This window comes from Bradyrhizobium sp. 25ACV (assembly GCF_054863005.1).
On sequence record NZ_JAVAYO010000016.1, the window covers coordinates 112,266 to 169,172 of the forward strand.

General features: G+C 64.3%; 49 protein-coding genes and 2 pseudogenes (2 of these 51 running past the window's edge). 26 read left to right on the forward strand and 25 right to left on the reverse strand.

Annotated elements, in window-relative coordinates:
* The 3 genes in view from RAD04_RS30455 to RAD04_RS30465 are tightly spaced (each overlapping or abutting the next) and all read left to right on the forward strand, a layout consistent with a single transcriptional unit that may run on beyond the window.
* Positions 1-579: the 3' portion of a branched-chain amino acid ABC transporter permease gene (locus tag RAD04_RS30455; protein ID WP_461626754.1), read on the forward strand. 522 nt of this gene lie to the left of the window's left edge; 579 of the gene's 1,101 nt are visible here — the last part of the coding sequence; the start codon falls outside the window, past its left edge; the stop codon is at positions 577-579.
* A complete protein-coding gene (locus tag RAD04_RS30460; RefSeq protein WP_461626755.1) occupies positions 569-1,300 on the forward strand; it encodes an ABC transporter ATP-binding protein in 732 nt (243 codons plus the stop codon). Before RAD04_RS30455 ends, RAD04_RS30460 begins: the two co-directional genes overlap by 11 nt.
* On the forward strand, positions 1,293-1,988 hold the full coding sequence (locus tag RAD04_RS30465) for a branched-chain amino acid ABC transporter ATP-binding protein (protein WP_461626756.1): 696 nt from the start codon (positions 1,293-1,295) through the stop codon (positions 1,986-1,988). Before RAD04_RS30460 ends, RAD04_RS30465 begins: the two co-directional genes overlap by 8 nt.
* A gap of 182 nt (positions 1,989-2,170) precedes the next feature.
* Here RAD04_RS30465 and RAD04_RS30470 read toward each other — a convergent pair whose 3' ends face one another.
* From RAD04_RS30470 to RAD04_RS30485, 4 genes are all read right to left on the reverse strand, one after another.
* Positions 2,171-3,688, reverse strand: coding sequence for a L,D-transpeptidase family protein (locus RAD04_RS30470; RefSeq protein ID WP_461626757.1), 1,518 nt, complete (start codon positions 3,686-3,688; stop codon positions 2,171-2,173).
* A 525-nt stretch (positions 3,689-4,213) separates the two neighbouring features.
* Positions 4,214-5,176, reverse strand: coding sequence for an acetyl-CoA carboxylase carboxyltransferase subunit alpha (locus tag RAD04_RS30475; RefSeq protein WP_018320570.1), 963 nt, complete (start codon positions 5,174-5,176; stop codon positions 4,214-4,216).
* 374 nt (positions 5,177-5,550) lie between these two features.
* A complete protein-coding gene (xerD, locus tag RAD04_RS30480) occupies positions 5,551-6,510 on the reverse strand; it encodes a site-specific tyrosine recombinase XerD (RefSeq protein WP_461626758.1) in 960 nt (319 codons plus the stop codon).
* A 17-nt stretch (positions 6,511-6,527) separates the two neighbouring features.
* The gene (locus RAD04_RS30485; protein WP_014439243.1) at positions 6,528-6,674 is read right to left on the reverse strand and encodes a hypothetical protein; all 147 of its coding nucleotides are present in this window, start codon (positions 6,672-6,674) and stop codon (positions 6,528-6,530) included.
* Positions 6,675-6,900: 226 nt separating this feature from the next.
* Here RAD04_RS30485 and RAD04_RS30490 point away from each other — a divergent pair, with 226 nt between their 5' ends.
* From RAD04_RS30490 to RAD04_RS30500, 3 genes are all read left to right on the forward strand, one after another.
* Entirely contained in the window at positions 6,901-7,524 is a 624-nt protein-coding gene (locus RAD04_RS30490; protein WP_461626759.1) for a shikimate kinase, read from the forward strand.
* A complete protein-coding gene (gene aroB / locus RAD04_RS30495; RefSeq protein WP_461626760.1) occupies positions 7,521-8,663 on the forward strand; it encodes a 3-dehydroquinate synthase in 1,143 nt (380 codons plus the stop codon). The genes RAD04_RS30490 and aroB overlap by 4 nt, the downstream gene beginning before the upstream one ends.
* A gap of 67 nt (positions 8,664-8,730) precedes the next feature.
* The gene (locus RAD04_RS30500; RefSeq protein ID WP_461626761.1) at positions 8,731-10,083 is read left to right on the forward strand and encodes a hemolysin family protein; all 1,353 of its coding nucleotides are present in this window, start codon (positions 8,731-8,733) and stop codon (positions 10,081-10,083) included.
* A 38-nt stretch (positions 10,084-10,121) separates the two neighbouring features.
* On the opposite strand, the gene RAD04_RS30505 is transcribed toward RAD04_RS30500, so the two are convergent.
* Positions 10,122-10,391, reverse strand: coding sequence for a BolA family protein (locus tag RAD04_RS30505; protein WP_461626762.1), 270 nt, complete (start codon positions 10,389-10,391; stop codon positions 10,122-10,124).
* Positions 10,392-10,496: 105 nt separating this feature from the next.
* Between RAD04_RS30505 and RAD04_RS30510 the strand changes: the two genes are divergently transcribed.
* Positions 10,497-11,129 carry a J domain-containing protein gene (locus tag RAD04_RS30510; protein ID WP_461626763.1) on the forward strand — a complete coding sequence of 211 codons (633 nt, stop codon included), beginning with the start codon at positions 10,497-10,499 and terminating at the stop codon, positions 11,127-11,129.
* 244 nt (positions 11,130-11,373) lie between these two features.
* Here the strand turns inward: RAD04_RS30510 and RAD04_RS30515 are convergent, their stop codons facing one another.
* Positions 11,374-12,468 (reverse strand): citrate synthase/methylcitrate synthase, encoded by a 1,095-nt coding sequence (locus RAD04_RS30515; RefSeq protein ID WP_461626764.1) that lies wholly within the window; start codon positions 12,466-12,468, stop codon positions 11,374-11,376.
* Positions 12,469-12,549: 81 nt separating this feature from the next.
* On the opposite strand from RAD04_RS30515, the gene RAD04_RS30520 reads away from it, so the two are divergent.
* Positions 12,550-13,767 carry a citrate synthase family protein gene (locus tag RAD04_RS30520; RefSeq protein ID WP_461626765.1) on the forward strand — a complete coding sequence of 406 codons (1,218 nt, stop codon included), beginning with the start codon at positions 12,550-12,552 and terminating at the stop codon, positions 13,765-13,767.
* Positions 13,768-13,927: 160 nt separating this feature from the next.
* On the opposite strand, the gene RAD04_RS30525 is transcribed toward RAD04_RS30520, so the two are convergent.
* Positions 13,928-14,587 (reverse strand): DedA family protein, encoded by a 660-nt coding sequence (locus RAD04_RS30525; protein ID WP_461626766.1) that lies wholly within the window; start codon positions 14,585-14,587, stop codon positions 13,928-13,930.
* 293 nt (positions 14,588-14,880) lie between these two features.
* On the opposite strand from RAD04_RS30525, the gene cobS reads away from it, so the two are divergent.
* The 5 genes from cobS to RAD04_RS30550 all read left to right on the forward strand — a co-directional run bounded on the left by cobS (position 14,881) and on the right by RAD04_RS30550 (position 21,204).
* Positions 14,881-15,879, forward strand: a complete 999-nt coding sequence (gene cobS, locus RAD04_RS30530; protein WP_092261308.1) for a cobaltochelatase subunit CobS — start codon at positions 14,881-14,883, stop codon at positions 15,877-15,879.
* A gap of 140 nt (positions 15,880-16,019) precedes the next feature.
* Positions 16,020-17,924, forward strand: coding sequence for a cobaltochelatase subunit CobT (gene cobT / locus RAD04_RS30535; RefSeq protein WP_461626767.1), 1,905 nt, complete (start codon positions 16,020-16,022; stop codon positions 17,922-17,924).
* On the forward strand, positions 17,921-19,003 hold the full coding sequence (locus tag RAD04_RS30540; RefSeq protein WP_461626768.1) for an esterase-like activity of phytase family protein: 1,083 nt from the start codon (positions 17,921-17,923) through the stop codon (positions 19,001-19,003). The genes cobT and RAD04_RS30540 overlap by 4 nt, the downstream gene beginning before the upstream one ends.
* A gap of 326 nt (positions 19,004-19,329) precedes the next feature.
* Entirely contained in the window at positions 19,330-20,442 is a 1,113-nt protein-coding gene (locus RAD04_RS30545) for an NADH:flavin oxidoreductase/NADH oxidase (protein ID WP_461626769.1), read from the forward strand.
* Between the two features lie 354 nt (positions 20,443-20,796).
* On the forward strand, positions 20,797-21,204 hold the full coding sequence (locus RAD04_RS30550; protein WP_091959618.1) for a hypothetical protein: 408 nt from the start codon (positions 20,797-20,799) through the stop codon (positions 21,202-21,204).
* A 41-nt stretch (positions 21,205-21,245) separates the two neighbouring features.
* Here RAD04_RS30550 and RAD04_RS30555 read toward each other — a convergent pair whose 3' ends face one another.
* The 3 genes from RAD04_RS30555 to RAD04_RS30565 all read right to left on the reverse strand — a co-directional run bounded on the left by RAD04_RS30555 (position 21,246) and on the right by RAD04_RS30565 (position 23,620).
* The gene (locus RAD04_RS30555) at positions 21,246-21,491 is read right to left on the reverse strand and encodes a PilZ domain-containing protein (RefSeq protein ID WP_461626770.1); all 246 of its coding nucleotides are present in this window, start codon (positions 21,489-21,491) and stop codon (positions 21,246-21,248) included.
* A 349-nt stretch (positions 21,492-21,840) separates the two neighbouring features.
* Positions 21,841-23,154 carry a DUF2235 domain-containing protein gene (locus tag RAD04_RS30560; protein ID WP_461626771.1) on the reverse strand — a complete coding sequence of 438 codons (1,314 nt, stop codon included), beginning with the start codon at positions 23,152-23,154 and terminating at the stop codon, positions 21,841-21,843.
* Positions 23,155-23,416: 262 nt separating this feature from the next.
* Complete coding sequence (locus tag RAD04_RS30565) at positions 23,417-23,620, reverse strand: hypothetical protein (RefSeq protein ID WP_129590898.1); 204 nt, start codon at positions 23,618-23,620, stop codon at positions 23,417-23,419.
* Positions 23,621-23,640: 20 nt separating this feature from the next.
* On the opposite strand from RAD04_RS30565, the gene RAD04_RS30570 reads away from it, so the two are divergent.
* The 3 genes from RAD04_RS30570 (at position 23,641) to RAD04_RS30580 (ending at position 25,148) form a co-directional block, all read left to right on the forward strand.
* The gene (locus RAD04_RS30570; RefSeq protein ID WP_461626772.1) at positions 23,641-23,907 is read left to right on the forward strand and encodes a hypothetical protein; all 267 of its coding nucleotides are present in this window, start codon (positions 23,641-23,643) and stop codon (positions 23,905-23,907) included.
* A gap of 116 nt (positions 23,908-24,023) precedes the next feature.
* Positions 24,024-24,302, forward strand: a complete 279-nt coding sequence (locus RAD04_RS30575) for a DUF1488 family protein (RefSeq protein WP_091959630.1) — start codon at positions 24,024-24,026, stop codon at positions 24,300-24,302.
* A 165-nt stretch (positions 24,303-24,467) separates the two neighbouring features.
* Positions 24,468-25,148, forward strand: a complete 681-nt coding sequence (locus tag RAD04_RS30580; RefSeq protein ID WP_091959633.1) for a hypothetical protein — start codon at positions 24,468-24,470, stop codon at positions 25,146-25,148.
* A gap of 346 nt (positions 25,149-25,494) precedes the next feature.
* Here the strand turns inward: RAD04_RS30580 and ftsZ are convergent, their stop codons facing one another.
* The 6 genes and pseudogenes from ftsZ to rpmB form a co-directional block, all read right to left on the reverse strand.
* Positions 25,495-26,751 carry a cell division protein FtsZ gene (gene ftsZ, locus RAD04_RS30585; protein WP_461626773.1) on the reverse strand — a complete coding sequence of 419 codons (1,257 nt, stop codon included), beginning with the start codon at positions 26,749-26,751 and terminating at the stop codon, positions 25,495-25,497.
* Positions 26,752-26,897: 146 nt separating this feature from the next.
* Positions 26,898-27,410, reverse strand: coding sequence for a hypothetical protein (locus tag RAD04_RS30590; RefSeq protein WP_461626774.1), 513 nt, complete (start codon positions 27,408-27,410; stop codon positions 26,898-26,900).
* Positions 27,411-27,548: 138 nt separating this feature from the next.
* Positions 27,549-27,719: pseudogene (locus tag RAD04_RS30595) on the reverse strand (phospholipase effector Tle1 domain-containing protein); the annotation flags it as partial.
* Positions 27,720-27,864: 145 nt separating this feature from the next.
* A complete protein-coding gene (locus tag RAD04_RS30600) occupies positions 27,865-29,781 on the reverse strand; it encodes a UvrD-helicase domain-containing protein (protein WP_461626775.1) in 1,917 nt (638 codons plus the stop codon).
* Positions 29,781-32,099 carry an AAA family ATPase gene (locus RAD04_RS30605; RefSeq protein WP_461626776.1) on the reverse strand — a complete coding sequence of 773 codons (2,319 nt, stop codon included), beginning with the start codon at positions 32,097-32,099 and terminating at the stop codon, positions 29,781-29,783. The genes RAD04_RS30600 and RAD04_RS30605 overlap by 1 nt, the downstream gene beginning before the upstream one ends.
* A gap of 226 nt (positions 32,100-32,325) precedes the next feature.
* Positions 32,326-32,637 (reverse strand): 50S ribosomal protein L28, encoded by a 312-nt coding sequence (gene rpmB, locus RAD04_RS30610; protein ID WP_028141842.1) that lies wholly within the window; start codon positions 32,635-32,637, stop codon positions 32,326-32,328.
* A gap of 580 nt (positions 32,638-33,217) precedes the next feature.
* Here rpmB and RAD04_RS30615 point away from each other — a divergent pair.
* From RAD04_RS30615 to RAD04_RS30635, 5 genes and pseudogenes are all read left to right on the forward strand, one after another.
* Complete coding sequence (locus RAD04_RS30615; RefSeq protein ID WP_461626801.1) at positions 33,218-34,027, forward strand: DUF3108 domain-containing protein; 810 nt, start codon at positions 33,218-33,220, stop codon at positions 34,025-34,027.
* A 775-nt stretch (positions 34,028-34,802) separates the two neighbouring features.
* Positions 34,803-38,213, forward strand: coding sequence for a helicase-related protein (locus RAD04_RS30620; RefSeq protein ID WP_461626777.1), 3,411 nt, complete (start codon positions 34,803-34,805; stop codon positions 38,211-38,213).
* Positions 38,214-38,223: 10 nt separating this feature from the next.
* A pseudogene (locus RAD04_RS30625) lies at positions 38,224-38,493 on the forward strand (RNA-binding S4 domain-containing protein); the annotation flags it as partial.
* Positions 38,494-38,625: 132 nt separating this feature from the next.
* Positions 38,626-38,964, forward strand: a complete 339-nt coding sequence (fdxA, locus tag RAD04_RS30630; protein WP_011082989.1) for a ferredoxin FdxA — start codon at positions 38,626-38,628, stop codon at positions 38,962-38,964.
* A 344-nt stretch (positions 38,965-39,308) separates the two neighbouring features.
* The gene (locus RAD04_RS30635; protein WP_461621537.1) at positions 39,309-40,121 is read left to right on the forward strand and encodes a CarD family transcriptional regulator; all 813 of its coding nucleotides are present in this window, start codon (positions 39,309-39,311) and stop codon (positions 40,119-40,121) included.
* 282 nt (positions 40,122-40,403) lie between these two features.
* Here the strand turns inward: RAD04_RS30635 and RAD04_RS30640 are convergent, their stop codons facing one another.
* Genes RAD04_RS30640 through cyoA form a run of 7 tightly spaced genes read right to left on the reverse strand, consistent with a single transcriptional unit; the run spans position 40,404 to position 47,327 of the window.
* Entirely contained in the window at positions 40,404-40,937 is a 534-nt protein-coding gene (locus RAD04_RS30640; protein ID WP_018316482.1) for a response regulator transcription factor, read from the reverse strand.
* Complete coding sequence (locus RAD04_RS30645; RefSeq protein ID WP_165637481.1) at positions 40,927-42,330, reverse strand: ATP-binding protein; 1,404 nt, start codon at positions 42,328-42,330, stop codon at positions 40,927-40,929. Before RAD04_RS30645 ends, RAD04_RS30640 begins: the two co-directional genes overlap by 11 nt.
* The gene (locus RAD04_RS30650) at positions 42,302-43,153 is read right to left on the reverse strand and encodes an SURF1 family protein (RefSeq protein WP_461626778.1); all 852 of its coding nucleotides are present in this window, start codon (positions 43,151-43,153) and stop codon (positions 42,302-42,304) included. The genes RAD04_RS30645 and RAD04_RS30650 overlap by 29 nt, the downstream gene beginning before the upstream one ends.
* On the reverse strand, positions 43,150-43,530 hold the full coding sequence (gene cyoD / locus RAD04_RS30655; protein ID WP_461626779.1) for a cytochrome o ubiquinol oxidase subunit IV: 381 nt from the start codon (positions 43,528-43,530) through the stop codon (positions 43,150-43,152). The genes RAD04_RS30650 and cyoD overlap by 4 nt, the downstream gene beginning before the upstream one ends.
* Complete coding sequence (cyoC, locus tag RAD04_RS30660; protein ID WP_461621534.1) at positions 43,527-44,156, reverse strand: cytochrome o ubiquinol oxidase subunit III; 630 nt, start codon at positions 44,154-44,156, stop codon at positions 43,527-43,529. The genes cyoD and cyoC overlap by 4 nt, the downstream gene beginning before the upstream one ends.
* The gene (cyoB, locus tag RAD04_RS30665; RefSeq protein WP_461626780.1) at positions 44,157-46,154 is read right to left on the reverse strand and encodes a cytochrome o ubiquinol oxidase subunit I; all 1,998 of its coding nucleotides are present in this window, start codon (positions 46,152-46,154) and stop codon (positions 44,157-44,159) included.
* Positions 46,155-46,166: 12 nt separating this feature from the next.
* Entirely contained in the window at positions 46,167-47,327 is a 1,161-nt protein-coding gene (gene cyoA / locus RAD04_RS30670; protein ID WP_461626781.1) for a ubiquinol oxidase subunit II, read from the reverse strand.
* Positions 47,328-47,508: 181 nt separating this feature from the next.
* Here cyoA and RAD04_RS30675 point away from each other — a divergent pair, with 181 nt between their 5' ends.
* Positions 47,509-48,837 carry an MFS transporter gene (locus RAD04_RS30675; protein WP_091959675.1) on the forward strand — a complete coding sequence of 443 codons (1,329 nt, stop codon included), beginning with the start codon at positions 47,509-47,511 and terminating at the stop codon, positions 48,835-48,837.
* Positions 48,838-49,078: 241 nt separating this feature from the next.
* Here the strand turns inward: RAD04_RS30675 and RAD04_RS30680 are convergent, their stop codons facing one another.
* Together RAD04_RS30680 and RAD04_RS30685 are read right to left on the reverse strand one after the other, a co-directional pair.
* Positions 49,079-50,569, reverse strand: a complete 1,491-nt coding sequence (locus tag RAD04_RS30680) for a M48 family metalloprotease (RefSeq protein ID WP_461626802.1) — start codon at positions 50,567-50,569, stop codon at positions 49,079-49,081.
* Positions 50,570-50,601: 32 nt separating this feature from the next.
* Positions 50,602-51,372: a thermonuclease family protein gene (locus RAD04_RS30685; RefSeq protein ID WP_461626782.1), complete on the reverse strand. Its 771-nt coding sequence runs from the start codon at positions 51,370-51,372 to the stop codon at positions 50,602-50,604.
* Between the two features lie 403 nt (positions 51,373-51,775).
* On the opposite strand from RAD04_RS30685, the gene RAD04_RS30690 reads away from it, so the two are divergent.
* From RAD04_RS30690 to RAD04_RS30705, 4 genes are all read left to right on the forward strand, one after another.
* The gene (locus tag RAD04_RS30690; protein ID WP_461626783.1) at positions 51,776-52,984 is read left to right on the forward strand and encodes an ABC transporter substrate-binding protein; all 1,209 of its coding nucleotides are present in this window, start codon (positions 51,776-51,778) and stop codon (positions 52,982-52,984) included.
* A gap of 124 nt (positions 52,985-53,108) precedes the next feature.
* Positions 53,109-53,897 carry an enoyl-CoA hydratase gene (locus RAD04_RS30695; protein WP_194405655.1) on the forward strand — a complete coding sequence of 263 codons (789 nt, stop codon included), beginning with the start codon at positions 53,109-53,111 and terminating at the stop codon, positions 53,895-53,897.
* 2 nt (positions 53,898-53,899) lie between these two features.
* Complete coding sequence (locus tag RAD04_RS30700) at positions 53,900-54,646, forward strand: VOC family protein (protein ID WP_461626803.1); 747 nt, start codon at positions 53,900-53,902, stop codon at positions 54,644-54,646.
* A gap of 185 nt (positions 54,647-54,831) precedes the next feature.
* A protein-coding gene (locus RAD04_RS30705; RefSeq protein ID WP_461626784.1) for an acetate--CoA ligase family protein crosses the window boundary here: on the forward strand, positions 54,832-56,907 show its 5' portion. 39 nt of this gene lie beyond the right edge of the window; 2,076 of the gene's 2,115 nt are visible here — the first part of the coding sequence; its start codon is at positions 54,832-54,834; its stop codon lies beyond the right edge, outside the window.

Here is a 56,907-nt window from a genome sequence, read left to right on the forward strand (position 1 = left end):
GGCATCCCCTCGATTGCGCCGATGTCGCTCGGGACTTACGAGTTCACGGAAGGGCCGGCCTTCTATTATCTCGTGCTCGGCATCCTCGTCGTGGTCTATCTGCTCTGCCGCTTCCTGGTGCGTTCGCAGTTCGGCCTCGCGCTCGCGGGCCTGCGCGAGAACGAGCAGCGCATCGCCTTCTTCGGCTACAAGGCGCAGCACCTGAAGGCGATCATCTTCACCATCGGCGGCGGCGTTGCCGGGCTTGCCGGCAGCCTCTATGCCTTCCACGAAGGTTTCGTCTGGCCCAACATGGTCGGCGTCGTCGTCTCGACGCAGGTGGTGCTCTATGTGCTATTCGGCGGCTCCGGTACCCTGATCGGCGCCGTCATCGGGGCCGTCATCGTCGAGGGCGTCAGCTTCTGGCTCTCGGACAATTATCGCGATATCTGGCCGATCATTCTGGGCTTGCTGCTGCTGCTCGTCATCCTGTTCCGCCCGCTCGGCCTGATCAGCTTCGTCCTCGGCGAGCGCGAGCGGGTCGGCAGCTTCGGTGCCAGGGCCAAAGAAAACCTCAAGGAGAATCGCGATGCTCCTTGAAGCCGCCGGCATCACGAAAATCTTCGGCAAGCTCACCGCGCTCGACGGCGCCGCGCTCACCGTCGGTGCCAACGAGTTCCACGGCCTGATCGGCCCGAACGGCTCCGGCAAGAGCACGCTGATGAAGTGCATCGCCGGCGCCGAGGTGCCAACGCAAGGGAAGGTGTCGTTCGTCAACACCGACATCACCGCCTTCACGCCGACCGAACGCGCCCGTGCCGGCATGAGCCTGAAATTCCAGATCACATCCGTGCTGCCGTCACTGACGCTGTACGACAACATCCTGCTCGCGCTGCAGGCGCAGTCTTCGCTGGTCGACCTCGTATTCTCGCGCACTAGGGGTGCGCTGCACGATCAGGTCATGACCATGCTGAGGCAATTCCGCCTTGCCAACCGCGCCTTCGAGGCCGCAGCGGCGCTGTCGCACGGCCAGCAGCAATGGCTGGAGATCGCGATGGCGCTCGCCGGCAAGCCGAAATTGCTGCTGCTCGACGAGCCGACCGGCGGCATGAGCCTGGAGGAGCGCCGCGTCACCGGCGAATTGCTGCAGCCGATCAAGCAGCATTGCTCGCTCGTCATCGTCGAGCACGACCTCGATTTCATCCGCGACATCTGCGATCGCCTTACCGTGCTCGACCAGGGCAAGGTGCTGGCGTCAGGCACGGTGTCGGAGATCCAGGCCAACAAAGCCGTCCAGGAGATTTATCTGCGCCGTGCCTGAATTTTTGGACATTAGACATCTCGATGCCGGCTATGGCCGCAGCCAGGTGCTGTTCGACGTCACCCTCGGCATTCCCTGGCGCGGCGGCGTCGCCGTGCTCGGGCGCAACGGCGCCGGCAAGACCACGCTGATGAAAACCATCGTCGGCGAGCTGCCGGCGTGGAAGGGCGAGGTCGCCTTCGACGGCCGCGACATCAGCCGCCGCGCCACCCAGGAGCGCGTCCGCGCCGGCATCGGCTACGTGCCGCAGGAGCATTCGGTGTTCGCGCGTCTGTCGGTGCGCGACAATCTTGCCGTCGGCTCGCTCGCGAGCAAGAAGGCAGACGCGGTCGACCAGGTGCTGACCATCTTCCCGAAACTCGGCCAGCGCCTCGACCAGCCCGCCGGCACGCTGTCAGGCGGCGAGCGCAAGATGCTGGCGATCGGCCGCGCGATGCTGGGCGATCCAAAGCTGCTGCTGCTGGACGAGCCGACCGAAGGCGTCTGGATCGGCGTCATCGAGGAGATCACCGAACGCCTGATCGAGCTTGCGAAGACAATCGCCGTCATCATCGTCGAGCAGCACCTCGACCTCGCACTCCGCGTCGCCGACTACGCCTACGTGCTGGACCGCGGCCGGGTCGCGCTGCAGGGCGAGGCGGGCGAGGTGCGGGGCAATCCGGAGCTGATGCGGTATCTGGCGCCGTAGGACGTTGCGCAGCGGAGGGTCGATGCTCTCGCGCCAATTTCACTGTCATGCCCCGGCTTGACCGGGGCATCCAGTACGCCGCGGCTTCTCGGTTCAATGACCAACGCCTCTGTAATACAGGATCGCCCGCCTTCGCGGGGCGATGACGGCTGAATGAGAGGAGAGAGCGAAAGCCGCCCGACCTACTTCACCGCCCCAAAGCGGCTGTCGAACGAGTTCGACGACACCACCGGCGCGGCGCCCATGATCTGCGTCGCTTCAGTCGCACCATCCGCCACCGACGGCTTCAGCGCCGGGCGCGTTGCGGCGAGGCGGGTGTCGGGCTGTTTTGCCGGTTCGGCAGGCTTGGTCGCCACGGTCGCAGCCGGCTTCGGCGCATCCTTCGCCGCATCCTTGGACTTGTCATGCCCCGGCACGAAGCGGGTCACGGCGGCCTTGAGCCGCGACGCGGCGGTCGGCGGCGTCGTGGTCGTGGTGGCCGGGGCCACGGATGCCGTGGCTTGCGGCGGCGGGGTGGTGGCCGTGGTGTCGGATGAGCCCATGCCCATCTTGCGGCCGAGGTTGGAGAAGAAGCCGCCGGATTTCTCGGTCGTCGGCGCGGCCGTGGCGACGCGGGCGCTGGGCGCGGGTGCGCTGACGGCGACGACCGGCTCTTCCTGCGGCGCAGGCGCGGACGCCACGCTGTCGAGGTTCGGCTTGGGCGGATTGACGTGGCCGGGGATGGTGCCCGGCGCCTTGGCCATCGCCAGCATTTGCAGCGTGGTGCCTTCGGCACCCTCGGACAGGCCGGTCGAGCCTTCCGGAATTTTTGCGGCAAAGATCTTGTTCATGCCGCCGTCGATGCCGGTGTTCATACGCGCCACCGGCGTGCCCTTGGCGACCAGCTTGGCGTATTCCGCCTCGTCCTTGGCTTGCTTGCCCCGCACGGCGGCGACGACGTCGTCGGGAATCACATAGGCCGGGCACTTTGCCGAGGCGTCGAACACCGGATCGCGCTTTGCGTCCGCGGGCTTCGCCGCGTCGAAGACGTACTTCTTCTCGCAGAAATCGACCTTCGGCTCCTGCCGCGTCACCTCGAAATGATCATAGCCTTCCTTGATCATCTTCCAGAACGGCATGTTCGGATTGTTCCGGTGCTTGGCCATGTTCACCGGCGTCATCTTGAACGGATAGGCCTGCAGCTGAAACGCCTTCTGGCCGCCGAAGAAGGATTCGCGCCCGAGCGAATAGATCTCCGCGATCTGCTCGTCGGTCATCGCGTAGCAGCCGCGCGAAGAACAGTCGCCATGCACCATCAGCTGCGAGCCGGTGCGGCCGAGCGCCTTGTCGAACGCGTTGGGGTAGCCGGTGTTGAACGAGAGGTAATAGGCCGATTGCGGATTCATCTGGCTCGGGTTGATCGAGTAGAATCCCTCCGGCGCCTGGCGGTCACCTTCGCGCACCTTCGGACCTAAGTCGCCCGACCAGCGGCAGATCGGATAGGTCTTGAGCAGTGCGAACTGGCCGTTGCGGGCCTGCTTCCAGACCTCGAGCTCGGCCTCCTGCTTGAACAGGCGGACCAGGATTGGCGATTGCAGATCCATGTCCTTCTCGACCATCGCGGCGAGAAGCTTCGGCGGCACCGGCTGGTTGGCCTTGGCGTTGGTCGCGAGCGAGACCTGATCGGTATCGCAGCCGGCCAGCAGGACGCTGGCCGTCATCAGCGCAACCGAAGCCAAGAGCGCGCGAGCAAGCGAACGAGAAATCAAGATGGACCCCACACCGTGCCGGGCAGAGAGCGCGAACCCCAATTCTGATGGAGCATGATCCGACCGGAGAACCGGACCCGTCGTGACGGGCTTTTTCAGCTCACGCCCCAGCGCTGATGCCCTGAAGCCATTGATTAAAATTCTAACCTCTGGGTCATGTGGTCGCAACCCGAGCGGGGATCACGAGCCCGTTGGCCCATCGGCATGGTCAACGAAGACTGAATGGACGCGAGTTGGGACGGAACTTGGGCTTTTCGGCCCGACTGGGACTCAGATCGCTGATTTGGGCAAAAAAAGGGTTAACGGGCGGTTACCGGGGGTGGTCTCTCGTGCCCCGGACGCAGCGCAGCGCCCCTTGGCGGTGCGCTGCTGAGCCGGGGCCCAGGCTGCGGCTGTACTGTGGAGCTTCCTGGGTCCCGGCTCTGCGGAGCGTCACTTCGTGCCGCACCGCGTCCGGGACACCAAAACCCGCTCGAATCAGCCCAGTTTCCGTCCGATATCGAGGAATTTCTGCCGGCGCTGCTTGCGGATGGCATCCCCATCCAGGCCGCGGAGCTCGTCGAAGGCCTTGGCGATGGCGTCACCGGTGGTGGCGATCATGGCGGCGGGGTCGCGGTGGGCGCCGCCGACCGGCTCCTTCAAAATGCTGTCGATCACCCCGAAGCGGAGCATGTCCTGGGCGGTGATCTTCATGTTGTTGGCGGCTTCCTGGGCCTTGGTGCCGTCGCGCCAGAGGATCGAGGACGCCGCTTCCGGCGAGATCACGCTGTAGATCGCGTGCTCCAGCATCAGGACCTTGTTGGCGGTGGTAATCGCAATGGCGCCGCCCGACATGCCCTCGCCGGTGATGATGGCGACGTTCGGCACGGTCAGGGCCATGCAGGCATCGGTCGAGCGCGCGATCGCTTCGGCTTGTCCCCGCTCCTCGGCGCCGATGCCGGGATAGGCGCCGGCGGAATCGGCGAGCGACAGCACCGGCAGGCCGAACCGCTCGGCCATCTCCATCAGCCGCACGCATTTGCGATAGCCCTCGGGGCGCGCCATGCCGAAATTGTGCTTGATGCGGCTCTCGGTGGAATCGCCCTTTTCCTGACCCATCACGCAGATGGCCTCGCCGCGGAAACGGCCGAAGCCGGCGACCAAAGCCTCGTCCTCGCCGAACTTGCGGTCGCCGGCGAGCGGGGTGAATTCGGTGATCAGGCCCTTGATGAAATCGTTGAAATGCGGCCGCTGCGGATGCCGCGCGACCAGCGTCTTCTGCCACGGCGTCAGGTTCTGATAGAGGTCGGCCAGCGCCTGCGCCGCCTTGTCCTCGATCCGCCCGATCTCATCGGAGATGTCGGTGCCGGAGGCCGCCAGCGTCCTGAGCTCGTCGACCTTGGAGTCGAGCTCGGCGACGGGCTTTTCGAAGTCGAGATAGCTGCGCATCTGGTCTTGCATCAACTCAATATAGGGAGAACGGGGCGAGGCGGCGAAGCGGATTTAGACCAAGGATAAGAAGTGTAGCTTCTTCAATGAGTTGACCTGTGTGCTGCGGGCCGGCCTGTCAAATCATGCGAAGGCCCCGGCTCTTTCTGCGGAGATGTGGTCGAAGTCAAGGCGGTTTCGGCTGTTGCCCCGGCCGAGCTCTCGTGTCCCGGACGCGCTGCAGCGCTTCCAAAAGCGCGTTCACGCGCGTCTTCGACACGCTACGGCGCTGCTGCGCAGAGCCGGGACCCAGCAAGCGGCATGGGCCCCGGCTCTGCGGCGCACCGTACCGGACGATGCGGCGCATCGCCGGGACGCTGCGCCGCGTCCGGGGCACGAGACCTGTTTTACTTCTCCGCCAGCGGGTGCAGGTCGCGCACCAGGCTCTTCAGCCGCTCCTCCACCACATGGGTGTAGATCTGCGTCGTCGAGATGTCGGTGTGGCCGAGCAGGGTCTGCACGATGCGCAAATCGGCACCATTGTGCAGGAGGTGGCTGGCAAAGGCATGTCGCAGCACGTGCGGGGAGACCAGCCGCGCCTGAAGCCCCGAGGCGACCGCGAGCTCCTTGAGGTCGCGGGCAAAATGCTGGCGCGTCAGATGTCCGCTCTCCCCGAACGAGGGGAACAGCCACTTGGAAGCGGCGAGGCTGTCTTTCTTCTTCTCCGTCTTCGCGGCTTCCGTCGCGGCGAGGTAGTCCGCCATCGCCAGGCGCGAGGCCTCGTTGAGCGGCACCAGGCGTTCCTTGTTGCCCTTCCCGCGCACCACGATCATGCGGGCGTCGCGCTTGGCCGCTGAGCGCGGTAGCGCCACCAGCTCGGACACGCGCAGGCCGGTGGCGTAGAGCACCTCGAGCAGGCAATAGAGCCTTAAAGAGCGCAGCCGCTTTGCGGGCGAAGCATCCTCCGCCTCGCTCAATTCCTTGGCGCGGCGAAGCATGCGGTCCACGTCCGAAATCGACAGCACCTTTGGCAGGCCGCGGCCGCGCTTGGGACCGGACAGGATCGCGGCGGGATCCTCAGCTCGGATGCGTTCGTTGAGCAGGAAGCGATAGAGATGCCGCATCGCCGACAGCCGGCGCGCGACGCTGGTGGATTTGAAGCCGCGGGCATCGAGATCGGCGAGATAGTCGCGCAAATTTTGCGTCTCGGCGTCGGCAAAGCTGTGGCCGACCCGGCCGAGGAATTCCGAGAAATCGGTGAGGTCGCGGCGATAGGCGTCGAGCGTGTTGGGGCCGGCGCCCTGTTCCGCCGCGAGCATGTCGAGGAACAGGCCGGTGAGCTTGGCATCTGAGGGCTGGGTGCGCATGCCCGGGAGGCTAGCTCCTATTTCTTGAGAAACTTGTCCGGCGGGATCGTCACCGTCATTTCCCGCGACTTGGGGCTGACGAAATTGGCCAGTGCGAAGACCACGCCATAGACGATGCCGGCGATCACGGCGACGACCGTCAGGAAGCGGAACAGGCTGGGCATCGTTCTGGGGTCTCTGTCGGGGACTTGGTGTTCACGGACTTGGCGTTCAGGGACTTGGCGGGCAAATTAACCAATGAAATCATCCAACATGTTCGCCGTTTCGTGGCAAGAGTCCACTGGCGAGGCCCCCTGCGGGGTCGTATAGGTGGCCAAAGCATGCCGCCTTTGGCGGCAGATAGAGCGAGAATCCAGAGCGAGATCCAGAGCGAGATCCAGAGCGATATCCATGCCCGACGCCGCGTTGCCGATACCAGCTTCGCCCGAAGCCGACATCCTGTCGGCGCTCGGGGCGCGCGCGATCGTGCTCGTCGGTATGATGGGGGTGGGCAAATCCACCATCGGCCGCCGCATGGCCAGCAGGCTCAAGCTGCCCTTCGTCGATGCCGACACCGAGATCGAGACCTCGGCCCAGATGACCATCCCGGAGATCTTCGAGCGCCATGGCGAGCCGTATTTCCGTGACGGCGAGGCGCGGGTGATCGCGCGGCTGCTCGACAGCGGGCCGGTGGTGCTGGCGACCGGCGGCGGCGCCTTCATGCGCGAGGAGACCCGCGCGCGCATCGCGGCGAAGGCGGTTTCGATCTGGCTCAAGGCGGACCACGACGTCATCATGCGCCGGGTGCGGCGCCGTGCCGACCGCCCGCTGCTCCAGACCGCCGACCCCGAGGGAACCGTGACGCGCCTGCTCACCGAGCGCGAGCCGGTCTACGGCCATGCCGATCTCACCATCGCCTCGCGCGACGTGCCGCACGACAAGATAGTCGAGGAGACCATCGAGGCGCTGCGCGCGCATCTCTGTGGTGAGCAAGCCACCCAACCACCTGCCGACGTTGCGAGTGCCTTACGATGACTGCGCCGTTGAAACATTCCGACCCTGTCAACGTCGACGTCGCGCTGGGGAATCGCGCCTATGACATCGTCATCGGCCGCGGGGTGCTGTCCTCGCTCGGTGAACGGGTCGCCGCCTTGCGTCCCGGCGTGCGCACGGCGATCGTGACGGATCGCACGGTGGCCAAGCACTGGCTCGAGCCCGCCGAGGCCTCGCTTGCCGCCAGCGGCATCCCGACCTCGCGCGTCGTCGTCGAGGAAGGCGAGATCTCCAAGACCTATGCCGGCCTCGAAAAAGTCAGCGAAGCCCTGATCGCCGCCAAGATCGAGCGCAACGACCTCGTCATCGCGCTCGGTGGCGGCGTCGTCGGCGATCTCGCCGGCTTTGCCGCCGCGATCCTGCGCCGCGGTGTCGATTTCGTGCAGGTGCCGACCTCGCTGCTGGCGCAGGTCGATTCATCCGTCGGCGGCAAGACCGGCATCAACTCGCCGCAGGGCAAGAATTTGCTCGGCGCGTTCCACCAGCCGGTGCTCGTCGTCGCCGACACCGCCGTGCTCGACACGCTGTCGCCGCGGCAGTTCCGCGCCGGTTATGCCGAGGTCGCCAAATACGGCGTGCTCGGCGACGAGGCCTTTTTCACCTGGCTGGAGAAGAACCATTCCGACATCTTCAAGGGCGGCTCGGCGCGCGAGCATGCGATCGCGACCTCGTGCCGCGCCAAGGCCGGCGTCGTCTCGCGCGACGAGCGCGAGACCGGCGAGCGGGCGCTGCTCAATCTCGGCCATACCTTTGGCCACGCGCTGGAAGCTGCGACCGGGTTCTCCGACCGCCTGTTCCACGGCGAGGGCGTTGCCATCGGCATGACGCTGGCGGCGCAGTTCTCGGCGAAGCTCGGCATGATCGGCGAAGCCGATGCGTCGCGCATCGAGCGGCATCTGATCGAAGCCGGCCTGCCGACGCGCCTGCAGGATATCGCGGGCTTTTCGCAGGAAGGGCTTGCCGATGCCGACGCGCTGATGGCCCTGATGGCGCAGGACAAGAAGGTCACGCGCGGCAAGCTCACCTTCATCCTGCTGGAGGCCGTCGGGCGCGCGGTGATCGCGAAGGATGTCGAACCGGCCCCGGTGCGGGACTTCCTGAAGTCGAAATTATCGCAGTGATGGCGGGATCGTCTGGATCGGCCGCCCGCAATGAAGCGCGGATGATCAAGGCGGTCGCGAGGCAAACATGAGTTCGATCTCGATCAATCTGCTGCTTGCGGTCCTCCTGCTCGCCGCCAACGCGTTTTACGTGGCAGCCGAATTTGCGCTCGTGAAGAGCCGCGGCTTCCGCGTCAAGGCCATGGTCGAGCAGAACCGCTTCGGCGCGCGCCTGTTGCAGACCATGATGGGAAACATCGAATCCTATCTCGCCTGCTGCCAGCTCGGCATCACCATGGCCTCGCTCGGTCTTGGCTGGATCGGCGAGCCGACCGTGTCTGCGCTGCTGAGCCCGATCCTCCAGCCGCTCGGACTATCGGAGGCCACGCTGCACTTCACCTCGTTCGTGGCGGGGTTCCTGGTTTTCTCCTCCCTGCACATCATCATCGGCGAGCAGGTGCCGAAGACGCTTGCAATCAGGGAGCCGATGCCGGTGTCGCAGTGGATCGCCTATCCGCTTCATGCCTCCTACCTTGTGTTCTATCCGCTGAGCTGGTGTCTCAACACGGCGTCGGGCGCGATCCTGCGTCTGATCGGCGTCCAGGAGTTTTCGCAGCACGAGATCCTGACGGATTCCGAGATCGAGGGCCTGGTCGAGGAATCCGCGGTGCACGGCAAGATCGAGAGCGGCGAGGCCGAATACATTCACAACGTCTTCCGCCTCGGCGAGCTCACCGTGTCCGACGTGATGGTTCACCGCACCGCCATGGTGATGATCAATGCCGACCTGCCGCCGGAAGAGCTGGTGCGGGAGGTGCTGGCCACCGAATACACCCGCATTCCGCTGTGGCGCGACAAGTCGGAGAACATCATCGGCATCCTGCACGCCAAGGATCTGTTGCGGGCCATCCGCGTCTCGGAAGGTGATACCTCGCGCATCGACGTCACCACCATCATGCTGCCGCCCTGGTTCGTGCCGGAAATGCGGCCAATATCCCAGCAGCTCAAGGCGTTCCGTCGCCGCAAGACCCATTTCGCGCTCGTCGTCGACGAGTATGGCGAGGTTGAAGGCCTCGTGACGCTGGAAGACATTTTGGAGGAGATCGTCGGCGACATCTCCGACGAGCACGACGTGGTGGTCGCCGGCGTAAGGCGCCAGCCCGACGGCTCCGTCGTGGTCGACGGCTCGGTGCCGATCCGCGATCTCAACCGTGCGCTGGACTGGCATCTGCCCGACGAAGAGGCAACGACGGTGGCGGGTCTCGTCATTCACGAGGCGCGCTCGATCCCCGACCGCGGCCAGAGCTTCACGTTCCACGGCTTCCGCTTCCGCGTCCTGCGCCGCGAGCGCAACCGTATCACCGCGCTCCGTATTTCACCGGTAGCGCGCGAGGCGGAGCTGGAAGAAGCCAAGCCGAGACGGGCGGGGACGTCGTTCTGATTTTCGTACCCTCCCCCTCCAGGGGAGGGTAAGCGAAGTCAGCCTTCCCCCGGCGCCTTCGCCTGGATCGCCAGCGCGTGCACGCTGCCGGAGAGTTCCGCGGCCAGCGCCGAATTTATCATGCGGTGGCGCTCGACCCGGCTCTTCCCTTGGAAGGCATCAGATACAATATAAACGCGGAAGTGCGTCTCACCGCCGGGCCGATGGCCGGCATGGCCTTCGTGCAAATGTGACTCGTCGACGACTTGCAGGCTTTCCGGCGTGAAAGCTTCCTGCAACTTGTTGCTGATAGTGTCGCGCATAGCCATGTTGTGCCATTCGGGTGCAGAGATCACACCCGTTATTTGCCGGGTTTGCAGCGAATTGCAATGTCAAGACTTGAAGGTTTTTGCATTGCGTAGTCAAAGTCAGCCATGCCGATCGATTCATCAAAGTTCTTCGACTCCATCCGCGTCAAGCCGCGGGGCAAGCAGCCGGAAGTGAAGCCGCGCGACACCGCGGTCGGTTGCGAATGGGCCGGATGCCAGAACAAGGGCGCGCATCGCGCGCCGAAGGGCCGTGAGAACCAGCGCGAGTACTGGCACTTCTGCCTGAACCATGTGCGCGAGTACAACCAGAACTACAATTTCTTCTCCGGCATGAATGCCGATGCCGTCGCGCGCTACCAGAAGGACGCGCTGACCGGCCACCGCCCGACCTGGAAGATGGGCGCCAATGGCGGCAAGAAGGGTGCGGAAGCCGAGATCGACATGGCGGCCGATCCGTTCAGCATGTTCAGTGAGATCAACGGCCGCGCCGGCTGGCGGAAGGGCCCGGACGCTCAGCCCAAGGCCGAGACGCGCAAGGTGATGAACGCCGAGCGCAAGGCGCTCCAGGTCATGGGCCTCGGCCCCGATTCCACGCTCGCCGACGTCAAGACCAAGTACAAGGCGCTGGTCAAGCAGCACCACCCCGACGCCAACGGCGGCGACCGCTCGACGGAAGATCGTCTGATCGAGATCATCAAGGCGTATAATTATCTGAAGACGGTGGTGCGCGAGGGGTAGGGCCTTTGCGCGCGCTGTGTAGGTGCCAGGCACCCCGGCGCCACACCCTCGTTGTCGTCCCTGCGAACGCAGGGACCCATAACCCCAGGGCAACATTTGGCGAAGACTCGTCGTGACGAAGTCTTCGCGCAGTATTTCCACCCGCCTCTTATCGATAAATCACGCGGTATGGGTCCCTGCGTTCGCAGGGACGACAGCGGAGTGATTGACTCCGCCGTCGCGCCTCTTTCCGCGCGCTCGTCGCCTACCCCTCCGGCATCGCCCCCACATACGACGAGCTCGGCCGGATCAACCGCCCTGTCCGCTGCTGCTCGCGCGCATGCGCGGTCCAGCCTGCGGCGCGCGCCACTGCGAAGATCGGCGTGAACGCCTGCCTCGGGATCGCGAGCGCATCGAGCAGGATGGCGGTGAAGAACTCGACATTGGTTTCCAGCGGCCGCTCCGGATTCTTCTTGCGCAAGGCGGCGCGGATGTAGGCCTCGACCTCGCCGGCGAAGGGCAAATCGGTGCCGTTGGACGCCAGCGCCTCGACTGCGGTCTTGAGCACATCGGCGCGCGGATCGCGCACGCGGTAGACGCGGTGGCCAAAGCCCATCATCCGTTCGCCGCGGGCCAGCGCCGCATCCACCCAGGGCTGGATGCGCTCGCGCGAGCCGATCGCGTCCAGCATTTCCAGCACCGGCTCAGGCGCGCCGCCATGCAGCGGGCCCGTGAGCGCGCAATAGCCCGCGGTCACCGCGGCAAACAGATCGGCTTGCGTCGAGGCCACCACGCGCGCGGTGAAGGTCGAGGCGTTCATGCCGTGGTCGCTGGCGGTGACGAGATAGGCATCGAGCGCGGTGACTTCGCGTGTTTCAGGTGCGCGCCCGTGCAACATCCGAAGCGTATCGGCAGCATGGCTGACATTGGGATCCGGCGTGACCGGCTCGAGCCCCTTGGCGCGCCGGACCAGCGCGCCTGCGATCACTGGAAACGCGCCGACGATCGTCGCCTCGTGCTCCAGCCCGTTCTCCGCGCGCAGCCCCGCGACCGCCGCGCGAAACCCGTCGACAACGCCCATGCCGCGCGTTGCCGGCATGAGGTCCGGCAGCCGCGCGAAGGCGCGCTCGCGCGCAAGGCCGAGGCTCGCCCGCACATTGGCTTCGGTGAGGGTGGTCTTGCTGGCGCCGTTCCAGAGCCGGGCGGTGACGCCCTCAAAGCTCGAGAGAGCGGCGAGGCGGCCGACATGCTCGCCGGCGATGATCAATTCGCCGCGCTCGCCGTCGACATGGCTCAGCACGGTCTCGGCCGCGGGAACGCCGTCCAGCCCGATCTGGCTTTTGGTGAGGTGGATGTTCATGGTCCAAATCTCCCTTTGCGTTGCACCAAGGAAAATTCGGGCCTCTCGACAGATTGATCAATCTTGATTACATAAATCAATATGAAAAATTCCGAGGGGCTCTACCTCTCCGCCCGGGAAGCCGCCGCCGAGCTCGCGATCTCGCCGGCCACGCTCTACGCCTATGTCAGCCGCGGCCTGATCCGCTCCGAGCCGACGCAGGACTCGCGCAAGAACCGCTACCGTGCCGAAGACGTCCGCGCGCTGAAGGAGCGCCGCGTGCCGTCCCCGGAGCCGCGCGGCCTGCGCAGCTTCGACGCCGACCTGCCGGTCATGGACACGGAGATCTCGACCATCACCGAGGAGGGCGCGATCTATCGCGGCGTTAATTGCGTCGATCTCGCCGAAAACGACACGCTGGAGCACACCGCGACGCTGCTCTGGGACGTCTCCGACGTTGACCCGTTCGCTTCGGACAATCAGCCCGCGCTGTCTGAAGAGATGCGCACGATCGGGCAAGCCGCGCGCCGGGCTGCGCCGATCGACCGCGCCATCGCCGTGCTCGCGCTGGCCGCGAGCGTCGATCCCCGTGCGTTCACCCGCGCGCCCGACGGCCGCGCCATGGTCGGCGGACGAATTGTCCGGCTGCTGGTCGCGACCATGCTCAATGCCGAACCCTCGGCCGAGCCGCTGCATCAGCAGATCGCAGCAGCCTGGGCGGCGGACAACAAGCACGCGCCCGACCTGATCCGCCGCGCCCTCGTTCTGCTCGCCGATCACGAGCTGAACGCCTCGACCTTCACAGCGCGCTGCGCGGCCTCGACCGGCCTCAATCTCTACGATGCCGTCATCGCCGGTCTCGCCTCATTGAAGGGGCCCAAACATGGCGGCGCGAGCGTGCTGGCCTCGCAGCTCGTCAAGACCCTGATCGATCGCGACGTCGCCCCGATGGTGCGCGAGCGCGTCGCGCTCGGCGAACGTTTTGCCGGCTTTGGCCATGGCGTCTACAAGCGCGGCGATCCCCGCGCGCAATCGCTGCTGAACGCGCTCTCCCGCGCCGGCGCGCCGCGAAAGTTCACGCGCGAGGTGCCGGAGCGGATCGCGGAGGCGACCGGCGAATTCGTCAATATCGACTATGCCCTCGCGGTGCTGGTGCACGCGCTGCGCCTGCCCGCCGGCAGCGAGCTCGCTCTGTTCGCCATGGCCCGCAGCGTCGGCTGGATCGCGCACGCCAGCGAGCAGTTGCAGTTCGGGAAGCTGATCAGGCCGCGGGCGCGGTATGTGGGACCTGCGCCGGGGAGAAGGGTGGGGGCTAGTTAGAATATCTCTCCGCTGTCGTCCCTGCGAACGCAGGGACCCATAACCCCAGGGAGCAGTTTGGCGACGACTGTTCGTTCGGTACTCCCGCCGGTCCCAATCGATAGATCACGCGGTATGGGTCCCTGCGTTCGCAGGGACGACACCTGTGGTGTGGTGCGGCCTACGCCCGCGGCTTCGCCTCCGCGACACCGCTGCCGTTCCGCCGCCGGTAGATCCACACGCCAACGCCGCCCACGATCGCCACCCCAACCACCGTCAGCATCCAGATATGCTTGCCGACATGCCCGTGGTGATGCAGCCCGGCATATTCGTGCAGGGCCGATACCGCCAGCACGCCCGGCAGCACATGGGCCGGCGCCCAGACCAGGATCGCCGGGATGTTCACGGCGTAGAATTTTGCCGGCGCCATGCCGAGCGCGCCGGCCGTGACCGGCACGAAGGCGCGGATCGGCGGCACGAAACGGGCGAAGAACACCGCCCAGGTGCCGAAGCGGTGGAAGAAGCTTTCGCTCTCGGCGACCACGCGCGGATAATTGGTCAGCGGCCAGGTGTTGAGGATCTCGCGCTGCTGTCGGTGCCCGATCCAATAGGCCGAGCCGTCACCGAGCACGGCGCCGACCGCCGCCGCGAGCAGCACCCATTGCAGCTTCAGCTCGCCGCCCGGAACCAGGGCGCTCAGCGCCAGGATGATGGTCGAGCCGGGGATCACCGATCCCACCACCGGGACCGCTTCGAGCAAGGCTGCCAGGAACAGGGTCAGATAGGCCAGCCACGGATGGGCCGAGACGAACGAGATGAGGGGATCGAGGAAGGACGTCACGTTGTCTCTTGAGGGGCTGGAGCTCGGAGCTTTGGACCCTACATAAGTAACCGCATACGGCCAAAGTGCCATTCGCACGGAATGGGCGTGACGCGCCCGAATTTGGGCGTGATTCGCAAGGCAGCCCTCCAAAATCTGCGTTCCTTGCCTATCTAAATGAAAAGACAACGGAACTTTGATTGGCGGGCGGGCTTCTGCCGGCCACTTGTCTCTGATAGGTTGAGTTTCAGCACCCAGCCGCAGCCAACGTGCGAATAACCGGTTTCGGGACCGCCCGGGACCTCGGAGGATTGATGACGACCGCCGCTCTGTCCAAAGTTGAGGAAGTTTCCGGTCAGCCCGACATGAAGGTGTCGGTGCGGCAGGTGTTCGGGATCGACAGCGATCTCGAAGTCCCCGCCTATTCCGAAGTCGATCCTCACGTGCCCGAAGTCGATTCCGACTACCGCTTCGACCGCGCCACCACGCTCGCCATTCTCGCCGGCTTCGCCCGCAACCGCCGCGTGATGGTGACCGGCTATCACGGCACCGGCAAATCCACCCATATCGAACAGGTCGCGGCCCGCCTGAACTGGCCCTGCGTCCGCGTCAACCTCGACAGCCACATCAGCCGTATCGACCTCGTCGGCAAGGACTCGATCGTGGTCCGCGACGGCAAGCAGGTCACCGAATTCCGCGACGGCATCCTGCCCTGGGCGCTGCAGAACAACGTCGCGTTGGTGTTCGACGAATACGACGCCGGCCGTCCGGACGTGATGTTCGTGATCCAGCGCGTGCTCGAAGTCTCGGGACGCCTGACGCTGCTCGACCAGAACAAGGTGATCAAGCCGCACCCGGCGTTCCGGCTTTTCGCCACGGCGAATACGGTTGGCCTCGGCGACACCTCGGGCCTCTATCACGGCACCCAGCAGATCAACCAGGGTCAGATGGACCGCTGGTCGATCGTCACCACGCTGAACTATCTCAGCCATGACGAGGAAGTGGAGATCGTGCTGGCCAAGGCCAAGCACTATCGCACGCAGGAAGGCCGCGACATCGTCAACAAGATGGTGCGCCTCGCCGATCTCACCCGCAACGCCTTCGCCAACGGCGACCTGTCGACGGTGATGAGCCCGCGTACGGTGATCACCTGGGCCGAGAACGCCGACATCTTCGGCGATATCGGCTTTGCCTTCCGCGTCACCTTCCTCAACAAATGCGATGAGCTCGAGCGCCCGCTGGTCGCCGAGTTCTACCAGCGTTGCTTCAACGCGGAGCTGCCGGAATCGGCGGTCAACGTGGCACTGTCCTGATCTCTCTCGGTGTGTCGTCCCGGCGAACGCCGGGACCCATACCGCGTGATGTCTCGATTGAAGCGCGCTGATAGTTTCCCTGACTGACTACCGCCGGTGGCTATGGGTCCCGCTTTCGCGGGGACGACGGTGAGATCGAGATGAGCACCACCTTCAACTCCAAATTCCGTAACACCAAGGAAGCGCCGACCGAGCCGTTCAAGCGCTCGGTGGCGTCCTGCCTGAAGGCGATCGCCAAGACGCCGGAGCTCGACGTCTCCTTCGCGGCCGAGCGGCCGGGGCTGGCGCCGGGCAAGGCGCGGCTGCCCGAGCCCGCGCGCAAAATGACCAAGCGTGATGCCGCGATCGTGCGGGGTCATGCCGATTCCATCGCGCTGAAGATCGCCTGTCACGATGCAAAACTGCATCGCAAGCTGATGCCCGGCAATCCGCAGGCGCGCGGCGTGTTCGAGGCGGTGGAGCAGGCGCGGGTGGAGGCGATCGGCGCGCGGCGCATGGCGGGCGTTGCGAAAAACCTCACCGCGATGCTCGACGACCATTTCCATCGCGGCAAGTTCGACGAGATCACCGACCGTGCCGACGCCCCGCTGGCCGACGCGCTGGCGATGCTGGTGCGCGAGCGCCTGACCGGCATGGCGCCGCCGACCGCCGCGAAGAAGATGGTCGATCTCTGGCGTCCCATTCTCGAAGACAAGATCGGCAAGCGGCTCGACCGGCTCGACACCCTGGTCGAGGACCAGACCCGGTTCGGCGACGCCGTGCACGATCTCCTGACCGCGCTCGATATCGGCGACGAGCGCAACGCCGACAGCGAAGACAATGACGAGAACGACGAGAACCAGGACGGCGACAACGACCAGTCCGGCGCCGAGGGCTCGCCCGATTCCGACGCCGCGCAGGAGATGAGCGCCGACCAGGCGCAGGCGTCGAGCGAGGAGATGAGCGAGAGCGCGATGGAAAGCGCGCAGGCCTCGACCTCCGACACCTTCGACGACGGCGAGCTCGGCGATGACGAGACGCCGGGCGAGGCGACGCGTCCGAATTCGCACGGCAAGAACGAGCCGCGCGGGCCGGAATATCATGCCTTCGCGCCGAAATTCGACGAGATCATCGCCGCCGAGGACCTCTGCGACCATGACGAGCTGGAGCGCCTGCGCGCCTATCTCGACAAGCAGCTGGCGCATCTGCAGGGCATCGTCGCCCGCCTCGCCAACCGCCTGCAGCGCCGCCTGATGGCGCAGCAGAACCGCGCCTGGGAGTTCGATCTCGAAGAGGGCATTTTGGACCCCGCGCGCCTGTCGCGCGTCGTCACCGATCCCTATCATCCGCTGTCCTTCATGCACGAGAAGGAGGCGACGTTCCGCGACACCGTGGTGACACTGCTGCTCGACAATTCCGGCTCTATGCGCGGACGCCCGATTACGGTCGCCGCGACCTGTGCCGACATCCTCGCGCGCACGCTGGAGCGTTGCGGCGTCAAGGTCGAGATTTTGGGATTTACCACGCGCGCCTGGAAGGGTGGCCAGTCCCGCGAGGCGTGGCTTGCCGCCGGCAAGCCGGCCAATCCCGGCCGTCTCAACGATCTCCGCCACATCATCTACAAGTCGGCGGATGCCCCGTGGCGGCGTGCGCGAAAGAATCTCGGCCTGATGATGCGCGAGGGGCTGCTGAAGGAGAACATCGACGGCGAGGCGCTCGACTGGGCGCACAAGCGCCTCTTGGGCCGGCCCGAGCAGCGCAAGATCCTGATGATGATCTCGGACGGTGCGCCGGTCGACGATTCCACGCTGTCGGTCAATCCCGGCAATTATCTCGAGCGGCATCTGCGCCACATCATCGAGGAGATCGAGACCCGCTCGCCGGTCGAGCTGATCGCGATCGGCATCGGTCATGACGTGACGCGCTATTACCGCCGCGCGGTGACGATCGTGGATGCCGAAGAGCTCGGCGGCGCCATCACCGAGAAGCTCGCCGAACTCTTCAGCGAGACCAACACCGCACCAACCCAGCCGGCCGGTCGCCCGCGACGCAAATTGCATTCGTGAGCACGCATCGATCCCGCCGCAGCTTACTCGGCTTTGCAGCGGCGGGATTTTCCACTCTCGCAGCCTCCCGCTTCGCGCTGGCGCAAGCCGCGGCCGAGCCGCCGCCGCGCGCGCTTCAGGTCGAGAACGCCGTCGTCGAGCCTGTCAGCGTCGAGGTCAACGCGCGCGCCATTCCCAATTTCGAGCCGCGCGACCGCACGCGCACGCGCTTCGGCTCGCTGGACTATCGCAGCGGCCTGGTGCTGACCTCGCGCTATCGCGGCTTTGGCGGATTGTCCGGCATCCGGCTCGACGCCAAGGGCGAGGGCTTCCTCGCGGTTTCCGACCAGGGCGGCTGGTTCACTGGTCGGATCCGCTACGCCAATGGCAAGATGACCGGCCTCGACGACGTCGAGGCCGCGCCGCTGCTCGGCGCCGAGGGGCGGCCGATCACGGAAAAACGACTGTGGTGGGATTCGGAATCGATCGCGCGCGACGGCAATGTCGTCTATGTCGGGCTCGAGCGCGTCAACCAGATCCTGCGCTACGATTTCTCCAAAGGCGGCACGCGCGCGCGCGGCGAGGTGATGCCGGTGCCGGCGGGGATCCGCAAGCTGCCCTCCAACAAGGGGCTGGAGGCGCTGGTCGTCGTGCCCAAAGGCAAAGACCAGACCATGCCGCTGGCGGGCACGCTGATCGCCTTCTCCGAGCGCGGGCTGGACCATGACGGCAACCTCGTCGCCTTCCTGATCGGTGGTCCCACGCCCGGCCAGTTCAGCGTGCGCCGCACCGAGAAATACGACATCAGCGATGCCGTGCTGCTGGCTAGCGGCGAGCTTCTGATCCTCGAACGCAAATTCTCCTGGTTCACCGGCGTCAACATCCGCATCCGCTCGATCCCGCTGAAGTCGATCGCCCCGGGCGTGCTGGTCGACGGCCCCGCGCTGTTCGCCGCCGATCTCGGCCATGAGATCGACAACATGGAAGGCATCGACGCCCACGTCACGGCTGACGGCGAGACCGTGCTGACGCTGATCTCCGACGACAATTTCTCGATGCTGCAGCGGACCCTGCTGCTGCAATTCACGCTGGCGGAGTAGGTGGCGCCGTCGTCCCGGGGCGCGCCCCAATCTCCACTGTCGTCCCGGACAAGCGCGCCTCAAGCGCGTGCAGATCCGGGACCCATCACCCCAGGGAGTAGTTGTGGTGCGAGCTCCCACTCCGAATCTTCGCCAAACATCTCCCTGGGGTTATGGGTCCCTGCTTTCGCAGGGACGACGGCGGAATGTGTGGCGTCTTCCGCTGGATCATTGCTGAAATGCACGCGGAGGCCAGCCGCCATTCCCCCCGCGCGCCTAGCAATCCGCGCCTGCCTCACTACACTCTTATCACATTGCCCCCTCTCATCCCCCCGGAACTCCCCCGCATGAGCGTCCTGTTTTCCCCGATCAAGCTGCGCGGCCTGACATTGAAGAACCGCATCGTGGTGTCGCCGATGTGCCAATATTCGGCCGAGGACGGCGTCGCGACCGACTGGCACTTCACCCACATCAACAATCTCAGCCTGTCGGGCGCGGCGATGTTCTGCATCGAGGCGACCCATGTCGAGGCGATCGGCCGCATCACGCCGGGCTGCCTCGGGCTCTACAGCGACGCCGCCGAAGCCGCGCTGAAGCAGGTGCTCACCTCGGTGCGCAAGCATTCCTCCACCGCAATCGCGATGCAGCTCGCCCATGCCGGCCGCAAGGCCTCCAGCGCGCGGCCATGGGACGGCGGCCAGCTGATCCCGGTGGAGCAGGGCGGCTGGCAGACGGTGGCCCCATCAGCGCTGCCGCACAAGGAGGGCGAGGCGGCGCCCCTGGCGCTCGACGCAGCGGGCCTCAAGCGCATCCGCGAGGCCTTCGTCGACAGCGCCAAGCGCGCGGAGCGCATCGGCATCGACGCCATCGAGCTGCACGGCGCGCACGGCTATCTCCTGCATCAGTTCCTGTCGCCGATCTCCAACAAGCGCACCGACGAATATGGCGGGTTTTTGCAGAACCGCATGCGCTTTCCGCTCGAGATCTTTGATGCGGTGCGCGCGGCCTTCCCGCACGACAAGCCCGTGGGCATGCGGGTGTCGTCGACCGACTGGGTCGAGGGCGGCTGGGATCTGGCGCAGACGATCGAGTTTGCCAACGCGCTGAAGGCGCGCGGCGTCGACTGGATCGATGCCTCCTCCGGCGGCGTCTCGCCGCTGCAGAAGATCCCGCTCGGCCCCGGCTACCAGGTGCAGTTCGCGGAGGCGATCAAGCGCGAGACCGGATTGCCGACGATCGCCGTCGGCCTGATCACCGACGGCAAGCAGGCCGAGGAGATCGTCGCATCCGGCAAGGCCGACATGATCGCGCTCGCCCGCGGCATGCTCTACGACCCGCGCTGGGCCTGGCACGCCGCCGCCGATGTCGGCGGCGAGGTCGAAGCCCCGCCGCAATACTGGCGCTCGCAGCCCTCGACACAGAAGGCGCTGTTCGGCAGGACCACGTTCGGGGCGCGGTAGGTGTGTGTGGTTGAGGCGCGATAGCCGCGCCCCATCCTCCACCATCGTCCCTGCCTAGTGCGCAATTGCGCACGGGGAGCAGGGACCCATACCGCGTGATCTCGCGATGATCCGCGCTGCGCGTTGACAACTTTAACGAAGAGTCTTCGCCACACCACTCCCTGTGGTTATGGGTCCCGGATCTGCGCTTCGCTTGTCCGGGACGACGGCGGAATTTGTGGGACGCGCCTTCGCCCCTCACGCCCCTCACGCCCCTCACGCAACTCACCCCCCGCATCCGTAAATCGCCCCAGCTTCCACCCCCCGCAAAACTGGCCTAACCTTGCGCGACCCAACTCCTCGCGGAGGCCTGCCATGCGGTTTCGTGTTCGCAAAACGGCTCATGTGTTCGAGCGTGTCGGGCTTGCGATGGCCGGCGCGGCGTGCGGGCTGTTCGTCGGCGCCTATGTGGGATCGGCGATATCGGCGCTCACCACGCAGGGCTTTCTGATGGTGATGATGGTGCTGGGCTTCGTCGGCTTCTATCTCGGCATCGACACGCCGCAATTGCCGTTCGACGAGGCGCATAGCGCGATCGACGCCGCCGAATTCCTCAGCGCCGCCGGCACGCTCTGCGCCACGCTCACCGCGCTCGCCTCCGTCGCCGTCATCGTGCTCCGCCTCGATCCGCACCTGGCCTGGACCTGGCTCGCTCTGCTCGGCTGGATCGCCGGCGTCGCCATGCAGATCGTCGGCGGCGCCAAAGCGAGGATGCGGAAGTAGCTTTCTCTTACCCTCCCCCTCCAGGGGAGGGTAAGAAAGACTTAAAACACCACGCCCACGCGCGTGCCGCGCTTCCAGGCGATGCGGCAGCGCTTCTTGGTGTTGACGTGCAGCAGCTCGAATCTGTCGGGGATGTTCACCTGGCCGCCGAGATCGACGCAGGCGCCGCCGGGCGAATAGTCGATCAGCGTGCAGTTGATCACAGGCATGCGCGGGTCGGTGATGATCTTGGCCTGGCGCGACACCAGCCCTGCAGGCTTCACGCGGGCATATTTGCGCGGATACATTGGCACTCTCCTCCAATTCCGCAGGGTCTAGCAGCGGATACTATGCAGGATGATGCGGATGAGTTGATGCGATCCGGCTAAGGCTGGCGGGAGAATTTTAATGAAAAGTAGCGGCGAAGGAAGAAAGCAGCGGTAGCAGGGTGGGGTGTCACCTCAAACTCCGCCGTCGTCCCTGCGAAAGCAGGGACCCATACCGCGTGATGTCTCGGTTGCGCGCGGTAACAGTCCCGAGCAACGAGTCTTCGCCAAACCCCTCCCTGTGGTTATGGGTCCCTGCTTTCGCAGGGACGACGGCTGAGCGTGATGCGCGCACCTGCCTCCACACCCGTCAATGAGAGCGCGCCGCTCCTTACACGCCCGCCGTCTCCACCTCCGCGTGCTGCGGCCCCACCGGCATCGGCACCGTCAAATAGTCCTTCGGCAAATTCACCGGGCGATAATCCGGCTCCACCGCCATCCGCTTCAACACGCTCTCATGCACATGCGCGCCTTCGGGGATGGGGCGCGGCTCGCAATCGGGGATGTAGAAGCCGAGAAAGACCTTCCGCTCCGGCCACTCCTTGTACTTTGCGCTCTTCGGCAGATATTCCAGAACCCGCCAGCCCGCCGTCATCGAATCGTGCAGCACGCCCGTCTTCCCGGTGTAGGCCGGCTCGACATATTGGAACGGTGAGTTCTTGCGCTGGATGCCCCAGGCGAGCTGCTTGATGGTCGCCGGGTTGAAATTCAGCCCCGCCTTCTCCGCCTCCGCGATCATCCAGATCAGCGGATATTTGGAGTCCCCGCTCTCCGCCTCCGGATAGCCGCCGCCGACGTCGCTGTGCACGCCGGCGAACCACACCTGCAAGATATCCTGCGGCACCTTCCTCTCGTCGGGCACATAGCGGTTGCTCCAGAACTCCTGCGGCTCTTCGTATTTTTTCAGGCGGAACATGCAGCGCCGCTCGTCGATCGCGATCGCCTGCCGGAAAATCTTGACGCTGGGGTTGCGCAGCGTGAAGGCGAGCTCCTCCAGGCTCGGCCAGAACAGCCGGTCCGCGCGCGGCACGATCACGCTTGCCACGGTGTCCCACACGCCGATGAAATGGATGGTCGGCCAGCGCGTCGAGGTGATGCGCGCGAACTGGGCGGCGAGGTCGAATTGGTCCTTCGGCAGCGGCCCCTGGTCGTCGAAGGCGACGTCGCTGAGATCCTCGACGTCGTTGCCGCGCCCGGTGCCGGAATATTGCTTGTAGGCGACGAGGCCCGAGCCAGCGAGGTTCGCCTGCTCCGGCCTGATCAGCCCGACCTTGTGGATCAGCCCCGCCAGCACGCGAACCGTGTAGGCACCGCGCGAAAAGCCGAACAGATAGATCTTGTCGCCCGGCGCGTAATGCTCGACCAGGAAGCAATAGGCCGACAGCACGTTGTCGTCGAGCCCGTAGCCGGTGGCGAGCCCCAGCACCAGATTGATATTGGCCTTGAGCCGGTGCCAGGTCGTCGGCTCCGTCACCGTGCCGACGCCGGGATCGTAAAACACCATCTGCCGCGGCTGTGTCCTGTCCGTCTTGCGCAGGCAGCGATAGAGCTTCAGGACGTTGGAGATGTTCTCCGAAATCTCGTTGCCGGTGCCGTCACAGCAGATGACGAGGTTTTTGGGCTCGGGTTTGTGGGCCTGCTCCACGGGATGCGCCTCCGGGTGATGCTACCGGGGCGAGTATAGCGGAAAAGCGCGACGGAGAAGAGACGATGGCGGTTCTTACCCTCCCCTGGAGGGGGAGGGTCGATCGCGCGAAGCGCGAGCGGGGTGGGGTGATCTCTCCACGCGGACACTGTTGGGTGAGGAGAGTCCGTCACCCCACCCCGTCTCACATCTCGCTACGCTCCACGTGAGCTTACCCTCCCCCTCCAGGGGAGGGTAAGCGCGCGCTCTGCTTGCCTGCGCCCTACTTCTTCTTCCCCTGGCCACCGATCTCCGGCTGCCACGCCGCGTCCTTGCGGCTCGGTGCCGCGGCGATGGCCTTGGCTTTGTCCTTCTTCGGCTTCTTGATTTCGCGATTGCTGCGTTGCTGTCCCTTGGCCATGATTTCCGTCTCCTGTGATGGGTTGACTTCATCCGGTTCGGCCGAGCCGCGCAACGTCACCGTCAATCATCGGTCGATGCGCGATCATGCAGCAACCCTACGCCTGCGGCAGGGCGATTGCGAGGACTAACGCACCGGCGCCGGCCTGCGGCGTTGGCGCCGGCGGCGTGGCGACGAACGTGCTGGCTATCGTCCTGCAACCGGCGCATGCTTCGCACTGCGGTGAGGCTGCGGTGAAGGCGCGCCATCTGCTCAACCTCTATGCCGCGAGTCTGCCCGTGGAGGACACCCGCCACCGCGCGCTGGTGGCCGCGCTGTTCGACGATTTTGTCCGGCTCAGCGGAGAGGGCTGAGGCCGGCCGCTACACAAATGTCGTCCCGGACAAGCGAAGCGCGGATCCGGGATCCAATAGCGACGGAATTGAGTTGTTGCAGATGCTCGTGACGCGCGCAGTACAGGAGTAACCCCATGACGCTCACCAGCGGCCGCTTCATCGGCCACGAACAGGACCGTGGCATCGTCCAGTTCTCGATGCAGGACGGCGCCACCGAGATCGCCTGCGCGATCTCGACCTCCGCGATGGATGACCTCGAGCGCGGCCCGCGCGCCCGGCCCGCCGAGCGCGAAGCCCAGTTCATGCGCCTGCGCGAGCGCATCGAGGCCTGCGTCGGACGGAAGTATCAGGCAACCGAGTTCGAGGGGACACCGCCGGGGATCGTGCTGCGGAGCATTGATTTTCGGGGGTAGGGAGGGCGAACGGCGCGGCCGCGTCTTCGGTCTTGCGCAGGCGGCGATAGAGCTTCAGGACGTTGGAGATGTTCTCCGGCACCGAGCCCCCATTGCCCGATCATCTGTTGATATTAACCACTTGTTAACCATGCGGTTGCCTAATGTTGACATGGGGGGATCACCATGTCGGCCCATGTGACGCGACCGAAGTTGATGCCTGTTTCGGCCGATCCGGCCATCCGGTCGGTGGCCAGGCTGGCGGTTCGCGCCAAGGCCGTCCTACAGGGCAAAGCGCCTGTCCTACGGAGCAAAGCCATGTTCGGAAAGGACGACTTAGTGGACAATCTCAGCCGCGATCTCGATCGCGCGCGCGGACGACGCGATGCGCTCGCATCCGAAGCCACGACCCTGACGGCGCAGATCGCCGAAATCGAAGCCCGCCTTTCGGAAGAGAAGAAAAGGCGGGAGCGTGAGCGCGTCCTGAGCGAGATCGAAATGATCAAGACGCGAGTCAAGCAAGCCGCCGGTGCGTTTGCGCCCGTCGTCGACGGTCTCTCCAGCGCGATCGAATCGGCTGCGGCCGTCGTGCCCGAGGCGCGCGAACTCAATAGTTTCCTCGTGTCGGTGGCGACCGAGATCGACAGCGTGCTCGATCCGCTCCTGCGCGAACTGGATCAGCGTGCGGATGCGGTGCGATCCGGACAGGCAGCGCTGGACTTGCCGAGTTCGGCCGTTGAAGCGCCGCCCGTCGAGCTGCCGAAAGATACCAACGAACGCCTGCTTCGCTTTCCGGCCTGGCTGTCGCGCGACAAGGAACCGGACAAGAAGGAAACCGCGGAGAGCCCGCGCAGCACGGCAGCTTGAAGCATCGGCGGCTGGCCGCTTTCCCTTCTCCCCTTGTGGGAGAAGGTGGCGCGAAGCGCCGGATGAGGGGTATCTCTCCACGAACTCACTGCAATAGCTTCGCGCGCGGAGAGAACCCCTCACCCGGCTTCGCTATCGCGAAGCCACCCTCTCCCACAAGGGGAGAGGGTGGAAAGTTGCTGTTTTACTCCGTCATTCCGGGGCGCGCCTCTTGGCGCGAGCCCGGCATCCATACTCACGATGGTGGTTATGGATCCCGGGCTCGCGACTTCGTCGCGCCCCGGGATGACGACCTGTTGTTGGGCTCGCTAGTCGCCATGCAAGCAACCGCGGCTCTCGCCACCCCTCAGTTGGCGGCGCGGCGCAGGAAGGCCGGGATATCGAGAACGGCCTCGTCGGGCGCATTGCGCGCGGCGGCGCGGCCGTAAGGATCGAGCGGCCGGTCGGCCGCCTGGCGCGCATGGTCCAGACCCGGCCGTGCCGGTGGCCCCACGGGGTGGTGCGGCTGCGGGCGGAGCGGCGGGCTGCCCGCTTGCGGAATGGGTGCGCTGCGCTCGATGCGATCGGCGATGCGGCGGCTGTCGTTGCGCAGCCTGCCGGCGAGCTGCGTGAGGGCGGTTTCGACCGGCAGCGCCTGCGCCGGGTCGAGATTGTCGATACCGGTCGCCACCACCGAGACGCGGACGATGCCCTCTAAGCTTTCGTCAAAGGAGGCGCCGACGATGATGTTGGCGTCCGGGTCGGCCTCGTCGCGAATGCGGCTGGCCGCTTCGTCGACCTCGTACAGCATGAGATCCTTGCCGCCGGTGATGGAGATGATGAGGCCGCTGGCGCGCTTGATCGAGGGGTTCTCGATCAACGGATTGGAGATCGCGGCGACGGCGGCGGCGAGCACGCGCTTCTCGCCGGAGGCCTCGCCCCGTCCCATCATGGCCTTGCCCTTCTCCTTCATGACGGAGAGGACGTCGGCAAAATCGAGATTGATCAGGCCTTCCTTGACGATGAGGTCGCTGATGCAGGCCACGCCCGAATAAAGCACCTGGTCGGCAAGGGCGAAGGCATCGGCGAACGTGGTCTTCTCGCTGGCCACCCGGAACAGGTTCTGGTTCGGGATGATCAAGAGGGTGTCGACCGTCTTCAGCAGCTCCTCGATGCCGGCCTCGGCAAAGCGCATGCGGCGCTGGCCCTCGAAGTAGAACGGCTTGGTGACCACGCCGATCGTGAGAATGCCGAGCTCGCGCGCGGTCCTGGCGACGACGGGTGCAGCCCCGGTGCCGGTGCCGCCGCCCATGCCGGCGGTTACGAACACCATGTGCGCGCCGGTCAACTGATTGCGGATCGCATCGATGGCCTCCTCGGCTGCGGCGCGGCCCAGTTCCGGCTGCGAGCCGGCGCCGAGGCCTGCGGTGACATGTGTGCCGAGCTGGATGAGGTGCTTCGCCTTCGACATGGCCAGCGCCTGCGCGTCGGTGTTGGCGACCACGAACTCGACCCCTTGCAGCCCGGCCGTGATCATGTTGTTGACGGCATTGCCGCCTGCGCCGCCGACACCGAACACGACGATGCGGGCCTTCATTTCATGAATATCGATATTGCCAGCCATTTTTCCCTCGCGATTGGTCCGGCAAGCCGGGGATGGAGAAGTCTTCGAGTGCTACCTGCAAGCATGATCCGGAAAAGTGCGAAGCGGTTTTCCGAAAAGATCATGCTCGAACAAAAACTAGAGCGCGATGACGATTCATCCCAATCTCATCGCGCTCTAGCCGCGCGGTCTGCCTTGACGATGGCAGCGGCCAGATGTCCCAATCGACGCGCGGCGTGTCCCGCGATCGAGCCGTCCCGGCGATCGCTCCGCAGCGCCGTCACTTCGTCTTCCAGTCGTGTCGCCCACGCATTGGCTGCCATGGTCTCGGCCGTCGCCTGCTGCAGCTCGACGGCGAGGCGATCGGCGCGATCCCGCTCGCGCTCGAACACGGCCCTGTAGGCGGTTGCGACGTCTTCGAGCCGCGCGATCTCCGCCTTGAAGGCCTCGGTCTTGACCGCCTCGATTCTTGCCATGGAGGCGGCGATGGGGTCTGCCCGGCGGGCACGTCGCGGGCGGGGCGTGTACCGGAGCTCGTCGAGATCAACGCTCACCAGGGCCTTGCCGTCATCCGAACGCGAGCGCGGCAGCCGGCGTCGTCGCGCCAGCGATCGCGCGGCCTCGCGCGAGATATTGAGGCGGGCACTGAGATCGGCATACGTCAACAACGCAACGCACATCGGCGCTTCTCCTGGAGCGAACCGGGAAGGCATTTCGAGCTAATGATGGCTGGACGATTACAGCAGGCTAGGGTGCGTTGGTTAATGAACGGTTAACGCGCGCGGGGGGTGTTTACGGGTGCGGTCACCGGGCTGACCCCCGGGATCGCAGAGCACCATCTGCCGCGGCTGCGTGCTGTCCGTCTTGCGCAGGCAGCGATAGAGCTTCGGGACGGTGGAGATGTTCTGCGAAATCTCGTTGCCGGTGCCGTCACAGCGGACGACGAGGTTTTTCGGGGAGGGGGTGGGACGGGGGGCTGCGTGGGCCACGGGGTGCGCGCCTCCGGGTGATGCTACCGGGGTGAGTATGGCGGGAAATGGAGTAGATGGCACAACTCAAGCACAGACTTGAACTTTCGCGGAGCAGTCGAGTCGGGCGACTATCTGCCGCAACAGGGCTCAACGTCTGGGCCGGTTACGCCGGATCACGATGACTGGGCACCGTCAATAAAATTTCGTGCTCGTCGAACCATTCGTTCTTGAGCATTTGCATTTTCACCGTCTCGGGAGCAGACGTGTAGAGCACCAATGCAAGGCTCTTCTTGGCCCTGCTGCAGGTGACATAAAATAGGCGACGCGTCCTGCTAACCGAGTTGTCGCGGCCCTCAGATTCATTCGACAAATCGCTCGTTGAAAGTTCCTTGGCGCCAAAAAACTTTTCATATCCGAACATGAAGCCGCGGGCCTCAGTATCGTCCATCAACACCATAACGCGATCGAACTCTAGACCCTTAACCCCCTGGTGTGTGCCGAACTCGGCCGCATTCGAGATATATTGAGCATATGGCGCGACTTCCGAAAATGAAGCGAGCAGAAACTTCTCTATCGCTGCGTCTTCCTCATCTAGAGGATCACGAGACTCGTCCTCAAGGCTAGATTGAGCTCCATCAGTCAATCGGGGACTGGAGAATGGCTTCAAGATGTCTGGAAGATCAAAAAGATGCTGTTCGGCGACATAACTCAGAACTGCACCGCAGGTGGGCACTCCTTGCTGCCAAAGCTTCAACAACCCCTCAGCTGCATTCTTGGCATTACGCAGCTGATCGCGCTGGTCGCTCGCATTCTTGAGTAGTTCAGCGCTCAGTAGAGGGGAGAACTCGCGCATTATTTTTGCTGTAGCAAATTTGTCCCCGCTCTGAAGAGCAGAGATGAGAGGCAAGACGTTGGCCGTAAACAATCGTGTGATCGACAATGAACCGTCAAGAAATCCAGTTCTGAAGGCGTCCACGCTAGCAAGTGCCTCGAAAATCGTCTCGAAGCCCATGCGCCTAGCGGCCATATGATGCTCGAGCGTCAATATCTTACACTTTCGGCGATCTTTCCAATCCGCGTCACGAGTGATCTCAGCCATATAAGCCCGGACGGAGTCTTCCGTTGAGGACTTATTCTCCTCGCTCGCTCTCAAAACAAACAATCGAACGATTCCGTCGATGCTGTCGGACCTAGCCTCTTGAGCGTGATTGTCGACTTGGCTGCGAATCTGATTGATGAGCCGAACGATTCGTCTTGGGCATCGATGATTGAGGCGCTTTACAGGCTTGACCCAGTCAGATGGCAGCTCCTCCTCTATTCGCTCTTTCCCGTCGTTATAGATTCTCTGCATCGTGTCGCCGATGAAGCCGAGGCTGAACTTTCCGGTGTGAGCGGCTTGTACGGTTAGAAGAGCATCAACGATCCGCATATTCGTGTCCTGGCTCTCATCCACCAGAAGAAAAGGAAATTGGTTCACTAAGATGCTCTGCATCATTTTCTTCTCGGTAAGAAAATTTGCAAAGAGTTCAATCACCTCCGCATGATTTAGTGAGTCTCGCTCTTTGTTGTCTCCGGTCGGACTGTAAGAGAATTTCTTTATTCCACCCAGGCCGTTAAGTCGGCGGGATTTCGATTCGATCTGTGCCTGACGGGCCACGGAGGCTTTCGTGCCGGGGCGCCCCTTCGCCTCCTGTTCCTTAAGTTCGTGAATTTCGCTCTCTAGTCTTCTGTGAAGCCAGTCGCGAATGTCTTTATTGAATCCAGAAATTAGCTTCCAGGCGAAGCTATGGATCGTTGAGACGTGAAAGGTCGGATCGAATTTCAATCGCCGAAGGATCTCGTCGCAGGCTGCGTTAGTGTATGTGACCACTGCAACTTGTTGTCCCCTGAGGCGGAGCCTCGGAAGATTTTTCTGTTTGATGAATTCGAGGGCTCGGATAAGAGAGCTCGTTTTGCCGGAGCCCGCGCCTGCGTATAGAAAGAAACTCTTTGGATACTCTAAGTCTAAACAGGCTGAGATTTCCTCATCGATATGTTGATCGAGGGCGACGTTAGAGTTGGTGGCTGTTGCTTCGGACATCAAGCGGCCATCGTCGGGGTTGCAGTATATAGCGATACCGCGAGACCCAATTCTTTCTGTCGCTCGCGCACCTGATCGGAAAGCCAGAGTAGGCCCTCAAGCATATAGGTTGGGGGCTTAAGTTTGCTAGCGTCCTTGAACTCAAGCAGATCAAGAGCAAGTTCAGCTTTGCTGCCGGTTTTCAGGCTTTCGGCGAGCTTTCCACTCAGTTCTTCCACTGTAGCGCTGGCTTCTATTGCTGACTTGAACTTTGCAACAAGACCCGTCCCTTCTTGTTCAAGGAAGAGGCTGATATTCTCAAACAATATAGCGTCTTCGAAGGTGTTGGCGAGCGCTTCGATGGTGCTGCCACGGAAGTCAATCTTGACTGGCGATTGATATGCTACGCGAATGGAGAATCGCTGTGCTTCATATTTGAGAGCCTTGTCTTGCTCCGGCACGTCAAGGAGCTCGTCCAAGGAGGTTCGTTTTGGGCACCATGTGCTCAGCGTTTGGTTGCGCGACGTCTGGCTGGCGCCTCTCTTCGGGGGCGCGGATTTGTTAGCCTCGCCTACCGCGTCGAGATCGGTAATGATCAAGGTGGGCAGTGCGAGGCATTCAATGAGGCCGCGCAATCGATGCGCGTGACTGCCGCCAATCTCGAGCCACGTAACGTAGCATTCCCGCAAATCTTTGAATTGAGCGTGCTCTCTCACAAAATGAGGAGTGAGAATTCGTTCAGCTGGGCCTTCGATCAATACAGCCGCATCCGCAAAGAACAAATCGCAGTGTGTCACCTTGAGGTAGCGAGTGACGAATCGACGAGTTTCTTCGTTCGATCCAAACGCGGTAGAGACATCAACAACGCAGGAGCTCGGAATTTCCATCTTCGCGCCGGCAAGTCGTCTGAAGTACCGCAATGAAGCGAAGTCGCACTCATGCGCAATATGACTTGAGTGTGTGCTGACGACTAGTTGCGTGGTAAAGGTCTTGCTGTCCCCCAAATCGCGGTGCTTGCGCAGGATGTTGTATGCCTGCCTGATGAAGACTTGCTGAACCTGGGTGTGGAGATGGGCTTCTGGTTCCTCTACGAGCACAAGATGCAGGGGTGGCCTGAATGCCTTACTTCCGACGGCTCTTGTTTCAGCTTTGCCAACTAGCATCCATGCATCGCGATAACTCATAAGCCGGAATACCATCGAAATTAGATTCTGGTATCCAAGGCCGTTCGAGTCTTCCGGCAGATGCAACCGAGTGTTCTCGGTGCCGTCGGTCATTTGGATAACGTAACGTACAGCAGCTTCGTGGTTGAGTCCTTCAACAGGACGCAGCCTTGTTGAAATTTCGAGCTTGGGATCTCTGACGCCTGGATATCCAAGCTCCTCCAATTCCTTTAGCGCCGCTTCAAAGCCCTCGTTGAGCCGAATATCGAAGGCTTTTTGCGCTTGTTCAATCGCTTGCAGCGCTTTTATATCTTTTGCGTCCGGATTGTCGTACGGGTCCAAGTGACGGCTGTAGTACCCCCGGAGTTGCTCGGAGAGTTTCCGTGCATTGGCGGTGCTGGTAACAGCGTTGGTGCCGTCTTCCTCAAATACGACTTCAGCTTCTTGTCCGAAGCCGCGTTGCGCGCTGATCTCGCTAATTCTGATTAGGCCCCTAAAAGGGTCTTCCTCTAGCGCAATGGCGTCGGCTGGCAGAACTTGTGGTTTCGCCGTACCATGTTCCGGCTCCTGCCGTTTCGTGGGATCGAGAACGTATGCTCTGATGACGAATAGTCGCCCAACGCGGCGACGGACAAAATCAACAAGGTCATCCGGCCAAAGTGATACGACAATGTTCTCGCTCGCCTTACCCGAGTCGCTGATTGCTTCACCCCTCTTGGCTTTCTCCGCGTCTGCACGAGCGGAAAGATACTCGCGCTGCAGTTCTATCGTATCCTTAGGTTCAAAACGAAGCCGCACGCCGAGTTGACCGCCCTCCCAGTCCAATGTGGGCAAGATCTTTTGGACATAGTGGACTTCGTCCCCCTCAACGTGGAGCCAAACGTCGAGTGTTGGAAGAAAATCCTTCCAGTTGGGTTCAGGGAGTATCTCGTCGGCTGCGGCGGCTTTCTCCCAACTCGTGCCCATTGTCACAATGGACGGCCAGTGGGAGACGGTGAAGTCGTTTAGGGTGAAGCTAGTTCGTTCGTGAGCTACTAGGAAATATCGTAGCGCGACCATGGCGGAAGTTTTGCCGCTATTGTTCGCGCCTACGAAAACTGTCTTGTCTCGCGAAAAGCTAACCCGGGTCGAACGAAGCTTCCGAAAATTGGCGATTTCAACTGAATCAATATGCATCGGTTATCCCTCTAACCGACCCAAACAGATTCATTGTTGACCTGCAACTATGAGCTGCACTGTCTCGTATACTCCCTTGTGCTAAGGGTGCTCAAGGTTCGCTACCAATCTACCGACGCAAAAACAAAAACGGCCGGATCTTTCGATCCGGCCGCAAACGCAGAACGCTACTGGCTAAGCCTACGCCACGCGACGCAACTTAGCCCCCGCCCAATTTCCGAAAAACTTAGCTGGCCTTCTTGGCCGGTGCGGCCGTCGGGCCGACCTTCTTCTGGATGGCGCGCTTCAGCTCGAGGGCGCGCGGCGACAGCAGGTCGGCCTTGGCCTTGAGCAGGAAGGCATCTAAGCCGCCATTGTGGTCGACGCTCTTGACCGCGTTGGTCGAGACGCGCAGGCGCACGTTGCGCTCCAGGGCTTCGCTGATGAAGGTCACGTTGACCAGGTTCGGCAGGAAGCGGCGCTTGGTCTTGATGTTGGAGTGGCTGACCTTGTGGCCGACGAGGGGGCCTTTGGCCGTCAGTTCGCAGCGGCGAGACATGGCATAAATCCTTGAGTTCGATCCCCCAACGATTGCGGCCGCCATTCTGGGCGCCACGGGGGCTAATTCTTTTGTCCTTGCAGGGAGCGGGCGGACGTATAGGGGGGAAGGGGCGGGTAGTCAAGGTTTTGGGCGGTCTTTTGGGGCCGCCCGGGTGGTGCTCTCCCGCCTGCGGGAGAGGGTTGGGGTGAGGGCTCTTTCTTCTGGGGGACACTAGCTAGTGCCCCCCAGAAGAGCCCTCACCCGCGCTTCGCCATAGCCGAGGCTCCGCCTCGGCGTTCTCAAGAGGACGGCCGCCGAAGGCGGCCTGTGCTCTCCCGCAAGCGGGAGAGGTTACCCGCCCGCGGCTACCCCCCGATCACCAAAACGGCAATGTTTGTCGCGCCTTACCATCACATAAAGGGCGTATTCGCGACCGAAAACTCCGGTGGAGTTCCCGGCTCGTGACGCCCGGACACATTGTTTGCCGCGGTTTTTGGCTTAAGTAACAACCGTCGCGCCCCGATTGGATTGTTTCGTGCTCACAACGTCCCCTTTTGCGCCAGAACAGCGCTCAGTCGGCCCGCGCTTTGCCGGCTGGCTGGCGGCGCTTTGCGGCCTGGTGGTGGCCTGGGGCGTGGTGCCGGCGGCGGCGCAGGGCAAGCTCGAGGCGCAGTATGAGGCCTCGCTGGCCGGCATTCCCGTCGGCAAGGGCGCATGGAACATCGACATCCAGGACGATGTGTTCTCGGCGGCGGCCGCGGGCGGCACCTCGGGGCTGCTGAAGTCGTTCACGGGCGGGTCCGGCACCGGCGCCAGCCAAGGGCGCATCGTCAACGGCGCGCTGGTGGCGACCGGCTACCAGGCCTCCACCACCACCTCGAAGAAGACCGAAGAGATCCGCATCACGCTCGACAAGGGCAATGTGAAGGATTTTGCCATTCTGCCGGAGCCGCCGGTCGATCCTGACCGTATCGTCGTCACCGACGCGCACCGCCGCGGCGTCTGGGACCCCATGACGGCCTCGCTGTTGCGCGTGCCCGGCAATGGCGATCCGGTCTCGCCGGACGCCTGCCACAACTCGGCGCCCGTGTTCGATGGCCGCATGCGCTACGATCTGAAGCTCGATTTCAAGCGCATGGAGAATGTGAAGGCGGAGAAGGGCTATCACGGCCCGGTGGTGGTCTGTTCGCTCTATTTCGTGCCTGTCGCGGGCTACATCCCCGACCGCCCCGTGATCAAATACCTCGCCGCCCAGCGCAACATCGAGATCGCCTTTGCCCCCGTCGCCGGCACGCGCGTCCTGGTCCCGTTCTGGCTGAAAGTGCCGACGCCCCTGGGTCCGGCCATGCTGGAAGCCACCAGCTTCATCAGCACGGCCCAGCCGCCAAGGGTGGCGAAGACGCAGTAAGCGCTGCGGTGGTCCCGTTTACCCTCCCCTGGAGGGGGAGGGTCGCTGAGCATGAAGCGAAGCGCAATGCGCAGCGGGGTGGGGTGATCTCTCCGCACCGGCAGTCTTCGTGCGGAGAGATCACCCCACCCCGCTCGCGCTGCGCGCGATCGACCCTCCCCCTCCAGGGGAGGGTAAGGGAGATCCAGCAATTTCAATCACTTACCTACTGTGCATGGGGTTGTTTTCGCGAAAATGAGTTCGGGGGCCTCGATCCGGGAATCCATTTGACTCCTCCCCGATTCTGATTCGACTCCGCGCCGTCCCCAACTTAAGGCTTTGCGCCATCGAAACGTCACTTGTACGGCAGCCGAAAACTCCATCTAGTTGTAGCCAATAAGACTCCCGCGACATGTTGCGTGAACGGAACATGACTCCAGGGGGAGTCAGCGATTCGGCCGCGATTCGTTCTAGAGTCGTTCCGAAGCTTAAGACCAACGGGAAAAGCGTCGCAAAGTGAGACAGTTGCGCGAGGTTTGGGGAGGCGCCGGATTCTCCGCTGCTACATCCCGTCACCCTGAGGTGGCCGCTTCTTCAGCGGCCCTCGAAGGGCGACGGGCCCGGCTGGCGCCGCGGACATTTGCTGGGTTGGCACCCGGGCCGTTCATCCTTCGAGGCTCCCCATGCGGCGCGATGCGCCGCATGGGGAGCGCCTCAGGATGACGGGTTGATCAGCCCCGCCCCCGCCCCAGACAGCACTGACATTCGCCCAAATCGCCACTACCTAATCCCCCAGATGCCCTTTTCCTCCTCCCCCTTCGCCTCCGAGCGCGCGCCGTCCGATCGCGTGCCTGGCGCCGGCGTCACTGCGGTGCTCGGGCCGACCAACACCGGCAAGACCCATCTCGCCATCGAGCGGATGCTGGCGCACCCTTCCGGGATGATCGGGCTGCCGCTGCGCCTGCTCGCGCGCGAGGTCTACAACAAGATCGCTGGCCGGGTCGGAGCCGAGGCGGTCGCGCTCGTCACCGGCGAAGAGAAGATCAAGCCGAGAAACCCGCGCTATTGGGTGTCGACCGTCGAGGCGATGCCGCGCGACCTCGACCTCTCCTTCCTCGCCGTCGACGAGGTCCAGATCGCCAGCGATCTCGAACGCGGCCACGTCTTCACCGACCGCATCCTCAACCGTCGCGGCCGCGACGAGACGCTGCTGTTGGGGGCGGCGACCATGCGCCCGATCATCGAGCGGCTCTTGCCTGGCGTGTCCATGATCACGCGGCCGCGCCTGTCGCAGCTGGAATTCGCCGGCGACCGCAAGATCACGCGCCAGCCGCGCCGCACTGCCATCGTCGCGTTCTCGGCCGATGAGGTCTACGCCATCGCCGAGCTGATCCGCCGCCAGCATGGCGGCGCCGCCGTGGTGCTGGGCTCGCTCTCGCCCCGCACGCGCAATGCGCAGGTGGCGATGTTCCAGAACGGCGATGTCGATTATCTCGTTGCCACCGATGCCGTCGGCATGGGCCTCAATCTCGACGTCGACCACGTCGCGTTCGCCTCCGACCGCAAGTTCGACGGCTACCAATTCCGCCGGCTGACGCCGGCCGAATTCGCGCAGATCGCCGGCCGTGCCGGCCGCGCCACGCGCAACGGCACTTTCGGCACCACCGGCCGCTGCGCGCCGTTCGAGCCCGAGCTCGTCAACGCGCTGCAGAACCACACCTTCGATCCCGTGAAGATGCTGCAATGGCGCAACGCCCGGCTGGATTTCTCCTCGCTCGGCGCGCTCCAGGTGTCCCTGAACCTCGCCCCCGGCCACGAGGCGCTGACGCGCGCCCCCGTCGCCGAGGACATGCGCGTGCTCGACCATGCCGCCCGCGACGTCGAGGTGCGCGATATCGCGCATGGCAAGGCGGCGGTGGAGCGGCTGTGGGAGGCCTGCCAGGTCCCCGATTACCGGAAATTGTCGCCAGCCGCCCATGCCGAGCTGGTGACCACGCTGTACGGCTTCCTGATGCGGAAGGGCTGCATCCCCGACGCCTGGTTCGAGGCCCAGATCACTCAGGCCGACCGCGTCGATGGCGACATCGACACGCTGTCGGCCCGGATCGCGCAGATTCGCACCTGGACCTTCGTCGCCAACCGCCCGGACTGGCTGAAAGACCCCGAACGCTGGCAGGGGATCGCCCGCGAGGTCGAAAATAAATTATCGGATGCGCTCCATGAACGCTTGACTGAGCGTTTCGTTGATCGCCGGACCAGTGTATTGATGCGCCGCCTGCGGGAGAACACGAGCTTGAATACTGAAATCGGCAAGACCGGCGAAGTCATCGTCGAAGGCCATGTCATCGGCCGCCTCGATGGCTTCACCTTTGCACCGGATGCGGCGGAAGCTGGCTCCGATGCGAAAGCCTTGCAGGCTGCAGCGCAAGCAGTGCTCGCCGGCGAGATCAACACGCGCGCCGAAAAGCTCGGCAATGCGCCGGACGATCAGTTCGTGCTGACCTCCGAAGGCATCATCCGCTGGACCGGCGACGCCGTGGCGCGGCTGTCTGCCGCAGAGGACGCGCTGCATCCGCGCATCCGCATCATCTCCGACGAGCGCCTGACCGGCGGCCCCCGCGAGAAGGTGCAGGCCCGGCTCGAGCTCTGGCTCAAGACCCATGTCGAGAAGCTGCTCGGACCGATGTTCGAGCTCTCCAAGGCCGAGGACGTCACCGGCATCGCCCGCGGCATCGCCTATCAGCTCGTCGAGGCGCTCGGCGTGCTCGAGCGGCCCAAGATCGCCAACGAGCTGAAGGATCTCGACCAGCCCTCGCGCGCGGTGTTGCGCAAATACGGCGTCCGTTTCGGCGCCTATCACATCTATTTCCCCGGCCTTTTGAAGCCCGCCGCGCGTGCGCTCGCAGCGCTGCTTTGGGCGCTGAAGCAGGACAATGTCGATCTGTCCTCGCTCTCGGGCGCGCAGCATCTGGCATCTTCCGGCCGCACCTCATTCCCGGTCGACAAGGCCCTGCCGCGCGATGCCTATCGCGTGCTCGGCTACAAGCAGGCCGGCGAGCGCGCCGTGCGCGTCGACATCCTGGAGCGCCTTGCCGATCTGATCCGCCCGGCGCTGGCCTGGCGCGAGAACGCGTCCGGCGAAAAGCCGGCCGGCGCCTTCGACGGCCGTGGCTTCGTGGTGACGCAGGCGATGACCTCGCTCACGGGATCTGCCGGCGAGGATTTTGCCTCGGTGCTGCGCGCGCTCGGCTATCGCATGGAGAAGCGCCCGCCGCTGCCGGCAAAGCCGGCGGTGGTGGAAACGGTCGCGGCCGAGACGCCGCCGGCTGAAGGCAGCGCCGAATCCGCGACAGAGACCTCGACCGAGACCGCGGCGGAGGCCGTTGCCGGCCTGCCGGCGGAGGCTTCCACCGAAGCGGTCGCCGAGCCGGTCACCGTCGAAGATGCGCCCGGCATGGAGCTGCAGGACGAGCCGGCTCAGGAGGCCGAGCCTGCGCTGGAAGCCTCCCCCGAGGCCCCCGTCACGCCCGAAGACGCCCCCGGCATTGCGCCGCCGGCGGAAGAGCCCGCTGCGCCCACCGAGGCTGCCGGCCTCGAAGCCGCTGCGGCCGAGACGGCCGCAACCGAGGCCGCCGCGTCACCCGACGCCGCCGCGCCTGAAGCTGCGGCGACGCCCGCCGAGCCCGAACTGATCGAGGTCTGGCGTCCCGGCGGCCGTCACGAGGACCGCAAGCCGCGCCACGAGCGCCATCGCCACCAGCGTCACCACCATCAGCGTCCGCAGGCCGGCGCTGAAGCTGGTGCAGCGAGCGCCGCGCCCGGCGAAGCAGCCGAGGGCGCGAAGCCGGGCCAGCGTCACGGCGGCCATCGCAGGGATGGTGGCAGAGACTTCCGCAAGCCGCGCGAAGGTGGCGAAGGCGCGCCGCGTCCCGAGGGGCGCGACGACAGGAACCGCCGCTTCGAGGGCAAGGATCGCGACAACAAGGGGCGCGATCGCGACAAGGGCAAGTTCGGCGGAGATCGCGACAAGGGCCGTGACAACCGCGGCCGCGACCGCGACAAGGGCCGCGACCGCCAGGGCGGACCGTCGCTGCGTCCCTACGCCTCGAGCGCAAACCCGCGCGAGCGCGATCGCCCGGCCGATCCGAACTCGCCCTTCGCCAAGCTCGCCGCGCTGAAAGAGCAGCTCTCGGGGCGCAAGGAGTAATCCCACGACCGAGCGGCAGCGCCTCGACAAATGGCTGTGGCACGCGCGGGTGGTGAAGGCGCGCACCTCCGCGGCCGAGCTCGTCGGGTCGGGCCACGTTCGCGTCAATGGTGAGCGCGAAAAGTCGCCTGGGCATGCGATCAAGCTCGGCGACGTCATCACCGTCGCGCTCGATCGCACCGTGCGGGTGTTGAAGGTTACCGGCTTCAGCGAGCGCCGTGGCGATGCTGCCGCGGCGCGGGTGCTCTTTGAGGAGCTAAGCGAAGCGAAACGCAATTAATTGCGTTTCGAATTCAGTTCTTGGTCGATCAAACACACAAAGCCGTCATGATCGGCCCTTCCCGACCTTGCAGCGCAGGGCCATCCGCGCTACGCAAGCCGCGACTTTTAAAAGAGCTTTTCGGAGCGTTGGATGACTTACGTCGTCACTGAAAACTGCATCAAGTGCAAGTACACCGACTGCGTCGAGGTCTGCCCGGTCGACTGCTTCTACGAGGGTGACAACATGCTCGTCATCCACCCGGACGAGTGTATCGATTGCGGCGTGTGCGAGCCGGAATGCCCCGCCGACGCCATCAAGCCGGATACGGAACCGGGCCTGGAAAAGTGGCTTTCGGTCAACGCCGACTACGCTAAGAGCTGGCCGAACATCACCCAGAAGAAAGAATCACCTGCCGACGCCAAGGAATTCGACGGCATGGAAGGCAAGTTCGAGAAATATTTTTCTCCGAACCCCGGCTCCGGCGACTGAATCGGGCTCAAACTTAACCCTAATAGCGGCGCTTCCGCCGAAAACCAGCCCTCAAGACCCCTAAATCATTGATTTTTGCGGGAAATGTGCTATATTGGGCACATTAAGCCGAACCCTGTCAGCCCCGTTGGCCCCGCTGGGTTCCCGTGAAACCAAATGTCGAACAGGGGCGTGGCAGTTTCCGCGCGCAGGCTGTGTCACAGAAAACGCGTAAAAAGAGTACTTCAGCGAGGGCTTCCCATAAGGAGGCCAAAAAAGTCGCCGCGGCCAGCCGTAGCGCATCCAAAGGTCGGACCGCGACGAAGGCGCCGGCTGCAAAGTCCTCGAAGAACAAAAGAAGCGCAATGCCTAACAAGACTGCCAAACCGGCCGCGAAAGCGACCGTTGCCAAGCCTGCTGTCAAGCCCGTTGCCGCCAAGGCTCCCGCTGCCAAGCCCGCCGCGTCGAAGGCTCCCGTTGCTGCTCCTGCCAAGGCTCCCGTCGCTGCCGCCAAGCCCGCTGTGAAGCCGGCGGCCGCTGCGCCGAAGGTCGAGGAAAAGAAGGTCGTGACCCAGCGTCAGGGCTTCAAGGCCAATGAATTCGTCGTCTATCCCGCTCACGGCGTCGGCCAGATCCTGGCCATCGAGGAGCAGGAGATCGCCGGCGCGAAGCTCGAGCTGTTCGTCATCAACTTCATCAAGGACAAGATGACGCTGCGCGTGCCGACCGCCAAGGTCGCCAATGTCGGCATGCGCAAGCTGTCCGAGCCCGCGCTGGTGAAGAAGGCGCTGGAGACGCTCAAGGGCCGCGCCCGCGTCAAGCGCACCATGTGGTCGCGCCGCGCCCAGGAATACGAAGCGAAGATCAATTCGGGCGACATCGTCGCGATCGCGGAAGTCGTGCGCGACCTCTATCGCTCGGAGTCGCAGCCGGAGCAGTCCTACAGCGAACGCCAGCTCTATGAAGCGGCGCTCGATCGCCTCTCCCGCGAGATCGCGGTGGTGCAGCACTCGACCGAGACCGAAGCGGTCAAGGAGATCGAAGCCCAGCTCGCCAAGAGCCCGCGCCGCACCAACGCCAAGGCGGAAGCCGCCGACGGCGAGGGCGATACGGATGCCGAGGGCGATGCCGACGACACCGATGGCGACGACACCACCGTCGCCGACGAGGCCGCGTAAGCAGCTTCGTTCTGCGCAAGCAATCAAAAGCCCGGCCTCGCGCCGGGCTTTTTGTTTGGGGAATGTTTTCCAAGACGATGACGGAAGCTTTGTGCAAGAGCTCTCTGGACAAACTCGGTGTCGTCCCGGCGAACGCCGAGACCCATACCCCCAGGGAGAAGTTTGACGAAGACTAGTCGTTCGGTACGCCTACCGATCGCAACGATAGATTCCGCGGTAGGGGTCCCGGCGTTCGCCGGGACGACGAGAGGAGAGAGTCTTCGTCAAACGACGCGTGGCGGGTCACTTCACCGGCCGCTTCTCGAGCTTCCTTGCCAGCGTGCGCCGGTGCATGCCGAGCCTTCGTGCCGCCTCCGAGATGTTGAAATCGGTCTCGATCAGGGTCTGGTGGATGCGCTCCCATTCCAGCGTCTTGATCGAGGTCGGCCGTGCATCGAGCGCGACCTCGGCGTTGCCTTCGGCCTTGTTGAAGGCGGCTTCGATATCATCCGTGTTCGAGGGCTTTGCGAGATAGTGGCAGGCGCCCAGCTTGATCGCCTCGACGGCGGTCGAGATGCTGGCAAAGCCTGTGAGCACCACGATCAGCATATCGGGGTCATGCGTGTGCAGCAGCTCGACGCAGGCAAGGCCCGAGGCGCCGCCAAGCTTGAGGTCGACGACGGCGTGGCCGAAGGAACGCTCCTCCAGCACGTTCCGCACGTCCTCGATCGAAGCGGCGAGCACGACATCATAGCCGCGGCGCTCGAACGAGCGCTTCAGCGTGCGCGCAAAGCCGGCATCGTCCTCGACGACGATGAGCGAACGGTCAGGCGTCAAAATTCCCTCCGATCGCCAGCGTTGCGAGCGGCAGCGTGAGGCGGACGGTGGCGCCGCGCTTCCTGTGGTTCTCGGCGGTCACGCTGCCTCCGAGCTTGCGCACGACGTTCACCACCAGGAACAGCCCGAGCCCGCCGCCGGCGCGGCCCTTGCTCGAGTGATAGGGCTTTCCAAGCTGCGCCAGCATCTCCGGCGCAAAGCCCGGGCCGCGATCGCTGATCGACAGCACGAGGTTGTCGCCCTCGCGCTCGGCGACGAGCTCGACCCATTCCCGCGAGACCTCGTAGGCGTTGTCGAGCACGTTGAAGATGACCTGCTTCAACGCGATGTCGGAGACGATGGCGACGTCCGCGCCGAACGTATTGACGAAGTAGAGCGTCCGCGCCGAGCGCGCATCGCGCCACTCGTCGACCAGGGCGGTCACGAAGGCCGTCACCGTCGTCGGCGATGAGCCTTCGCCGCGTGCTTCGCCTGCCGAGACCAGGATGCCCGTCACGATCGACTTGCAGCGTTGCAGCGAGGTCTCCATCTCGGCGAGGTCCTCGGCGAGCTCCTGATCGGCGGCAAGATCGGGCATACGGCGCCAATCGCTGAGGATCACCGAGAGCGAGGCGAGCGGCGTGCCGAGCTCATGGGCCGCGCCGGAGGCGAGCAGGCCCATGCGGACGATGTGATCCTGCTCGGCGGCATGCTGACGCAGCGCGGCCAGATTCGCGTCGCGCTCGCGCAAATTCCTGTTGATGCGGGTGACGAACACGACCAGCAGCACCGCGTTGAGCACGAAGCCCAGCAGCATGCCGGCGACCGTGAGCGTGTAGGTCTCGCTCAGCGGGTTGGGCGGCAGATCCAGCGGGCGGTATGCCAGCGTCAGCCAGACAAAACTCGCGCAGGTCAGCGCGACCAGCGACCAGGTCGAGCGGGCATCGAGCAGCACCGCGCCGAGCGTCACCTGGAGCAGGAACAGCGAGGTGAAGGGATTGGTGGCGCCGCCAGAGAGGTAGAGCTGCGCGGTCAGCGCGGCGACGTCCAGCATCAAGGCGACCAGCAGCTCGTTGTTGGTGATCGCGGCGCGATGGCGCACCCAGACCAGGCTGGAGACGTTGAGCAGCACCAGCGCGCCGATCACCGCGCCCATCCGCTCCAGCGGCAGGGGAATGCCGAGCCCAAAATGCACGCCGCCGATCGTGACGATCTGGCCGACCACCGCGGTCCAGCGCAGCTGGATCAGCAGCGCCATGTTCTTGCGGTTGGTCTCGTCGTCGGTCGGTGTCGTGCCGATCAGCTCGCTGCGCGCGTCGGCCTGCGATTGCAGCGTGACGGCCAGCCCGCCATGCGCAAGTGTCTGGGAAAGCGTCTTCCCGTCGTCAGGTCGGCTCGACGATCGTTCCAGCATCTGATCCCGTCCTGCGGGCGACGGCATCGGAGCCGCCAGCCGGTTCATGGACGAAGCGTTTGCGGCGGAACAGCCCGCCGCCGAATGTGACGAAGAGTTTACCCGCCAGCATGAAAGCCAGGGCGAACCACGTCAGCGCGTAGATCAGGTGGTTATTGGGAAAGCTGACCACGGTCAATCCGCCGATCGGCCCGCTGCCGGATTGTGATCCGGCATCGGCATCGACGAAGAACGGTGCGACATCGTGCAGACCACGGGCCGTCGCAATCGCGGCGACATCGCGCGAATACCAGCGGTTGTGCTGGGGCACGTTGTTCCGGAGGAATCCGCCTTTCGGCTCTGTGATGCGGAGTAGCCCGGTGATCTCGACCTGGCCGTCCGGATTGCCGTCCCGGCGCGTCGATGCGTCGCGCCGCTCGGACGGCACGAAGCCGCGGTTGACCAGGACCTGTGTGCCGTCATCGCGCTGGAGCGGTGTCAGCACCCAATAGCCCGGGCCTTCTTCGGTGACCGCCTGGACCAGCGTCTCGCGGTCATGCAGGAAGCGGCCGGTGAGGCTGACATGCCTGTATTCGTCGTTTGCGGCGGAGACGGCGGGCCATGAATCGGGCGAGGGGATCGGCTGGGCCGGGGCATGGACGCGCTGCTCGACGCGGTCGATCAGCGCCAGCTTCCAGGCGCGGCGCTCGATCTGCCAGACGCCGAGTGCGATCAGAAGAACAAAGGCCGTCAGCGAGATGGCCGTGAGCCACAAGGACGGGGACCGCGCAGCCTCGCTGCGCACCCCGCCCGCCTTGCTTGTCACGGTCCCTAACTCGGTCACTTCATTCCGCTCATCTGATGCATCGGCATCATGTTGCTGTTGAGATGGCTCATCACCCACAGCGAACCCGACAGCGCGATCACCACCATGACGATGGTGAAGATCAGCGCCATCATGCTCCAGCCGTTCTCGGACGTCGTGTTCATGTGCAGGAAGTAGATCATGTGCACGACGATCTGCACGACCGCGAAGGCCATGATCACGAGCGCGGTGGTCTGCTTGCTCGGCAGTGCGCCGCTCATCACCAGCCAGAACGGGATCGCGGTCAGCACGACCGAGAGCACGAAACCGAGCATATAGGTCGAGAACGAGCCGTGGGCGTGGCCGCCTTCGTGGTGATGATCGTCCGCGTGCGCGGCATGGGTATCGGTGTTCATCGCAGAACTCCCAGGAGATAGACGAAGGTGAAGACGCCGATCCAGACCACGTCGAGGAAGTGCCAGAACATCGACAGGCACATCAGACGGCGACGGTTGGCTTCGATCAGGCCGAACTTCTGGACCTGCACCATCAGCGTCACCAGCCAGATCAGGCCGCAGGAAACGTGCAGGCCGTGGGTGCCGACCAGGGTGAAGAACGCCGACAGGAAGGCGCTGCGCTGGGGCGTGGCGCCTTCATGGATCATGTGAGCGAACTCGGTGAGCTCGATGCCGATGAAGGCGAGGCCGAACAGGCCGGTGATCGCCAGCCAGACTTGCGTCTGTGCGATCTTGTTCTGCTGCATCGTCAGCATGGCAAAACCATACGTGATCGACGACAGCAGCAGCATCGACGTGTTCACCGCGACCAGGTTCAGGTCGAACAGGTCCTTCGGCGCGGGACCTGCGGCGTAATTGCCGCCGAGCACGCCGAAGGTGGCGAACAGGATCGCGAAGATGAGACAGTCGCTCATCAGATAGATCCAGAAGCCGAGCGAGGTGCTCCAGCCTTCCGGATGCGGATGCTCGTCGGCGAGGTAGAAGACCGGCTCGCCGGTCTGCGAGGGATGGACAGCGACAGTCATTTACTTGGCTCCGGCGAGCAGTTTGGTGCGCGCGTCCTCGGTCCGGATGACGTCTTCAGCCGGAATGTCGAAGTCGCGGTGATAGTTGAAGGTGTGACCGATGCCGACGACCAGCATCGCGGCGAAGCTCGCGGCGGCCAGCCACCAGATGTACCAGATCAAACCAAAACCCATTGCGGTGGCGAGGCCGGCGAGGATGATGCCGGTGCCGGTGCTGCTGGGCATGTGGATTGGCCTGAACCCGGTGAGCGGACGCTGGTAGCCGCGCTTCTTCATGTCCCACCACGCGTCATTGTCGTGAACGACGGGGGTGAAGGCGAAGTTGTAGTCCGGCGGCGGCGAGGAGGTCGCCCATTCCAGCGTGCGCGCGTCCCAGGGATCGCCGGTGACGTCCTTGAGCTGCTCGCGCCTGAGGAAGCTGACCGCGAACTGCATCAGCATGCAGAGGATGCCGAGGAGGACGAGGAAGGCCCCGATCGCGGCGATGACGAACCAGATCTGCAAGGACGGATCGTCGAACACGCGCAGGCGACGGGTCACGCCCATCAGGCCGAGCACGTAGAGCGGCATGAAGGCGAGGTAGAAGCCGGTGACCCAGAACCAGAACGACATCTTGCCCCAGAACGGATCGAGCTTGAAGCCGAACGCTTTCGGGAACCAGTAGGAGATGCCCGCGAAGGCGCCGAACACCACGCCGCCGATGATCACGTTGTGGAAGTGCGCGATCAGGAACAGGCTGTTGTGCAGGACGAAGTCGGCCGGCGGCACCGCCAGCAGCACGCCCGTCATGCCGCCGATCACGAAGGTCAGCATGAAGGCGATCGTCCACATCATCGGCAGCTCGTAGCGGATACGGCCGCGATACATCGTGAATAGCCAGTTGAACATCTTCGCGCCCGTCGGGATCGAGATGATCATCGTGGTGATGCCGAAGAACGAGTTGACGCTGGCGCCCGAGCCCATCGTGAAGAAGTGATGCAGCCAGACCAGGTACGACAGGATGGTGATGACGACCGTGGCGTAGACCATCGAAGTGTAGCCGAACAGCCGCTTGCCGGAGAAGGTCGAGGTCACTTCCGAGAAGATGCCGAACGCCGGGAGAACCAGGATGTAGACTTCGGGATGACCCCAGATCCAGATCAGATTCACGTACATCATCGGGCTGCCGCCGAAGTCGTTCGTGAAGAAGTTGGTGCCGACGTAGCGGTCGAGCGAGAGCAGCGCGAGCACCACTGTCAGAACCGGGAAGGAGGCGACGATCAGGACGTTGGTGCAGAGCGAAGTCCAGGTGAAGACCGGCATCTTCATCATGGTCATGCCGGGACACCGCAGCTTGACGATGGTGCAGATCAGGTTGATGCCTGACAAGGTCGTGCCGACGCCGGCGACCTGCAGCGCCCAGATGTAATAGTCGACGCCGACATCGGGACTATAGCCGATGTTCGACAGCGGCGGATAAGCCAGCCAGCCGGTGCGGGCGAATTCGCCGATGAACAGCGAAGCCATCACCAGCACTGCGCCGCCGACCGTCATCCAGAAGCTGAAATTGTTCAGGAAAGGGAACGACACGTCGCGCGCGCCGATCTGGAGCGGCACGACGTAGTTCATCAGGCCCGTGACCAGCGGCATCGCCACGAAGAAGATCATGATCACGCCGTGGGCGGTGAAGACCTGGTCGTAGTGATGGGCGTTGAGATAGCCTTCGGAGCCGCCAAAGGCCAGCATCTGCTGGCCGCGCATCATCAGCGCGTCGGCAAAGCCGCGCAGCAGCATCACGATGCCGAGGATCATGTACATGATGCCGATGCGCTTGTGGTCCACGGTGGTGAACCATTCGCGCCACAGATAGCCCCAGAGGCGGAAATAGGTGAGGCCGCCGAGCAGCGCGGCGCCGCCGAGCGCGACCACCGCGAAGGTGCCGACGACGATCGGCTCGTGCAGCGGCAGCGATTCGAAGCCGAGCCGGCCGAAGATGAGCTTGAGAAGATCAGGAGACATGCGGGGATCTCTTTAGGAGTCTGACTTCGGACGCAGTCCGAGGAAGAAGGACGAGGACTTGAGCGGCGCGAAGCTCGGCCGCTTCAGGCCGGCGCCGAGCAGCGGCGCCGTGTCGACGGGAGCCGTGATGGACGCCGTGGTCTTGCCCTGCGGCGCATCGGGCGTGCAGGTGCCGGCGACGAAGCTCGGCTCCGGCCCGAGCGGGGTGCCGCGGCGGGCGTACTTGTCGTAAGTGAGCGGCAGGGTGTTATTCAGGCCCTGATGACCGTTGCCGCCTTTGGCGTCGATCGCCATCATTTCGCTCTGGCACATCTTGCCGGTCTCGACGCACATGTTGAGGATCAGGCGGTAGAGATCGGAGTCGATCGTGCCGTAGCGGCGCACCGGCTCGTTCTGGCTGGGCTTTTCGAGCTGGAGATATTCGGCGCGGCCGAGCGAGCCGCCGGCGGATTTGGCGCTGGCGATCCAGGCGTCAAAGCCCTTGTCGTCGAGGCCCTGAAAGTTGAAGTGCATGCCGGAGAAGCCGGCACCGCTGTAGTTCGCCGAGAAGCCCTTGTACGTGCCGGCGTGGTTGACGACGGCGTGGAGCTTCGTCTCCATGCCCGGCATCGCGTAGATCTGGCCGGCAAGCGCGGGGATGTAGAACGAGTTCATCACCGAGGACGCGGTGATGCGGAATTTGATTGGACGGTCGACCGGTGCTGCGAGCTCGTTGACGGTGGCGATGCCGTAATCCGGGTAGATGAAGAGCCACTTCCAGTCGAGCGCGACGACGTCGACCTCGAGCGGGGCCTTGGACTGGTCCATGGCGCGGTCGGCATGGATGCGCCCGAGCGTGCGATAGGGGTCGAGCAGATGCGTGCCCATCCAGGTCAGCGCGCCCAGGCAGACGATGATCAGCAGCGGCGCCGACCAGATCACCAGCTCGAGCTTGGTCGAGTGGTCCCATTCCGGCTCATAGCGAGCGGCCGTGTTGGACTGGCGATAGCGCCAGGCGAACAGCACCGTCAGCGCCATCACGGGGACGACGATCAGGAGCATCAGGACGGTGGAGATGATGACGAGGTCGCGCTGTTGCGCTGCGATATCGCCGGCTGGCGCCAGCACGACGTAGTCGCAGCCGCTTAGCGCAGCAGCCAGAGGTAGTAGCGCCAGGATCTTGAGACGAGACACGGGCCGAGCCTTTGAGAATGAGTTTCTTTTGCGGGGCCAAAGGGGTAGCTGCGGCGCAACAATCCGGACATTGGACAATTTGTCCAATGTTGCAGTGCGGAATGTTGGGTCAGAGAGGGCCAGATTGCCCGGCGCCCGCCGGGCGGTCGGCTTTGGTTTTCAGGACGTTAAGGGCGCACGAATGGCGACGGCACAGACCCCCGCAATGGCAGACCTCCACACGGGCGAGCACGGCCACGACCAGGCCAGTCCCGGCGAGATCGCCATCGGCGTCATCATCGGCCGCACCTCGGAATTCTTCGACTTCTTCGTCTTCGCGATCGCCTCGGTGATCGTGTTCCCGCGCTTGGTGTTCCCGTTCGCGAGCGAGCTGACCGGCACGCTCTATTCTTTCATGATCTTCGCGCTGGCCTTCATGGCCCGGCCGATCGGCACCGTCATTTTCATGACGGTCGACCGTGCCTACGGCAAGACCGCCAAGCTGATCTCGGCGCTGTTCCTGCTCGGCACCGCCACGGTCGCGCTGGCGTTCCTGCCCGGCTATCACGACATCGGCGTCGCCGCGATCTGGCTGCTGGCGCTGGCGCGCATCGCGCAGGGTCTGGCCTGGGGCGGCGCCTGGGATGGCATGGCTTCGCTGCTGGCGCTGAACGCGCCGCCATCCAAGCGCGGCTGGTACGCGATGGTGCCGCAGCTCGGCGCTCCGCTCGGGCTGATCGTGGCGAGCGCGCTGTTCGCCTATTTCGCCGGCAACCTCTCGGCCGACGATTTCTTCGACTGGGGCTGGCGCTATCCGTTCTTCGTCGCCTTTGCCATCAACGTGGTGGCGCTGTTCGCGCGCCTGCGCATGGTGACGACGGAGGAATATTCCTCGCTGTTCGAGACCCGCGAATTGCAGCCCGCGCGCATCTCCGACACCGTCGCGAGCGAAGGCCAGAACATCATGCTGGGAGCGTTCGCGCCGCTGGCGAGCTTTGCGCTGTTTCACATGGTCACGGTGTTTCCGCTGTCCTGGGTGTTCCTGTTCACCCGCGAAAGCCCGGTACGCTTCCTGATCATCGAGATCGTTGCCGCCGTGTTCGGTGTCGGTGCGATCGTGCTGTCCGGCGTCATCGCCGACCGCGTCGGCCGCAAGTCGCTGCTGATGGGATCGGCGATCGCGATCGCGATCTACAGCGGCTTTGCCCCGCAGCTGCTCGATGCCGGCGCGTTCGGCGAGACCATCTACATGGTGATCGGCTTCATCCTGCTCGGCCTGTCGTTCGGCCAGTCCTCCGGCGCGATCGCCTCGAACTTCAAGCAGGCGTATCGCTACACGGCGTCCGCGCTGACCTCGGACATGGCCTGGCTGTTCGGTGCCGGCTTCGCGCCGCTGGTCGCCTTGCTGCTCGCCACCAATCTCGGCGTCATCGCCTCGGGTGCGTATCTGTTGTCCGGTGCGTTCTGGACCCTGCTGGCACTCTGGCTCAGCGGCCAGCGCGAGGCGGGCGACATGGACGCGGGGCGCTAGGCTCAAGCGGTCGCCACATCACAGCTGTCGTCCCGGCGAACGCCGGGACCCATAACCCCAGGTCGGGATTATGGAGCAAGCTGGCAACTCCGAGTCTTCGCCTAACTCTATCCTGTGGCTATGGGTCCCGGATCGACGCGCGCTTTATGCGCGCTTGTCCGGGACGACGGCGGAATTTGTGGAGCGAGATCCCGGGTTCGCTGCTCGAGCGCGCCCCGGGATGACGTGCGCTTAGCGCACGTCAATCCGCCACGATCTTCACGCGGTCGCGCACCTTCACCTGCGCGGTGCGATCGAGCCCGTTCAGCACGCGAAAACGCTCGGCGGGATGATCGACGCCGGCCATGCGGTGGGAGAGCGATTCCACGGTGTCGCCGGGCTGCACGGTGATGACCTTGATGCGCAGCGGACGGGCGGCCTGGATCTCGTCCAGCGTCAGGCGGCGGAATGAATTGACGGTCTCGCGCGCGTTGCGTTCGCTCTCGGTCGACTTCTGTCGGGCCGCAAAGATGAAGCGATAGACGTCGCTGCCGAAACGCAGCGCATAGACCTTGAACTGCCACTGGTCGCCCTTGGCGGCGGCGGACGCGGCCGGGAAGCCGTTGATGGTGATGTCTTCGGTGGACGCCTTCTCGACGCCCTCCATCCAGCCGGAATTGAGGTAGTCGCCGAGCGACTGCTCGGCCGGCACGCGCACCACGTCGAAACGCATCGCTTGTGCGCCGCCCTCGCGCACGCCGATCACGGCCTGGGCGGTGTTGTCGAGCGTGAAATTGTCCGGCGCCTGGAAGGTGAAGCCAAGCTTGGGATGCAGGAAGCGGCGGCCGCGGACGAAACCCTCGCTAGGGTCTTCGCCGTAGACGAGATTGTCGATCGCCGCGAGATAGGTCTCGCGGTCGCGCTCGGCGCCTTCAGGCGCAGTATATTGCCGTGCAATGGTCTGCGCGTTCTGCACCCGCTCCGGAGTCGCCGGATGCGACGAAGTGAAGTCCTGCGCGCGCGGGTCGAGCGAGCTCTTGCCGGCCTTCAGCTCAGCATTGCGTTCCATCGCCGAGAGGAAGCGCGCCGCGCCGTAGGGATCGAAATGCGCCTTGGCGGAAAGGCCGACGCCGATGCCGTCGGCCTCGAACTCCTGCTTGCGCGAAAAGCTCGCCATGGTGAGCTTGGTCTTGGCCAGCGCCAGCGCGGTGAGGTCAGGATCGTTGCTCATGTCGGTGACGACGCGGGTGACGATCGCGGCCTGGCGCGCCTGGTCCTCACGCATAGCGGCGTGCTTGGACAGCACGTGCGCCATCTCGTGGCTGAGCACGGAGGACAATTCCGAGGTGTCGCTGGCGAGCGCGAGAAGTCCGCGCGTGACATAGAGCTGGCCGTTCGGCAGCGCGAAGGCGTTCACCGCGCCGGAATTGAGGATGGTGACCTTGTAGCCCTGGTCGGGGCGGTCGGACGCCGCGACCAGCCGGTCGACGGTCTTGCTGACGAGTGATTCGAGCCTGGGGTCGTCATAGGTGCCGCCATAGCTCGCCAGGATGCGCTCGTGCTCCTTTTCGGTGGCGGGGGTCTGCGCGACGGCCGGCTTCGGCTTCGGCATCGCGACGGCCGCCGGGGTCGCCGCAGTCTGGAACCGGCCCATGTCGCCGCAGCCGGCGAGAAGTCCGCCCAGCGCAAGGCAAAGCGCGGCCGGCGCAGCCCGCAGGCGGCGGCAATCGCCCAGTCCGTGCCGTTCTAGCACCCCATTCACGTCGTCTAACCCGTGCCCGGCCGTTATGGCCTTACCCCAGTAGGCTCGTTTGCGCCCAGCAATTCAACCTGTCCCAAGAGACGCACATCGATCCGCGGCCCTGTACTTCCCTCGACCCAGCCCCGGACTCGAATACGTTTACTTTCCAATGACTTAAGGGTGATTCCAGCGCCTTCGAACGCCGGCAGCGTGCGCTTTGAAATAGTCACGGCAAAGCCACGTGTCCAGTTCCGTCCGAAGTTGAGGTAGGTCATTGCCCCAGCTTGCCGGACCGACAGGACTTTACCCTCAACCACCACAAAGCGCCCGATCCCCGCCAAAATATCGTCCGGACTTTCCGCGTTTTTTATGGCCGACGGGTCAGCCCAGCTGCCCTTTTTTTGGCGCCGCGCCTCGGCCTCCGACGTCATCAGGGCCGCCGCGCAGTCCTTGTCCGCGATTTCCGCGGAGACCATGGCGTCGCCCTGGGCGAGCAGCATGGCCTGCACCGGGGTGTCGCTTTCGCCGATGAAGACCAGCGCGCCCTGGCGGCCGTAGCGGTCGGGCGTGTCGTCGCTGCCCCGGAGTGTCACGTCGCGGCTCGCGAGCAGCGAGGCCAGCGCCTGCTTCGTCGTCGCCGTGGGCTCGATGCCGGTGAGGCGGATCTCACGGCCGTCATCGAGACGGACACTGCGCGCATCGACGATCGCGGCGACGCGGCCTTCGCCTTGTGCTTCGAATTGGCACGGCGTCGCGAGGGCGGTGTGACTCGCGAGGAGAAGGAATCCGACGATGAGGTGAAGCCGTTGTGCCACGTGACCCGGAGAGGTTGCGTTATGCCTGGATCATAACTCAAACGATGCCAACGACGAAGGGGCCTTCGTAGAGTGGGCAAAGCGAAGCGTGCCCACGTCTTTGCCGATCGCGCGGGCCGTGGGCACGGCGCGAAGAGCGCGCCTTTGCCCCACCCTACGGCGGTTCGCGTGATGCGTCGCTATTGCCTCACATCGCCATTGTTATGTTTCCGCCGTCGCGTGGAAACATCTTGCGCCTTCTAACCATTCCGCTTTGCGGAAATCGCGCGCCGCAACATGCGGCCGCTTCGCACCTGCGCTTGCTGCGCACTTGCGCATGCGGCATGATTGCGGCAACAGCTTTGGCCAAGAGCAATAACCAAGCCGCCATCAGAGTACGGCGCGATAAGGGAGATCGTTTTCCATGAAGACAATTTTGTCGGGCATTTTTGCCGCCGCGTTTGCCCTCAGTGCGAGCGCCGCCGCGCAGGCCCAGGACAAGCCACCTCTCAAGATCGGCGGCATCCTCGACATGTCGAGCCTCTATGCCGACATCACCGGACCCGGCAGCGAGACCGCGGCCAAGATGGCCGTTGAGGATTTCGGCGGCGAGGTGCTGGGGCGCAAGATCCAGGTGCTGGCGGCCGACCATCAGAACAAGGCGGATCTCTCCGCCAACATCGCGCGCGACATGCTCGACAATCAGGGCGTCGAGATGATCTACGACGTCGCGGCGTCCGCCACCGCGCTTGCGGCCGGCGAGATCGCGAAAGCGCGCAACAAGATCATCATCTTCAACGGTCCGGGCTCGATCCGTCTCACCAACGAGGCCTGCGGTCCCTATACCGTCCACTACGTGTTCGACACCTACGGCCAGGCCAATGTGACCGGCCTTGCGGCCGTGAAGTCTGGCCTCGACAGCTGGTACTTCCTCACCGCCGATTACGCCTTCGGCCAGGATCTGGAGAAGGACACCAGCGCCGTCGTCACCAAGACCGGTGGCAAGGTGCTCGGCAGCGTGCGCCATCCGCTCAACACGTCGGATTTCTCCTCGTTCCTGCTCCAGGCGCAGGCTTCCAAGGCCAAGGTGATCGGGCTTGCGAATGCCGGCGGCGACACCGTCAACGCGATCAAGCAGGCGGCTGAGTTCGGCATCACCAAGGGCGGCCAGAAGGTCTCGCCGCTGCTTGCCTTCGTCACCGACATCGACTCGATCGGTCTGGAGACCGCGCAGGGCTTGCTGCTGGCGGAAGCCTTCTACTGGGACCTCAACGACGACACGCGCGCATTCTCGAAGCGCTTTCAGGAGCGCGTGAAGCGGCCGCCGACTTCGGCACAGGCCGGCGTCTACTCCTCCGTCACGCATTATCTGAAGGCGGTGAAGGCGGCCGGCACGACCGATGCAGCGACTGTCATGAAGGTGATGAAGGAGACGCCGATCAACGACTTCTTCGCCAAGGGTGGCAAGATCCGCGACGACGGCCGCATGATCCACGACATGTATCTGTTCGAGGTGAAGAAGCCGTCGGAATCGAAGGTCCGCTGGGACGACTACAAGCTGCTCGCCACCGTCCCTGGCAGCGAGGCGTTCCAGTCGCTGGAGCAGTCGCGCTGCCCGCTGGTGAAGAAGTGATGGCGTGACGTAAGTCACGACGTCATCCCGGGGCGCGAAGCGACATACGGTGCGCAATCGCGCACCAGAGTTCTCGGTTCGCGAGCCCCGGAACGACGGAGCAAAACAACAAGGGAGACGTCCCATGAACGACATGGTCCTGCAAAAGCTCGAAGGCGGGCTGCTCACCATCACCATGAACCGGCCCGAGCGGAAGAACGCGCTCAACCCCGAGATGGTGGCCGGGCTGGTCGAAGCGGCACGCCGTGCGGCTGATGATCCCGAGGTGCGCGCGGTGCTGTTCAAGGGCGCCGGCGGCTCGTTCTGCGTCGGCGGCGACGTCAAGTCGATGGCCGCGGGCCGCGCGCCGCTGCCGTTCGAGCAGAAGCTTGCGAATCTGCGCCGCGGCATGGAGGTCTCGCGCATCCTGCACCAGATGCCGAAGCCCGTGGTGGCGCAGCTCGACGGCGCCGCAGCCGGCGCCGGCTTGTCGATGGCGCTGTCCTGCGACCTACGCATCGCCTCGGAATCCTGCAAGATCACCACGGCCTTCGCCAAGGTCGGCTTCTCCGGCGATTACGGCGGCACCTATTTTCTCACCCAGCTGCTCGGCAGCGCGCGGGCGCGCGAGCTCTATCTGATGTCGCCGGTGCTTACGGCGAGGGAAGCGCATGCGATCGGCATGGTGACCAAGGTCGTGCCCGATGCCGAGATCGACGCCGCGGCCCACGAGCTGGCACTGTCGCTGGCGCAGGGGCCCTCGATCGCGCTCGGCTTCATCAAGCGCAACATCAACAACGCCGAGCATCTGGCGCTGGAGGATTGCTTCGACGGCGAGGCGATCCACCACACCCGCTGCGGCGACACCGAGGATCACAAGGAGGCCGCAAAGGCCTTCGTCGAGAAGCGCAAGCCGACCTTCAGGGGCGCATGACCATGGCGCCCTATATGCGGTTGCGGCAGATCTGCCTGGTTGCGCCCCAGCTCGCGCCCGTGATCTCCGACATCGCGGAGATCATGGGCCTCGCCGTGTGCTACCGCGACGGCAATGTCGCGAAATATGGCCTGGAGAATGCGCTGTTCCCGGTCGACACGATCATGTTGGAGGTGGTGGCACCCTTCAAGGGCGGTACCACGGCCGGCCGCTTCATCGAGAAGACCGGCGGCCGCGGCGGCTACATGGCGATCTTCTGCTGCAATGATCCCGACGAGCGTGGACGCGACGCCAACGCAATGGGCGTGCGTACCGCCAACGTGATCGACCACGCGCCCTATCACGGCGTCCAGCTTCACCCCCGCGACTGCCGCGCCGCCTTCATCGAGTTCAATCACACCGAAGGCAGCGATGACGTTCTTGGCGCCTATCCGCCGGCGGGACCGGACTGGCAAAAGTTCATCCGCAAGGACGTGACGCTGGCGCTGACCGGCGTGGAGATGCAGAGCCCTGATCCGCAAGGTCTCGCGGAGCACTGGGGCAAGATCATCGGCATTGCGCCTGAAGGTGCCGAGCTGAAACTGCCCAATGCGGTCTTCCGTTTCGTAAAAGGCGCCAGCGAGATCATGAGCGCGCTCGAGTTTCGGGTCGCGGATCGGGCGAGCGTGCTGCATGCCGCGAAGGCGAGGGGGCTTGCGGTGGCGGACAATGAGTTCTTGCTGGGAGGGGTGACGTTCCGCGTCAGTTGATCCATCGACCCTTATCCGTCACCCTGAGGTGCTCGCCTCTTCGGCGAGCCTCGAAGGGCGACGGCCGCCGGCGGGGCCGTTCATCCTTCGAGGCTCTCCCATGGGACGCGTTGCGTCCCATGCCTCGCACCTCAGGATGACGGGGTGAGAGAGCGCACGGCTCTGCGAAGAAGGACACATCCTCCATGCCGCATCCGCTCGACAGCTTCTTCGCGCCCGCCAGCATCGCGCTGATCGGCGCCTCGCGCGATCACGAGAAGATCCCGGGGCGGCTCTTGTCCATGCTGCGCAAGAACGAATACCCCGGGACGATCTATCCGGTGAACCCGAACTATGCGGATATCGACGGGCTGGCCTGCTACAAATCGATCGGCGACATCGGCGCATCCATCGACCTCGCCGTCATCATCATCCCGGCCCGCGCCGTGCTTCCCGCGCTGGAGCAATGCGCTGCCGCCGGCGTCAAGAATGCCGTGATCATCTCCTCCGGCTTTGCCGAGGAGGGCGGCGACAGCGCGGCGATGCAGGACGCGATCGCCGCGCTGGCAAAGCGCGCCGGCATGCGGATATCAGGGCCGAACGCCGAGGGCTTCTTCAGTCAGGTGCAGCGCGTGGCGGCGACATTCAGTCCGGCCGTCGATGTCAAGCCAGGTGTGGTGCCGCTTGTCGCGACGACCAAACGGATCGGCATCGTCGCGCAGAGCGGCGGCATCGGCTTTGCCTATTATCATCGCGCGCGGGCCCTCGGAATCGCTGTCAGTTACGTCGTCAGCACCGGCAATGAATCCGATCTCGGCGCCGGCGAGTTCCTGGATTACCTGGTGCAGGATTCCTCGACCGAGGTGATCCTGCTGTTCATCGAAGGCATCCGCGACGTCGATAAATTCCTGGTCGCCGCCCGGCGCGCTGCGGAGATGAAGAAGCCGGTGATCGTGACAAAGGTCGGACGCTCCGGCGCAGGCCAGCGCGCGGCGGCCTCGCATACTGCGAGCATGGCCGGCTGGTCGGCGGCCTATGACGCGGTGTTCGCGAAATACGGCTTCATCGTCACCAACGATCTGGACGAAGCGCTGACGATCGCGGCGGTGCTTGCCAGCAATCCGCTGCCGAAGGGCGATCGCGTTGCCGTCGTCACCGTTTCGGGCGGTGCCGGCATCTGGGGCGCCGATGCGGTGGCGCTGCAAGGCTTGCAGGTGCCGGAGCTGTCCGAAAAGGTCCAGGTTGGGATCAAGCAGTTGATGCCGTCCTATGGCACGGCGCGCAACCCGATCGACGTCACGGCGCAAGGCGTCACCTCTGGCGGCTTGCAGAAGAGTGTGGACGTCCTCACCGCCTCGGACGAGGTCGATGCGATCCTGGTCGTGCTCTCGCTGTCAAGCGAGGTGCGCAAGCCCTTCAAGGAAGAGGAGCTGACGCCGGTGCTATCCGCCCAGCACAAGCCGGTGGTGTTCTATTCCTATACGGTGCCGTCCGATTTCGCGCGCCGTGAGCTCGCCAAATCCGGTGTCGTGGTGCTCTCGGGCCTCACCCATGTCGGCATCGCGATGCGTCGGCTCGTCGACTACGCCAGTTTCAAGCTGCCGCTACCTCCGGACGCGACGCGGCTGCCAGCGCGCGATCTTTCTGCGGATCTGAAATCGCCGGTTCTGTCCGAGGCCGACAGCAAGTCGTTGCTCCGCACCGCCGGCATTGCACTGCCGAATGAGGTGCTGGTGAGAGACAAGAGCGAGCTCGACGAGGCGGTCGCCCGCGTCGGCTTTCCCCTGGTGATGAAGATCCAGTCGCCTGATATCGCCCACAAGAGCGAAGTTGGCGGCGTGCGCGTCAACATCACTACCAAGGGCGAGGTGTTTCTGGCATTCGAGGCGCTGCTGGACAATGCGCGCAAGCACCGGCCTGAGGCGACCATTCAAGGCGTGCTGGTCGGCCCGATGGCGAAGCGCGGTGTCGAGATCATCGTCGGCACGATGACCGACGAGACGTTCGGTCCCATGGTGATGGTGGGTCTCGGCGGCATCACCACGGAGCTGTTCCGCGACGTCGTCTACCGCCCCGTGCCGGTGAGCGCGGAGGAGGCGGGCGCGATGCTGGCGGGCTTGAAGGCTGCACCCTTGCTGAACGGATTTCGTGGAGCGGCGAAGGCGGACGTCGTGGCCTTGTCGCAGTTGATCGCCGATATCTCCGCGCTTGCTGCGCGGCATGCAAAAAGGATCGCGGAGATCGAGCTCAACCCGGTGCTGGTGCACACCGAGGGGCAGGGC

What these genes read in the sequence shown, in the direction of transcription:
- RAD04_RS30460 (WP_461626755.1), top strand. Translation starts at nt 569, where the DNA reads ATGCTCCTTGAAGCCGCCGGCATCACGAAAATCTTCGGCAAGCTCACC.
- RAD04_RS30470 (WP_461626757.1), bottom strand. Translation starts at nt 3,688, where the DNA reads ATGACGGCCAGCGTCCTGCTGGCCGGCTGCGATACCGATCAGGTCTCG.
- RAD04_RS30475 (WP_018320570.1), bottom strand. Translation starts at nt 5,176, where the DNA reads ATGCAAGACCAGATGCGCAGCTATCTCGACTTCGAAAAGCCCGTCGCC.
- xerD (WP_461626758.1), bottom strand. Translation starts at nt 6,510, where the DNA reads ATGCGCACCCAGCCCTCAGATGCCAAGCTCACCGGCCTGTTCCTCGAC.
- RAD04_RS30485 (WP_014439243.1), bottom strand. Translation starts at nt 6,674, where the DNA reads ATGCCCAGCCTGTTCCGCTTCCTGACGGTCGTCGCCGTGATCGCCGGC.
- RAD04_RS30490 (WP_461626759.1), top strand. Translation starts at nt 6,901, where the DNA reads ATGCCCGACGCCGCGTTGCCGATACCAGCTTCGCCCGAAGCCGACATC.
- aroB (WP_461626760.1), top strand. Translation starts at nt 7,521, where the DNA reads ATGACTGCGCCGTTGAAACATTCCGACCCTGTCAACGTCGACGTCGCG.
- RAD04_RS30500 (WP_461626761.1), top strand. Translation starts at nt 8,731, where the DNA reads ATGAGTTCGATCTCGATCAATCTGCTGCTTGCGGTCCTCCTGCTCGCC.
- RAD04_RS30505 (WP_461626762.1), bottom strand. Translation starts at nt 10,391, where the DNA reads ATGGCTATGCGCGACACTATCAGCAACAAGTTGCAGGAAGCTTTCACG.
- RAD04_RS30510 (WP_461626763.1), top strand. Translation starts at nt 10,497, where the DNA reads ATGCCGATCGATTCATCAAAGTTCTTCGACTCCATCCGCGTCAAGCCG.
- RAD04_RS30515 (WP_461626764.1), bottom strand. Translation starts at nt 12,468, where the DNA reads ATGAACATCCACCTCACCAAAAGCCAGATCGGGCTGGACGGCGTTCCC.
- RAD04_RS30520 (WP_461626765.1), top strand. Translation starts at nt 12,550, where the DNA reads ATGAAAAATTCCGAGGGGCTCTACCTCTCCGCCCGGGAAGCCGCCGCC.
- cobS (WP_092261308.1), top strand. Translation starts at nt 14,881, where the DNA reads ATGACGACCGCCGCTCTGTCCAAAGTTGAGGAAGTTTCCGGTCAGCCC.
- cobT (WP_461626767.1), top strand. Translation starts at nt 16,020, where the DNA reads ATGAGCACCACCTTCAACTCCAAATTCCGTAACACCAAGGAAGCGCCG.
- RAD04_RS30545 (WP_461626769.1), top strand. Translation starts at nt 19,330, where the DNA reads ATGAGCGTCCTGTTTTCCCCGATCAAGCTGCGCGGCCTGACATTGAAG.
- RAD04_RS30550 (WP_091959618.1), top strand. Translation starts at nt 20,797, where the DNA reads ATGCGGTTTCGTGTTCGCAAAACGGCTCATGTGTTCGAGCGTGTCGGG.
- RAD04_RS30555 (WP_461626770.1), bottom strand. Translation starts at nt 21,491, where the DNA reads ATGTATCCGCGCAAATATGCCCGCGTGAAGCCTGCAGGGCTGGTGTCG.
- RAD04_RS30570 (WP_461626772.1), top strand. Translation starts at nt 23,641, where the DNA reads ATGCAGCAACCCTACGCCTGCGGCAGGGCGATTGCGAGGACTAACGCA.
- RAD04_RS30575 (WP_091959630.1), top strand. Translation starts at nt 24,024, where the DNA reads ATGACGCTCACCAGCGGCCGCTTCATCGGCCACGAACAGGACCGTGGC.
- RAD04_RS30580 (WP_091959633.1), top strand. Translation starts at nt 24,468, where the DNA reads ATGTCGGCCCATGTGACGCGACCGAAGTTGATGCCTGTTTCGGCCGAT.
- ftsZ (WP_461626773.1), bottom strand. Translation starts at nt 26,751, where the DNA reads ATGGCTGGCAATATCGATATTCATGAAATGAAGGCCCGCATCGTCGTG.
- RAD04_RS30590 (WP_461626774.1), bottom strand. Translation starts at nt 27,410, where the DNA reads ATGTGCGTTGCGTTGTTGACGTATGCCGATCTCAGTGCCCGCCTCAAT.
- RAD04_RS30600 (WP_461626775.1), bottom strand. Translation starts at nt 29,781, where the DNA reads ATGTCCGAAGCAACAGCCACCAACTCTAACGTCGCCCTCGATCAACAT.
- RAD04_RS30605 (WP_461626776.1), bottom strand. Translation starts at nt 32,099, where the DNA reads ATGCATATTGATTCAGTTGAAATCGCCAATTTTCGGAAGCTTCGTTCG.
- rpmB (WP_028141842.1), bottom strand. Translation starts at nt 32,637, where the DNA reads ATGTCTCGCCGCTGCGAACTGACGGCCAAAGGCCCCCTCGTCGGCCAC.
- RAD04_RS30620 (WP_461626777.1), top strand. Translation starts at nt 34,803, where the DNA reads ATGCCCTTTTCCTCCTCCCCCTTCGCCTCCGAGCGCGCGCCGTCCGAT.
- fdxA (WP_011082989.1), top strand. Translation starts at nt 38,626, where the DNA reads ATGACTTACGTCGTCACTGAAAACTGCATCAAGTGCAAGTACACCGAC.
- RAD04_RS30635 (WP_461621537.1), top strand. Translation starts at nt 39,309, where the DNA reads ATGCCTAACAAGACTGCCAAACCGGCCGCGAAAGCGACCGTTGCCAAG.
- RAD04_RS30645 (WP_165637481.1), bottom strand. Translation starts at nt 42,330, where the DNA reads ATGCTGGAACGATCGTCGAGCCGACCTGACGACGGGAAGACGCTTTCC.
- cyoD (WP_461626779.1), bottom strand. Translation starts at nt 43,530, where the DNA reads ATGAACACCGATACCCATGCCGCGCACGCGGACGATCATCACCACGAA.
- cyoC (WP_461621534.1), bottom strand. Translation starts at nt 44,156, where the DNA reads ATGACTGTCGCTGTCCATCCCTCGCAGACCGGCGAGCCGGTCTTCTAC.
- cyoB (WP_461626780.1), bottom strand. Translation starts at nt 46,154, where the DNA reads ATGTCTCCTGATCTTCTCAAGCTCATCTTCGGCCGGCTCGGCTTCGAA.
- RAD04_RS30675 (WP_091959675.1), top strand. Translation starts at nt 47,509, where the DNA reads ATGGCGACGGCACAGACCCCCGCAATGGCAGACCTCCACACGGGCGAG.
- RAD04_RS30690 (WP_461626783.1), top strand. Translation starts at nt 51,776, where the DNA reads ATGAAGACAATTTTGTCGGGCATTTTTGCCGCCGCGTTTGCCCTCAGT.
- RAD04_RS30695 (WP_194405655.1), top strand. Translation starts at nt 53,109, where the DNA reads ATGAACGACATGGTCCTGCAAAAGCTCGAAGGCGGGCTGCTCACCATC.
- RAD04_RS30700 (WP_461626803.1), top strand. Translation starts at nt 53,900, where the DNA reads ATGGCGCCCTATATGCGGTTGCGGCAGATCTGCCTGGTTGCGCCCCAG.